The following is a 55,842-nucleotide window of genomic DNA, read 5'->3' on the forward strand; positions in this document are numbered from 1 at the left end:
TCCGGGTCTCAGTCCTTGTCGTCGCCGAACAGTTCCTTCCGGCGGACGCGCCAGCGTTCCATCATCTGGTTGATCTCGTCCTGCAGGAACTCGAAGAAGGCGAGCGTCTCGGCGAGCCGGCGGCCGGCCGGGGTGTCGGCGCCGAGCTGCTGGACGCCCTCGCGCAGGGCGTCCTCCCAGCCACGCAGAACGGCGTCGCGGTTGGTCACCGCCTCGTACCACTGGCCGCTGTGCACCCGGTAGCGGTCGCGGCGCGAGCCGGGTTCGCGTTCGCGTGAGACCAGGTGCTGCTGGGAGAGGTAGCGGACCGCGCCGGAGACGGCGGCGGGACTGATCCGGAGCTGCTCGCCCAGCTCGGCGGAGGTCATGACGCCGGTGTCCGAGGAGAGCAGTGCCACGAACACGCGTGCGGGCATCCGCTGCATCCCCGCATCGGCGAGCTGGGAGGCGAACCGCTCGACGAAGCGCGACACGGCTTCGGGATCCCGGCCGGGCACCGCACCTGCGTCCGTACGGTGCACCCGGTCCGTGCTCGGCTCGCTCACAAGAATCCCGTTCGTCGTCCGGTCGCTTCCCCGCCGATCCTATCGTCGATTCATACGCTTCCTTAACTTCACAAATTTGTGAAAGTACCGTACGTTCAGGAACATGACCCTGGCACAGCGCGCCATCGACAACGCAGTCGAGGTATCCGGACTGCACAAGTCGTTCGGACGGACCCACGCACTGGACGGTCTCAACCTGCACGTCGGGACCGGCGAGGTGCACGGCTTCCTCGGGCCGAACGGTGCCGGGAAGTCCACCACCATCCGCGTCCTGCTCGGTCTCCTCCGCGCCGACGCCGGCACCGTACGGCTGCTGGGCGGCGACCCCTGGACGGACGCGGTCGCTCTGCACCGGCGGATCGCCTACGTTCCCGGCGACGTCGCCCTGTGGCGCAACCTCTCCGGCGGCGAGGTCATCGACCTGTACGGACGGCTGCGCGGGGGCCTGGACCGGGCGCGCCGCACCGAGCTGACCGAGCGCTTCGAACTGGACCCCACGAAGAAGGGTCACACCTACTCCAAGGGCAACCGGCAGAAGGTCGCCCTCGTCGCCGCCTTCGCCTCCGACGCCGACCTGCTCATCCTGGACGAGCCGACCGCCGGTCTCGATCCGCTGATGGAGGAGGTCTTCCAGCGCTGCGTGGCCGAGGAACGTGACCGCGGCCGCACCGTGCTGCTGTCCTCGCACATCCTCAGTCAGGTGGAGGAGCTGTGCGACCGGGTCAGCATCATCCGCAAGGGCCGCACGGTCGAGAGCGGCTCGCTCGCCGACCTGCGCCATCTGACCCGTACGAGCGTCACCGCCGTGCTGGCCGGTCCACCGGGCGGGCTGTCCGGGCTGCCCGGTGTCCACGGCTTCGAGGCACGGGGCGGGAGCGTACGGTTCCAGGTCGACACGGACAAACTGGACGCGGTGCTGCGTTCGCTCACCGAGTCCGGCGTACGGTCGCTGACCTGCACGCCGCCGACCCTGGAGGAACTGTTCCTGCGGCACTACCAGGACGAACTGGGCGGGGCCCCGGCGGAGGTGGGGGCCCGATGACCGCGGTGGCGGCAGCGGCGCTCGCGCCGGGCGCGGGGCGTGCGCGCCTGTTCGCCGGTACGGGCACCCTGCTGCGGCTCGCGCTGCGCCGGGACCGGGTGCTGCTGCCGGTGTGGGTGGCCGTCATCGGACTGACGGTGCTGTCGCTGCCGAGCGCGCTGGAGAGCGTGTACGGGACGGCGGCCGAGCGCGCCGGGGTGGCACGGCAGATGCTGGCGAACAGTTCGCTGCGCGCCACGTACGGCCCGGTGTTCAGCGATTCGCTCGGCGGGCTGGTGGCCTGGCGCATCGGTGCGTACGCGGGGGTGTTCGCCGCGTGTCTGAGCCTGATCGTCGTCGTACGGCACACCCGCGACGAGGAGGAGAGCGGGCGGCAGGAGATGCTCTCGGCGGCGATGGTGGGGCGCCGGGCACCGCTCACGGCGGCCCTCCTGGCGGCACTGGTCGGGAACGCGGCGCTCGCGGTGCTGATCGTCGGCGGCCTCGCCGCACAGGGCACGGCCGGTGCGCTCGCGCTGGGGCTCGGAACGGCCGGGGTCGGCATGGTCTTCGCCACGGCGGCGGCGATCGCGGCACAGCTCACGGAGAGCGCGCGGCTGGCGAAGGGGCTGACCGGGGGGCTCCTCGGCGCGGCGTACGTGCTGCGGGCCGCGGGCGACGCCGCCGAGAACGACGGTTCGTCCGCCCTGACCTGGGCGTCGCCGATCGGCTGGCTGGAGAACGTGCGTTCGTTCGCGGACGAGCGGTGGTGGGTGCTGCTGCTGTTCGTCGTGGCGGTCGCGGTCCAGACGTGCGTGGCGTACGGGCTGGCGGGCCGCCGCGACATCGGCATGAGTTTCCTGCCCACCCGGCCCGGTCCGGCGACGGGCCGCCTCGGTACGGCCGGCGCGCTGGCGTGGCGGCTCCAGCGGGGCGGCGTGCTCGGCTGGGGTGCCGCCTTCCTCGCCGCCGGGCTGGCCTTCGGCGCCATCACGGGCGGCGCCACGGATCTGGTCGGCGACAACGAGCGGACCCGCGAGATCGTCGAACGGATGGGCGGACAGGCCGGGCTGACCGACGCGTTCCTCGCCTCCATGGCCGGGATGCTGGGCATGGTCGCCGCGCTGTACATCGTCCAGGCCGTGCTGCGGCAACACGCCGAGGAGACGGCGCTGCGGGCCGAGCCGGTGCTGGCGGGTGCGGTCGGGCGGCTGCGCTGGGCGGGCGGGCACCTGGCCGTCGCCTTCGGCGGCGCCGCGCTGATCATGCTGCTCGGCGGGCTGGGTCTCGGTATCGGGTACGGCGGCCACCTCGGCCCCGTGCTCGGCGCCTGCCTGGTCCAGCTCCCGGCGGTGTGGGTGATCGGCGGCTGTGCCGTCCTGCTGTACGGGGTGTGGCCGCAGGCGGCACCGGCGGCATGGGGCGTGGCGGGCGCGGCCCTGCTGATCGGCTGGCTCGGTCCGGTGCTGGACCTTCCCGGCGCCGTGCTGGAGCTCTCCCCCTTCACCCACCTCCCGAAGCTGCCGGGGGAGGAGATGGTGTGGGGGGCCGTCGAGGGGCTGACGGCGATGACGGTGGCACTCACGGCGATCGGCCTCGCGGGGCTGCGGTCGCGGGACCTGACGACGTGACGGGGCGCTTCTGCGGTGGGGTCGGCGCGGGGGCTCCGCCCGGCCCCGGCGCTCACCCCACCTCGACGTCCAGTCGCTCCAGGCCGCGCATCACGAAGTTCGGCCTGCGCCCGGGCTCCGCCGCCAGGGTCAGCGCCGGGGCCTTCGTGAGCAGGGATCTCATCGAGGCCGCCAGCTCGATACGGGCCAGGGGCGCGCCGATGCAGTAGTGGATGCCCGCGCTGAAGGAGATGTGCGGGTTGTCCGCGCGGGCCAGGTCCAGGCGGGCGGGGTCGGTGAAGACCGCCGGGTCGTGGTTGGCCGAGCCGAAGAGCAGCGCCACCTCGGAACCCCGCGGGATCGTCGTGCCGTCGATCTCCACGTCGTCCAGCACCCAGCGCTCGAAGAACTGGAGCGGGGTGTCGTACCGCAGCAGCTCCTCGACCGCGGACGGGACCAGGGAGTGGTCGGCGCGCAGGGCCGCCAGCTGGTCCGGGTTGCGGAACAGCGCCCACCAGCCGTTCACCGTGGCGTTGACCGTCGCCTCGTGGCCCGCGTTGAGCAGCAGCACACAGGTGGAGATCATCTCCTGCTCGGTGAGCCGGTCGCCCTCGTCGTGCGCCGCGATCAGCCCCGAGATCAGGTCGTCACCCGGCTCCTCGCGCCGCGCGGCGATCAGCCCGCGCAGGTACTCCGTGAACTCCACCGACGCCCGTACCGCCTTCGCCGCCACCTCCTCCGGCGGGTTGAGCTCGTACATTCCGCAGATGTCCGCCGACCACGGACGCAGCGGGGCCCGGTCGGACTCCGGGATGCCCAGCATCTCCGCGATCACCGCCACCGGGAGCGGCTCGGCGACCTCCGTCAGCAGGTCACCGCCGCCCGCCTCGACCAGTCCGCCGACCAGGTCGTCCGCCAGCCGCTGGACGTACGGTTGCAGCCGTTCCACCGTGCGGGGCGTGAACGCCTTCGACACCAGGCGCCGGATCCGCGTGTGGTCCGGCGGTTCCAGGTCGAGCATGCCGTGGTCGTTCAGCGTGTGGAACGGCTCGTGCTCCGGTGGCGGCGCCGTCCGCCCGAACTCCTCGTGCGAGAAACGGTGCCGGTACGTCCGGCCGAGCCGCCGGTCCCGCAGCAGCGCCGACACATCCGCGTGGTGCGGCACCAGCCACTGGTCGCTGGGCTCGTAGTAGTGCACCCGGCCCAGCTCCCGCAGCTCGGCGAAGGCGGGATACGGGTCGGCGACGAACGCGGGGTCCCACGGGTCGAAGGCTGCCATGCGGGGACGCTACCCGGCGGTCGAGCCGCTGACCAGGGGGTCCTGTGATCGCTCGCCCCGTCACCCCGTGATCCCGTCCCCCCGTCACCCCGTGATCCCGTCACCCCGTCACCCCGGCGTCACCAGTTTCGCCTCGTATGCGAACACCGCCGCCTGGGTCCGGTCCCGCAGGCCCAGCTTGACCAGGATGCGGCTGACATGGGTCTTGATCGTCGACTCGGCGACCACGAGGCGCTCCGCGATCTCCGCATTGGACAGGCCCTGCGCGATGAGGACCAGGACCTCCGTCTCCCGCTCGGTGAGGTCGCCGTACGCCGCCTGCGCGCCCGGCATCAGGCGCGGGGCCTCGGAGAGTTTCGAGAATTCCGTGATCAGCCGCCTGGTCACCGACGGGGCGAGCAGGGCCTCGCCGGACGCCACCACCCGTACGCCGTCCGCGAGCTGCCGGGCGGAGGCGTCCTTGAGGAGGAAGCCGGAGGCACCCGCCCGCAGCGCCTGGTACACGTACTCGTCCAGGTCGAACGTCGTCAGCACCAGCACCTTCGCCGCGCCGTCCGCGGCCACGATCTCCCGTGTCGCCTCGATGCCGTTCAGCTCGGGCATGCGGATGTCCATCAGGACGACGTCCGGGGAGAGCTCGCGGACGCGGTCCACCGCCTCCCGGCCGTTCACCGCCTCGCCGACGACCTCGATGTCCGGCATCGCGCCCAGCAGCACCGAGAAGCCCTCGCGGACCATCATCTGGTCGTCGGCGATCAGTACACGGATGGTGCCGCTCGTCATGCCTCGTCCTCGATCACCGTCGGCACCGGCAGGAAAACCGTCACCTCGTAACCCCCGTCCTCCGTCCCGCCCGTCGTCATCCCGCCGTCCAGCATCGTGACGCGCTCACGCATGCCGGTGAGGCCGTGGCCGGCGCCGGGCGAGGGCTTGACCAGACCGGTCGCCGGGCCGTTCAGGATGCGCAGGCCCAGGCCGCCCAGAACGTAACCGATCTCGACCCGGGCCGTGGCTCCGGGTGCGTGCCGGAGGGTGTTGCTGAGCGCCTCCTGGACTATTCGGTACGCGGACAGCTCGATGCCCTGCGGGAGTTCGCGGACGGCTCCCGTGACCACCTTCTCGACGGTCAGGCCCGCGTCGCGCACGTTGGCGAGCAGGGCGTCGAGATCGGCGAGGGTGGGCTGCGGGGCCTCCGGCGCCTCGTAGTCCTCCGCGCGGACGACACCCAGGACGCGGCGGAGCTCGGTGAGCGCCGCGACCGCGTTCTCCCTGATCGTGACGAACGCCTGCTCCAGCTCCGGCGGCGGGCTCTCCACCCGGTACGGCGCGGCCTCCGCCTGGATCGCGACCACCGACATGTGGTGGGCGACCACGTCGTGCAGCTCGCGGGCGATCGTGGTGCGCTCCTCCAGGAGGGTGCGCTTGGAGCGTTCGTGCGCGGTCACCGTCTGCTGGGCGGTCACCTCGCGCTGGGCGGTGCGGCGCGTGTGGACGACGGTGACGGCCAGGAGGGCCAGGGCGGAGAAGACCAGGAGCGGGGCCGTGTTGTCGGAGTACTGGTTCGCGTCCAGGAACACTCCGAAGACGAAGCCGTACACCGCGGTGATCAGCCACATCCACACGGCGGCGCGGGGCCGCGTGCGCAGGGCCACGACCGTCATCACCACGGGGTGGCAGACGGCGGCGCCGGTCGGCCAGGGCCAGTCGCTCCAGTTGTCGCCGAACGCGGTGGCCACCGGAGTCGCAGCCATGGACACCCAGAACGCCCCGACGGGTCTGATCAGCGTCAGCAGGACGGGACAGAGGGCGAGCAGACCGCACAGCACCGACAGATGGCCCCTGGCGTAAGCGGCGCCGGCTGCGAACGCGACCAGACCGGCCACCGCCACGACGGCATGCGGCGTCCACACCATGTACTTCCGCAGGCTCGCGGGCAGGCGCCGGGTGATCGGGCCGTCCACGCTCATCCGGGGCAGCAGGCGGTACGCGAACGCGTCGGTGATCAGGTCCTGCCGCAGTCCGCGCAGGGCGTCCACGGCCACCCGGTACTCGGGGCTGCGCGACTTGGCCCCGTCCTGCGGTGGCGGTGTCCGCATCTGCGTCTGCGTCTGCGTGTGCGTCGTCTCGGTCACGCTTCTCACGGTAGGCGTCGGCCGGCACCGGGGGCGTCACCAGTGAGAGGGGTTCTCCGGGGTCCCTCTCAGGTACTACGGGTAGCGCCGCGACCTCGCACCGAGCCGTCCTCAGTAGCCGGACGGCCGCACGAGCCCCGACTCGTACGCGAAGATCGCGGCCTGGGTGCGGTCCCGCAGCCCCAGCTTGACCAGGATGCGGCCCACGTGGGTCTTCACGGTCTGCTCGGCGACGACGAGGCGTGCGGCGATCTCGGAGTTGGACAGTCCCTGGGCGATCAGCGCGAGAACCTCCGTCTCCCGCTCGGTGAGGTCGGCCACGCGGTCCTTCAGCGGGGCGCGGGGAGCCGCTCCGTGCAGCCGGGAGAACTCGGCGATGAGCCGGCGCGTGACGCCGGGGGCGAGCAGGCCGTCCCCCGCCGCCACCACCCGTACCGCCTCGGCGAGCTGGTCGGCCGAGGCGTCCTTGAGCAGGAAGCCGGACGCACCGGCGTGCAGCGCCTCGTACACGTACTCGTCGAGGTCGAAGGTGGTCAGTACCAGCACCCTGATGTCCGGGGTCGCGCCGGTGATGCGGCGGGTGGCCTCGATGCCGCCCAGCTCCGGCATGCGGATGTCCATCAGGACGACGTCCGGGGCGAGTTCGGCGACCTTCGCCACGGCGTCGAGGCCGTCCACCGCCTGGCCGATCACCTCGATGTCGGGCTGTGTGTTGAGCAGCACGGTGAAGCCCTGCCGGACCATCTGCTGGTCGTCGGCGATCAGTACCCGGATCATGCGGTGTCGTCCTCGGGTTCAGTGAGTTCGGTGGGTTCAGTGGGTTCAGTGAGTTCGGTGGGGTCGGGGAAGTCGTCGGGGCCGGTGGGGTGGTGACGGGTGTGATCGATGCGGTCGGGGTTGTCGACGGGAAGGAACGCGAACACCGTGTAGCCGCCGTCCGGCAGGGAGTGCGCCGACAGGGTGCCGCCCAGCATCGTGGTCCGCTCCCGCATGCCGAGCAGACCGTGCCCCGCCCCCGGTGACGGCGGTGCGGGCCGCAGCGGGGGCGTGTTGATGACGTCGACCCGCAGTCCGTGCGCGAGGTGCGTGAGGTGGACCTCGGCGCTCGCGCCGGGCGCGTGGCGCAGGACGTTGCTCAACGCCTCCTGCACGATGCGGTACGCCGACAGTTCCACACCGGGCGGCAGCGGCCGCCGCTCGCCCGCGATGTCGATGGTCACCGTCAGACCCGCGGCCCGGGTGTTCTCCACCAGCGCGGGAAGCCGGTCGAGGGTGGGCTGCGGGGTGTGCCGGGCGGTGTCGGTCCGGTCCGGCTCGCCGGGAACGGGAACGTCGGGGTGTTCGGAGCGCAGCACGCCCAGCACCCGGCGGAGTTCGGTCAGTGCCTCCAGCGCGTTCTGCCGGATGCCTGCGAGGTTCTCCTTCAGTTCCTCGGACGGGTCCTCGACGAGGTGCGGGGCGACCTGGGCCTGGATGGAGATCACCGACATGTGGTGGGCGACCACGTCGTGCAGCTCGCGGGCGATGCGGCTGCGCTCCTCCAGGAGGGTGCGGCGAGCGCGTTCCTCGGCGGTGAGTGTGGCCTGCTGCTTGAGTTCCGCGCGTGCCTCGCGGCGGCCGCGGAACGCCATGCCGAGCACCACGGCGACCGCGCACAGGACGACCGCGAGCACCCCCGTGGACTGGTAGTCCGGTGCCCCCACCAGGCCTTGGAGGAGGTAGGTGAGCAGCACGGTGATGCCCAGGGCCTCCGCGGACACCCGGGTCGGCACCCGCAGCGCGAGCAGCAACAGCACGAAGACCTGCGCGAAGATCCCGGCCGCGGTCCAGGGCCAGGTGAAGTCGTGCGCCGCGCCATCCATCAGACGCATCCGCACCGCGACGGCCGCCACCACGGTGGCTCCCGTCGACAGCCACCAGGCCGGGACCGGCCGCCACAGCGCGAGCGCCACCGCGCCGCCGTGCGCCAGCGCAAACAGCAAGGCGTACGCGAAGGCGAGACCGGCATGGTCCTGGAGCTGCATCACCTCGCCGACCGCGATGCCGACCGCGGCGAGACAGACCACGGTATGCGGCAGCCGGCGCAACCATGCCGATAGCGGCAGCGGATCGACCCGTGCGGTCCACAGGTCGTCGCGCAGCACCCGCAGCCCGCGCCGGGCGTGCTCCACGGCCGCGTCTTGGATCCCCCGTCCCGTCACGCGGTTCACCCTAGACATGATGTGTCCGCGCCGGGACACCTCGGTCCGGGGTCCGGTGGCCCCGCACCACCCGCAAGCGTCCCCGGCCGCCACCCCGCTCGTGACGGCGGAACGCGGACCGGCAGACGGCGAGCGCCACGGCGAAGACCGGCAGCCAGAGCAGCCGGGCGGCGACCCAGGACAGGTCGTCGGGTACGGTGTGCAGCCCCGGCAGGCGGCCGGCCGGCAGACTAGCGGCCGTGGTCGCCATCAGGGCCGTCTGATGCCACAGGAACACCGTCATCGCGGACAGGTTGACCAGCGCCACCGCTGCCCACGCCACGGGCCGGCGCATCGCACGACGCAACGGTCCGCGCAGCAGCAGGGCGAGCCCGCACTGGGCCAGACCGAAGGTGACGGCCGCCAGCGTGGGCGGATCGAGGTTGGACACCGCCGCGCCGGGGACGCCGACCATCGACGCCGGGTAGCCCGCCCCGGCGACCAGGGCCGCGGTCGCCGCCGCACCTCCGGTGAGCAGGGCCCAGCCCGCGCGGCGGCGCTCCAGCTCCCCCCGCGTCCAGGCCGCGCCCAGGGTGTAGGGCACCAGCCAGCCCGCGGCCACGTTCACCCAGCCGAGCCAGGACGGGCCGTCCAGTCCGAAGCGTATGAGGTCCACGTGGAGGACGACGGCCAGCGGCCACAGCGGGCTGAGCCGGGCCAGCAGCGGGGTCGCCGCCGTCAGCACGGCGAAGACCAGCAGGAACCACAGCGGCGACAGCGCCAGCTTCAGCAGCGTACGCACCGTGTCCGGGTCGGTGCCCGTCACGAGCAGGCCGGCCACCACGACCGTCCACAGGGCCAGCAGAGCCGGCACCGGACCGGACAAGCGGATCAGACGGGCGTGCAGCCACTGCCCGTAGCTCGATCCCCGCGCGCGTGCCGACGCGTACCCCTTGGTCGCCACATGCCCGCCCACCAGGAAGAACACGGCCAGTGTCTGGAAGAACCAGGAGACCGGCGCGAGCCAGGGCATGTGCCGCAGCGGGCTGGCGGTGTGCAGGCCGCCGCTGTCCGCGACCAGGGCGGTGACCAGCCAGTGGCCCAGGACGACGCCGAGGATCGCGAGGCCCCGCAGGGCGTCGACGGCCCGGTCCCTCCCCAGGGCCGACGCGGCCGCGTCCAGACGGTGAACGGTGGAGCGGAGCTGTGCGGCCGGCTTACGCACGGGTCACCTCCGAGGTGTCGCCGAGAACGATCCGGGCCAGGTTGTCCAGGGAGACGGAGCCCGGGCGGAAGTAGTCGCTGTGGCCGCCGTCGCCCGCCGCGAAGACACGGGCACCGAAGGCCGGTGAGACGGGGTCGGTGCCGAAGCCGACCGTGGTGCCGAAGAGGTGTGCGCTGACGTGCGGTGCGGCCTCGATCCAGTCGTCGGCGCCCCGCGCCGCCCACACGCGGGCCGATGTGTTCAGCTCCGCGGCGCTGTCCGCACCGGTGCCGGGGCTGCCGACGAGGACGATGTCCGTCACTCCCGGCCCTCCGGCGTCCGCGGGCCCGAGCCCGTCCGCCGCCCGGGCGCAGACGGCCGTGCCGTACGAATGGCAGAGCAGGGAGATGCGCGCGTCCCCGCCGGTCAGTCCGCGCAGGTCGTCGACGAACGCCCGCAGCCGGGGCGCCGCCGCCTCCGCGCGGCCCGTGGTCAGAACAGCCGTGCCGATGGTGCGCGGGCTCTCGTAACCGAGCCAGGCGACGACAGCGGTACGGGCACGGAGGCGCGGATGGGCGTCGAGCCGGTGACGCAGGGAGGTCGCACCCGCGCGGAACCGGTCGTACGTGTCCAGACTCGTGTCCGAACCGGGCACCAGGACGGCGATGCGGTCCGCCCGCGCCAGGTCGCCGAAGACCTCGACCGCTCGCCCGGAGCCGCGTCCGTCGAAGAGCAGCAGCTGCCGGGAGGGCGCGGCCATGGCCCGGTCGGCCGCGGCGCGTCCGCGGTCACCGTGGTCCGCGGCCATGCGGGCCGCTGCGGCGGCGTTCGCACGGTTCGCCGCGTAGGTGTCCTCCAGGGTCGCCGGGGTCGGCGCGGCGAGTGCCGCCGGTACCGGTGCCGGGACGTACGGCCGGCCGAAGGCCGATACGGGCACGATGACCGACACCGCGACGAGCAGGGCGAGCAGAGTGCGCCGGACTCTCCCCGCCGGTTCCGCCCGCCTCCCGCCCCGGCCCGCCCCAGACCCCGCCCGCATAACTCCCCGCCTCCCCGTCCGCCCGTCCATCGGGCTCGCACGAGAAGGAAGTTACGAACGGGCGTGCGTGGTCGGCGTCACGCCAGGGAGCTCAACCGCCCACTGGCTCTCAGGTATTACGGGTAGCACCCCGGAGACGGATCGCAACCAGGACGCACCAGTAGGTCTCGGCGGCATGCCCCACCGTCCTACCAGGCCAGCTGGGCGATCTCCTCCGCCACCACCGCGCAGGCGTCCGCCGACGGGTCGATCAGGGGGAAGTGGCCGACGTCCTCGAGCAGGGTGAGCCCCACCATCTCCCCCGCCCTCGCCGCCGCGTCCACGTACGACTCGGCCACGGCCCGGGGCACCACCGTGTCGTCACGGCCCTGGACCACCGTCGTGGCGATGCCCGTCGGCAGCAGGAGCGCCGGGTCGGCGTACGGCCGCCGGGCGCCGAACGCCTCGGCTCCGCCCAGGAGTTGCCGGGCCGCTCCGCCGCACACGTCGAGCTTCTCCGCGACGTCGAAGTCGGCGATCGGGGCGAGGGCGACGACACCGCGCAACGGTGCCGGCTGCCCCGTACGCCACGGCGCGTCGGGCGGGAGGACATGACGGGCGGCCGCCCACAGCGCCAGGTGCCCGCCCGCCGAGTGCCCGGTGATCACCGTGCGGCGCGGATCCGCCTGCGGCAGCGCGTCCCGTACGAGACCGGGCAGCGCGTCGAACGCCGCGGCCACGTCGTCGAACGTCTCCGGCCAGCGCCCCGCCGGTGCCGCGAACGAAGCCGCACTCTCTTCCCCAACAGCACCCTTGCGGTACTCCACGTTGGCCACGGCGAAGCCCCGGCGGGCCAGGAAGGCGGCGAACGGCGTCATGTGGCGGCGGTCGTACCGGGCGCGCCAGGCACCGCCGTGCAGGACGACGACGAGCGGGGCGGAAGCGTTGCCGGAGCCGGGCCGGCCGTCCCCCGCGGTACCGGCGGTGCCGTCGGCACCGCGCGGGGCATAGAACTCGATCACCTGGTCGGGGTGGTCGCCATACGCGGCGCCGGCGTCCGGGGCGACCGGCGGGTGCGAGAAGGCCGACGCCTTCTCGGCGGCGGCACGGGAGACGGCGTCGTCCGGTGCTGCGGCGTCGTCCGGCATGTTCCAACCTTCCAGCGGTGAAACGGCGTTGGTCTTCGGCACACGAGGCGGACCCGGTGGGGATCCGGCCGTTGGCGGGGACGGTATCAGGCCGGTGACGAGGGCGGACACGCGGATGTCACGCTCGGTGAAGGCGAACTGTTCTCGCTGGTGGAGCGAGTGCGCCGTACGGCCGAGGGAGCCTCCGGCGGTGGGCCACGCGCGCGGACCGCGCCTTCCGGACGCGCCGACGACGGGAACGCGCGGCCGAAAACAGCAGTCGGCCGCACGCCTCCCGTTCGCTCCGGGCCCGCATGACCAGCCCCGGTCCGCGCGCCGAGCCCCGGCCCGCACGACCAGCCCGGCCCGCACGACCAGCCCCCGTCTCAGGTCACCAACACCTCCGCCAGCACCCGGGCCGCCCGCTCCGTGTCCCCGAAGCCCACGTACAACGGCGCGAAGCCGAAACGCAGCACGTCGGGCCGGCGGAAGTCGCCCACCACACCACTCGCGACCAGGCGCCTCATCACGTCCCCGGCATCCGCGGACGTGCAGCGCAGCGCCACCTGGCTGCCCCGTTCCGCGTGTGCGGCCGGGGTGAGGGACTCCACGCGGCCGTCGGGGACGTACGCCGTCACGCACTCCAGGAAGAAGTCCGTCAGGGCGAGCGACTTGGTACGGACCGCCTCGACCGGCACCCCGTCCCAGACGTCCAGGGCCGCCTCCAGCGCGAGCATCGACAGGATGTCCGGCGTGCCCACACGCGCGCGCGGGGCACCGGCCGCGGGCGTGTAGTCGGGGCTCATGCCGAAGGGCTCGGCGTGGGAGTTCCAGCCCGGCAGCGGCGAGTCGAAGCGGGGCTGGAGGTCTTGGCGTACGTACAGGTACGCGGGCGAACCCGGCCCTCCGTTGAGGTACTTGTACGTGCAGCCGACCGCCAGGTCCACCCCGTGCTCGTCCAGCCCGACCGGCAGGGCGCCCGCGCTGTGGCACAGGTCCCAGACGGCGTAGGCGCCCGCTCCGTGCACCGCGGCCGTCAGTCCCGGCAGGTCGTGGAGCCGGCCGGTGCGGTAGTCGACGTGGTTGAGCAGGACGACGGCCGTACGGTCGGTCAGGGCTCCCGGCACCTCGGCCGGCGTCACCGGCCGCAGCGTGCAGCCCGTCATCCGGGCCGCCGACCGCGCGATGTACCCGTCCGTGGGGAAGGTCGTCGCGTCGACCACGATCTCGTCCCGCGCGGTGCCGCCGGCCGCACGCGCGCGGGCCATCCGTACCGCCGCCACCAGCGCCTTGAAGACGTTGACGCTGGTGGAGTCGCCCACGACGATCCGACCGGGTGCCGCACCCACCAGCGGGGCGATCCGGTCGCCGATCCGCTCGGGCGCCGTCCACCAGCCGCTCTCCTCCCAGGAGCGGATGCGCAGTTCGCCCCACTGGCGGCGGACGACGTCCGCGATCCGGTCGGGCACGACCGCCGGCAGCGCGCCCAGCGAGTTGCCGTCCAGGTAGACCGTGTCGTCCAGCACGAACCGGTGGCGGAGCTCCGCCAGCGGGTCGGCCGCGTCCAGTTCCTCCGCTTTCGACAGGAGCTCAGACATACGACCGCGCCGTCCACAGCTCGGGGAAGACGTTCCTGCGGGTCCGTTTCTCCAGCCACGCCACACCGGCGGAGCCGCCCGTACCCGCTTTCGCGCCCATGGCCCGCCGGGCGGCGACGAGGTGGTCGTTGCGCCAGCGCCACACCAGTTCGGCCACGTCCGTCAGCACCTCGCCGAGCCGGGCCAGTTCGTCGGACTCGTCGCCCGCGTAGAGGGCGGCCCACACGGCCTCCACCGCCGTGTCGGGCTCGTACCGCCGCGAGACGTCGCGCCGCAGGACCGAGTCCGGCACCGGATGTCCGCGCCGGGCCAGCAACCGCAGCACCTCGTCGTAGAGGCTCGGCTCGTGCAGCGCCTTCTCCAGTTCCGCGTGCGCGCGGGGTGCGCCGCGGTGCGGGACGAGCATGGACGCGGACTTCTCACCGAGCAGGAACTCCATGCGCCGGTACATCGCCGACTGGAAACCGGAGCCCTCTCCGAGGGAGCCGCGGTAGGAGTTGAACTGGGCGGGCGTCAGCTGCGACAGCGGGCGCCACGACGCGTCGAGGGCCTCCAGCTCCCGCACGGAACGTTTCAGCGCGGCCATGGCGCCGGGTACGTCGTCGTCGCGGAGCGCCGCGGCGGCCGTCTCCCACTCGTGGACTATCACGGTGAACCACAGCTCCATGACCTGGGTGGTCACCAGGAAGACCATCTCCCCGGGATCGTCGGAGAGGGGCTGTTGCAGGTGGGTGAGGACGTCCGCCCTGACGTAGTCCTCGTAGGGGGTCGTGCCCCGGAAGTCGAGATGCGGGGTATCGGGCTGGTCGACCTCGATCCCCTCGTCACGCGCGTGCTGGGACATCGCAGTCTCCTGCTGTTGATCCGGGTAGCGGTCCGCCCCTGCCGATGCCGGCACGGGGGCCCCGGTCCCCAGGGGCATCCTCCGCAATTCCCGCCCCCTGCGGCAAGGCCCGCACGACCGGTCCTCCATGGTCGTGCGGGCGTCGCGCCTGCCGTCCCCGGTCAGCTGAGCGTCTGCGCCGCCGTCTCCGAGGAGTCCTTCAGGAACTGCGAGCAGCGCTCGTACTCCTCCTGCTCGCCGATCGCCTGCGCGGCACGGGCGAGGGCGTGCAGGGCGCGCAGGAAGCCGCGGTTCGGCTCGTGCTCCCAGGGGACCGGGCCGTGGCCCTTCCAGCCGTTGCGGCGCAGGGCGTCGAGACCGCGGTGGTACCCGGTGCGGGCGTACGCGTACGACTCCACCACGCTGTCCCGCTGGAACGCGTCGTCCGCGAGCTGGGCCCAGGCGAGGGAGGAGGTGGGGTACCGGGCGGCGACGTCGGCGGGCGCGGTGCCGTTCGCCAGCAGCTCCCGGGGCTCCGGGTCGTCCGGGAGGTGCGTCGGGGGCGGACCCCCGAGAAGGTTCTGGTGAATGCTCATGGCTCCCAGTCTGAACCATGCGCAGGGCCCGGCTCCCCCTCCGTACGGTGGCGGGGAACCGGGCCCTGGACGGCTCCGGGAGCGGACGGCCTTACTTGATCTTCGTCCCCGCCGACCGCAGGTTGCCGCAGGCCTGGACGACGCGCTCGGCCATCGACGCCTCGGCGAGCTTGCCCCACGTACGCGGGTCGTAGGCCTTCTTGTTGCCGACCTCGCCGTCGATCTTCAGGACGCCGTCGTAGTTGGCGAGCATGTGACCGGCGACCGGGCGCGTGAAGGCGTACTGCGTGTCCGTGTCGAGGTTCATCTTGACCACGCCGTTCTCCAGCGCGGTGCGGATCTCGTCCTCCGTGGAGCCGGAGCCGCCGTGGAAGACGAAGTCGAACGGCTTGCCGCCGGCCTCCAGGCCGAACCGCTCGGCGACGCCGTCGTTCAGCTCCTTCAGCAGGTCGGGACGGAGCACGACGTTGCCCGGCTTGTACACGCCGTGCACGTTGCCGAAGGAGGCGGCCAGCAGGTAGCGGCCCTTGTCGCCCAGGCCCAGCGCCTCGGCGGTACGGATCGCGTCCTCGACCGTCGTGTAGAGGGAGTCGTTGATCTCGTGCGAGACGCCGTCCTCCTCGCCGCCGGTCGGGGTGATCTCGACCTCAAGGACGATCTTCGCGGCGGCGGCGCGGGCCAACAGCTCCTCGGCGATGGAGAGGTTGTCGGCCAGGGTCTCCGCCGAGCCGTCCCACATGTGGGACTGGAACAGCGGGTTCTCACCGCGGCCGACCCGCTCCTCGGAGAGCGCGATCAGCGGACGCACGTAACCGTCGAGCTTGTCCTTCGGGCAGTGGTCCGTGTGCAGCGCGATGTTCACCGGGTACTTCTCGGCGACGACGTGCGCGAACTCGGCCAGCGCCACCGCGCCGGTGACCATGTCCTTGCTGTACTGGCCGCCGAGGAACTCCGCGCCGCCGGTGGAGATCTGGACGATGCCGTCGCTCTCGGCCTCCGCGAAGCCGCGCAGCGCGGCGTGCAGGGTCTGGGACGAGGTGACGTTGATGGCCGGGTAGGCGAACCTGCCCGCCTTCGCCCGGTCGAGCATCTCGTTGTAGACCTCGGGAGTTGCGATGGGCATCTGTCCGCTCCTTGTGTGTGCGGGGTCGCGTACGGCTGTACGACGGTACGGCTCTTCTACTGCTGTCTACTGCTGTTTACGGCCCTGACCTAGGACGACGTCATCGTCGTCCCCATCTTCCCAGACGGGCCGGAATGCTCCGGTCCTCCCGCCCCTCTGGGCAGGCTCAGTCCAGGCCCAGCTCGTCCTTGGAGAACGCGAAGAGGTACGGCACCCCGGCGCCCTCCTGGATCTTCTCGGCAGCTCCCGTGGCCCGGTCGACGATGGTCGCGACGGCCACGACCTCGGCGCCCGCCTCCCGCACGGCCTCGACGGCGGTGAGCGGGGAGCCGCCGGTGGTGGAGGTGTCCTCGACCACGAGCACGCGACGGCCCTTGATCTCGGGGCCCTCCACCCGGCGCTGCAGGCCGTGCGCCTTGGCGGCCTTGCGGACGACGAACGCGTCGAGCCGCCTCCCGCGCGCGGCGGCCGCGTGCAGCATGGCTCCGGCGACCGGGTCGGCGCCCATGGTGAGCCCGCCGACCGCGTCGAAGTCGAGGTCGGCGGTCAGGTCCAGGAGCACCCGACCGACGAGCGGCGCGGCCTCGCCGTCCAGCGTGATGCGGCGCAGGTCGACGTAGTAGTCGGCCTCCAGCCCCGAGGAGAGGGTCACCTTGCCGTGCACCACGGCCTTGTCCTTGATCTGCTGCAGCAGCGCGCCGCGTTCGTCACTCATGCCCGTCAGCTTAGACAGCCGGTGCCGCGGCGTTGAGAGGCGGCGCTCAGAGACGGCGCCAGGTCCAGGTGGTCGTCGCCTCCAGGGGCTCGATGGGCGTGACCTGGCGCGGGTGGGTGTTCAGCCCGTTCGGCGGCCCGGTCTGCGGCTCCACGCAGACCGCCTCGGCCTGCTCGTCGTACACGACGACCCACTGCTCGCGGGAGGCCACGTTCACCTCCAGCTGTCCGGGCCAGGTCAGTGTGACGTCGACGCCGTCCGGCATGCCGAAGCAGTCGTCCCAGGGGCCGGGCTTCGGCTCGGTCCGGTCGCCCGTGGGCAGGTGGTCGGGGCCGCGCTGCAGCTGCCAGGCGGGCCGGAAGTCGATGCGCACGTCCTCGCCGCCCAGGTTCCGGTTGAACCAGGGGTGCCAGCCGATCTGCGCCGGGAAGGACGTCCCGTACGTCTCCACGGCCATGGACAGCGTGAGGGCGTCCTCGGTGAGCGCGATCACCTGGGTGACGCGGCCGGGGTGGGGCCAGGGGTCGACCAGGTCGTACGTGAGGACGGCCTCGTCCGGGGCGGTGCGGGCGACGGTCCAGGCACCGTTGCGGGCGGTGCCGTGGATGGCGTGGGGCGGGGCGTTCAGCGGCATCTGGCGGACGGTCGTGCCGTCCAGGAAGCGGCCGTCACGGATCCGGCCGCACCACGGGACCATGGGGAAGCAGCCGAACCGCTCGCCCTGGCGCAGCAGTTCGACACCGCCGACCCGCAGACCACTCACCCGCCCGCCGTTCGCCGGCGCCACGACAACCTCCGCGTCACCCGCGGTCAACGTGATCTCTTGGTTACGCACGGCACGACCCTACGGGGTGGTTCCGGCGGGCGGGCGGAGAGGGGCACGGCGCGGTGCCGCCGACGGCACGGCGCGCGCCCGGGCGCGGGCACGCAACGCTGACGGCGGCCGGGGGCGCGAGGCGATGAGGGAGCCTCCGGCGGGTGGGTCCCAGGGGCGGGGACGAGGGGCCTGCGGTCGTCGGATCGCGCCGGGGCGCGCACTACAGGCCTCCACCGGGGGACGCGTGACGAGCGGCGGGGGCTCGCCGTTCGGGGCATGCGTTACCGGGGCACGGCGTGGGTGGCCCGTGGACGGCCCGTGAGCGTCCGGCGGCGACAGTCGGCGTTGGCGCGGCCGAGCGCCGGGTCGGTGCGGTCAGCGGCGCTTGCGGAGGGCTCTGGTGACGACGATGGCCGAGGCGAGGGCCAGGGCCGCGGCCGGAGCGGCCCAGCGGAGCGCGGGGCCGGGCGCGTGGGACTCCGGAGCCGGTACGGGGGCGTAGCGGCCGCGCGGCGGGGCGTGGTCCACCTCCTCCGCGCTGCGCCCGATCATCGTGCGGCGCGCGTGCGCGGCCTCGGCCGGGGGTTCCTCCGGGCCGCTCGGAGCGACGGACGCGAGATCGTCCGCGACGGGGTCCAGGGGGACCGGCGGCACCTCCGTGTCGAACACGGCCGCCGGCTCGGGACCGGGACCGGGGCCCGCACCGGGATCGGGGTCGGGGCCGGAATCGGGACCGGGACCGGGGTCGGAAGACGGCGCCGGCTCCGGGATGTCGGCCGCTCCCGCTGTCGTGGCCCCGGTGCCGGTGCCGTCAACCGACGACCCGCCCTCCGGCGGCAGGCCCTGCGCGGTGCCCTCGTCGGAGGCCGTCGCCAGGTTGTCCGCGAACCGGTTCAGCAGGCGTGTCACCGCCGTGGACACCGCGTCGGCGGGCAGGTCCGCGACCCGGCCGTCCGCCGTCGCCGTACCGGTGAACGCGACGGTCGTGCCGCCCTCCGCCGGGAGGAGCCGCACCGTGAGGCGCAGTTCGACGGAGCCGCTGCCGCGGGCCTCCGTCCCGTCGCCCTCGACCGTGTGGGTGCCGTCGTCCCGGGCGGTGACGCGGAGCGCGCCGCGGTAGGTGATGGTGTGCCCGGCGACGCGTACCCTCAGGCGTCCGGCCACCGGGGCCGCGCCCGCCTCCTGCTGGAGCCCGGGAACCGCTCGGGCCACGCGTTCGGGATCGGACAGGGCCGCCCTGAGCCGATCGGCCGGAACCGGAACGAACACCTCATGCTCCATGTCAGCCGAGCCTACCCACGGCGCCCTCGTTCGCACCCGTACATACACGGATTCCGCGGGCCGAGCCTCCCCGTGGCCCCGTGGCACGGCGGCGCGTCCGCCTCAGCCCGCGTACCGCGGGTGTACCAGCGTCGACGGCGGCAGGTCCCACGCGCGCGTCTCCCCGGCCTGCCGGATGCCCGCCGTCAGCGCTCCGCGCGTGAGCGCGCGCAGGCCGCCGGGCAGTGTCTCCGGGACGTCCGGCATCGGCCGTCCCTCCGCGGACGCCAGGAGGAACCCCCAGTCGCGGGGCGCCCGGGACGCCCCCGAGGTACGGTCCGGGCCCGACACGAACGCGGACGCGCGGCCGCCCACGCGGTACGGCGCCGTCCACAGACCGGCCGCCCGCAGCGTCGCGTCGACCGTCCAGAAGACGCGCGGCCGGGACTTGGCCGGACCCGCGTGCACCACCAGCCGTCCGCCGGGCGCGAGGACCTTCCGGACCATGCCGTAGAACTCCTGCGAGTACAGCTTCGCGTCCGCCGTGATGCCCGGGTCGGACAGGCTCGCGACGACGACGTCGTACGCCGCCGGGGGCGCCCCGCGCAGCCAGGCGAAGGCGTCCGCGGTGCGCACGTGCACGCGCGCGTCGTCGTACGCGTCACCGTTGAGGGCGGCGAGCGCCGGGTCGGAGCGGGCCAGCCGGACCACGCCCGGGTCGGCCCCGGCCACGTCGACCCGGCGCACGTCCGGATACCGCAGCACTTCGCGGGTCGCGAGACCCTCGCCGCCGTCGAGGACGAGCACGCGCGCGTGGGTGCCGTTCATCGCGGGGTGGACGAGGGCCTCGTGGTAGCGGCGTTCGTCGCGGCCGCTGAACCGCAGCCGGCCGTCGAGGAAGAGGGCGAGCGGCCGGCCGCGCGTCCCGCCGGTGAGGACGACCTCCCGGTCGCCGGTGCGCAGCACGACCCTGACGTCGGCGCCGTAGACCGCCCGCCGGGCCTGCCGTTCGAAGTCGTCGGCGAGCACCGCGGCCGTGGCGAGCAGGGCGAGGACGAGGACGTTGACGAGGAGGAGGCACCAGCGGCAGCGGTGCCGCAGGTCCTTGCGGAACAGCCCCAGGGCGAGGGCGGCGCCGGCCACCACGTTCACCGCGCCGGTGAGCAGGGCGCCGGTCACCTGGCCGAGCCAGGGCAGCAGCAGGAAGGGAAAGGCGAGGCCGCCGACGAGCGCGCCCACGTAGTCCGCGGCGAACAGGTCCGCCACCGCGCCGCCCGCGTCCTGGCGGCGGACGCGCTGGATCAGCTCCATCAGCAGCGGCACCTCCGCGCCGATGAGGCCGCCGATGGCGAGGGAGAAGGCGACGAGGACGCAGCTCGGTCCGTCCTTCCACATCCCGCCCCAGTCGCCGGTCCAGGCGAACACCGCGTACATCGCCATCGCGCTGCAGCCGCCGATCAGGGCGAGCGCCGCCTCGATGGCACCGAAACCGGCCGCGGCGTGCCAGCGGAGCCGCTTCGCGGCGAGCGAGCCGACGCCCATCGCGAAGACCATCACGGAGAGGACGACGGACGCCTGGGTGACCGAGTCGCCGACCAGGTACGAGGCCAGGGCGACGAGTTCGAGTTCGTACACCAGTCCGCAGGCCGCGCAGACGAACACACAGGTGAGGACGAGGAACCGGCCGGTGCCCTGACGGACGGGCAGCCGCGCCTGGCCGCCGCCCGCACCCGTTCCCGGCGGGGGGACGCCGGGGGGTGCGGGAGCGCGCGACTCGATCACGCTGGGAACGCTACGTCACACTTCCGTGGCACTACGTCACCCACACGTGTGGAAGTACGACCGCGCGAAGCACCGGTGTTTGCGGGGGCTTCACCTCCGACGCTCCATCAAGTGGCGCGCTCCGATGCGCGGTTGCCTCACACCGGCGCCGGCACCCGCACCCCCACCCTCGTCCTGGTGGCCACCAACTGGCCGTCCTGCGGGTACGCGTGCCAGGTCCGCCAGTGCACCTGGCCCTGGTGGCGCTGGGCGAGCATCGCGGTGAAGGCGTGGGGACTGCCGGGAAAGACGCCCGCGAGGCCGTGGGGATGGTCGGACACCAGCGCCAGCAACTCCTGCGCGCGCCCCGCGAAACAACCCGGCGAGAGGACCTCCACACGCGCGGAGAACTCGTACTCCCAGTCACCGACCCGCTTGGCCACGCCCAGCGGGAGCGGCGTGCTGGAACCCGGCATGCACGCGACCGTCTCCGAGCACGTTCCCCTCTCCTCCTCGAGGAGCACCTGGTGGGAGGCTCCGAGCAGTCTCAACTGAAGCATCACGTCAGCGAGTTCGAGGTTGAGGACGGCGAGCGCGGGCAGCGGTTCGCGGCCCAGGGCCCAGGCGAGGTCGGCCGCGCTCGTATCGGTGTAGGAGGTGTTCAGGGTCGTGAGCATGGGTCGGCTCCGCAAGCACGCAAAGAGTGGGGTGGTACCGGCACGCCCCGATCGGCCCCGGTGGATGACCCGGTCGGCCAGTGGGATGGGGACGTCCGTTCAGGTCTGATCAGCCCGGTCAGGCCTTTGGGGGGAGGACGTCCGGGGGCTGCGTTGGCGATTTATAGGGAATCATGAAGTGTGGCGCCGCCACAGCGTTTTTACCCATCTTCGTAGGGGTTCCATCCCCCGAGGGCTCCCCAGCTCAACTGTTCAACCGGGCGTGCGCCCACCGCGTCGAAGTGCTCCCAGCGCGCCCGGTCACCTGCTGATGCGCGTGGGCACACACCCGTCCCGCGCGACGACCATCGGCACACGCACCCCGCGCACGCCTCCACGCACGACGGGCGCCCGCCGGGAGGTCACCCCTCCCGACGGGCGCCCGCACATCAGCCCGTGCGACCCGTCCTGGGTCCGTACGTCGTCAGTTGCCGCCGCCGCATCCGCCGCCACCCCCGCAGGAGTGCCCGCCTCCGCCCGACGAGGAGCCGCACGAGGAGCCCCCGCCGCCCGAGTCCGACCCCGAGCCGGAGTCGGAACCCGAGCCCCAGCCGATGTCGCCCGCCCACCAGCTGCCGCCACCGGTCGAGTCCACCGAGTGGGGCCGCCGTGTCGTCCCCACCCTGGTCCGCGCGCCACGTCGGCTCACGACCACCGTGAACACCACTACCGCGCAGACGATCGCAAGGATGATGCCGATCACCGCGAGTGCCATGGCGTCACCCGCCTTTCTTCCCCCGAAGCGGTCGTGCCCCTGGCCCCCCGTGGGCTCGGAACCGGTCCCCCGCTTCTCGCGTGCCACGGGAATGCCCTGCGCTCCATCGGGCGAAAGCAGAGTTGAGGAACTCCAGAGCTTCGGCGCAGGATGGCGGCCATGACCTCCAGCCCGCGTCCCGCGTCCGACTCCACGCCCGGCACCGCGTCCGGCTCCGCGCGCCCCCCGCTGAACCGCCGGCTCGCCGAGTTCGGGACGACGATCTTCGCCGAGATGTCGGCCCTGGCCGTCAGCACCGGCTCCATCAACCTGGGCCAGGGCTTCCCCGACACGGACGGCCCGGAGGAGATCCGCGAGGCCGCCGTGCGGGCGCTGCGCGACGGACGGGGCAACCAGTACCCGCCGGGCCCCGGCATCCCCGAGCTGCGCGCGGCCGTCGCGGCGCACCAGGAGCGGCGGTACGGGCTGCTGTACGACGCCGACACGGAGGTGCTCGTCACGGCGGGCGCGACCGAGGCCATCGCCGCGTCGCTGCTCGCGCTGCTGGAGCCCGGCGACGAGGTGATCGCCCTGGAGCCGTACTACGACTCGTACGCGGCGTGCATCGCGATGGCGGGCGCGCGCCGGGTGCCGGTCACGCTCCGGCCGCACCGCGGCGAGGACGGGGCGCCGTCGTTCCGGCTCGACCTCGACGAGCTGCGGGACGCCGTGACCGACCGCACCCGGCTGCTGCTGATCAACACCCCGCACAACCCGACCGGCACCGTCCTCACCCGCGCCGAGCTCGCCGCGATCGCCGGGCTGGCCGTCGAGCGCGACCTGCTGGTCGTGACCGACGAGGTCTACGAGCACCTGGTCTTCGACGGCGCCGAGCACGTGCCGCTCGCGACCTTCCCCGGCATGCGGGAGCGGACGGTCGCCATCGGCAGCGCGGGGAAGAGTTTCTCGTTCACCGGCTGGAAGGTCGGCTGGGTGACGGCCGCGCCCGCCCTGCTGTCCGCGGTCCGGTCGGCGAAGCAGTTCCTGACGTACGTCTCCTCCGGGCCCTTCCAGTACGCGGTCGCCGAGGCGCTCGCGCTGCCGGAGACGTACTTCGCCGCCTTCCGCGCGGACATGCAGGCCAAGCGGGACGTGCTGGCGGCCGGGCTCGCGGAGGCGGGGTTCGAGGTGTTCCGGCCGGCGGGCACGTACTTCGTCACCACCGACATCCGGCCGCTCGGCGAGCGGGACGGCTTCGCCTTCTGCCGCGCCCTGCCGGAGCGGGCGGGCGTGGTCGCCGTCCCGAACGCCGTCTTCTACGACCACCGCGAGGTCGGCGCGCCCTTCGTGCGGTTCGCCTTCTGTAAGCAGGTCGAGGTACTGCAGGAGGCGGTCAAGCGGCTCAAGACGGCCTTCTAGCGAAGCATTTCGCGCCATTATTGGCGTGTAAAGCTGGCAAATCCGATTTACCGGACGCATGGTTCCGGGTGTGACACACGTCAGCACCGTGCCGGCGCAGGGGCGCAAAGGTGCCCGGCGACCACCCGCCCGTGTCCGGTCCGTACCCGAGCGGCCGCCCGCCGTCGTGCTGGCCGTCGGCCTCTTCCTGGCCGCCCGGCTCGTCGGCGTCGTCGTCCTCGCCGTGGTGGCCCACGGCACAGGCCGGGGACTGTTCCACGTGCTCACCCACACGTGGGACACGCCCTGGTACCTGGGCATCGCCGAGAACGGCTACGGGGTGGTGCGGAGCACCTGGTTCGGGACCGCCAACGACCTGGCGTTCTTCCCGCTCTACCCGGGGCTCGTGCGCGCGGTCACCGAGATCGTGCCGATCGGCGGCGGCACCGCGGGGCTGCTGGTGTCGTGGACGGCCGCGGCGGTCGCCGCCTGCGGGCTGTACGCGATCGGGGCTCGGCTGTACGGCCGGGGCGCCGGTGTCGTGCTGGTCCTGCTGTGGGCGGTGCTCCCGCACTCCGTCGTGCTGTCACTGGCCTATACCGAGTCCCTGCTCACCGCTTTCGCGGCCTGGTCCCTGTACGCGGTGCTCACCGGGCGCTGGGTGTGGGCGGGCACGCTGGCGGCGCTCGCGGGCCTGGCCCGGCCGAACGGGATCGCCGTGACGGCGGCGGTGCTCGTGGCGGCGGCGTGCGAGGTGTGGCGGCGGCGCGGCCGGGACGTCCCGCTCCGGCTGTGGGCGGGCGTCGCGCTGGCGCCGCTCGGCTGGAGCGGCTACGTGCTGTGGGTGGGGGCGCGCACGGGTGATCTGCTCGGCGGGTACTTCGCGGTGCAGCGGGGGTGGGGGTCGAGGTTCGACTTCGGGGTGAGCGCGGTGCGGTTCGCCGGGGAGAAGCTGCTGCACGGCGGCCGGTACACGTACGCCATGGCGATGGTGATCGTGCTGGTCTCGGTCGTGCTGTTCGTGCTGCTCGCCCTCGACCGGCCACCGAGTGCCCTGCTGGTGTACACGGGCGTGCTGCTGCTGATCGCGCTCGGCGGCTCCAACTTCTTCGCCTGCAAGCCGCGTTTCCTGCTGCCCGCCTTCCCGCTGCTGCTGCCGCCCGCGCTGGCACTGGTCCGGACGGCGCGAACCCGGCCCTGGCACGCGACCGTGGTGGTCGCCGCCCTGGCCGGGTTCTCGTTCTGCTACGGGGCGTTCCTGGTCGTGCACGGCGGCACGTCCCTGTGACGGCCCGCCGGCGCGCCGAGGATCACTCGTCCCCGGGCTTCTCCGCCTCGTCGACGTCCTCCGCGAGACCGAGCTGCTCGACGAGCCAGCGGTCGAACTCGATGGCGGCCCGCACCCAGCTCACCGTCGACGACACGAAGTGCTCCAGGCTGACACCCGTGCCGATCAGCATCTGCGCCTCGCCGATGAGGCGGACGGTGCCGTCCTCGTGGGTGTGGCTGTAGACCTTCGGCCACAGGGTGCGGCGGTTCCACTCGTCGATCTGCTCGAGCAGCGCGGCCTTCTGCTCGATGTCGTGCGGCCGGTCGTAGAACGTCCGCACCGAGAACACCTGCTGCTCGGCCTCGCCGCGGAACATGAAGTACGTACGGAACTGCTCCCACGGCGCCGCGAGGTCACCCTCGTCGTCGACGACGTACTTCAACTCCATCTGGTCGAGGAGCTGCTTCACGAGGTCCTGATCCGGGACCACGGGGCCCGCCGGTCCTTGCGGCTGCGGCTGTGGCTGCTGGCCCCCGAAGTTCGGAATCGAGGACGGGTCGATGCTCACCGTGTTTTTCCCTTCGTACGGATTCCGCCATCCTCCCTCATCCGGGGAGGGGGGTGGCAAGCCCCGACGGGCCTGTCACCCATCGGCTGGCTCGATCCGGTCAGCCGAAACCACCGGGCTCCGATTCTCGTCCTCCGCCGTGGCCGCCGGGGCCGGTTCCGGCGTACGCGCCGTGCCGCGCCACGGCCCGCCGCCCTCCCGGGGTGACGGGCCGTACGCACCACCGCGCCGCTACAGCGTCTTGCCGCTTCCCGGCCCCACGATCAGGTCGTCGCCGAAGCGGTCCACGCGGACGGTGTCGCCGTCCTTGATCTCGCCGGAGAGGATCTCCCGGGCGAGGCGGTCGCCGATCGCGGTCTGCACCAGGCGGCGCAGCGGGCGGGCGCCGTAGGCCGGGTCCATGCCCTCGTCGGCGAGCCAGGCCAGGGCCTCGTCGCCGACCTCCAGGGTGAGCCGGCGCTCGGCGAGCCGCCGGGCCAGGGAGTCGATCTGGAGCCGGGCGATCCGGCTCAGCTCGTCCTTGGTCAGGGCGGAGAAGACCACCAGGTCGTCCAGCCGGTTGAGGAACTCCGGCTTGAACGAGGCGCGGACGACCTCCAGCACCTGCTCCTTCTTCTCCACCTCACTGCTCAGCGGGTCGACCAGGAACTGGCTGCCCAGGTTGGAGGTCAGGATCAGGATCGTGTTGCGGAAGTCGACCGTACGGCCCTGGCCATCCGTGAGGCGCCCGTCGTCCAGTACCTGCAGCAGGATGTCGAAGACCTCGGGATGGGCCTTCTCCACCTCGTCCAGCAGGACCACGCTGTACGGCCTGCGGCGTACCGCCTCCGTCAGCTGGCCGCCCTCCTCGTAGCCGACGTACCCGGGGGGCGCGCCGACCAGCCGGGCCACGCTGTGCTTCTCGCTGTACTCCGACATGTCGATGCGGACCATGGCCCGCTCGTCGTCGAAGAGGAAGTCCGCGAGCGCCTTGGCCAGCTCGGTCTTGCCGACACCGGTCGGACCGAGGAAGAGGAAGGACCCGGTGGGCCGGTCGGGGTCGGAGATCCCGGCGCGGGTACGGCGCACGGCGTCCGACACGGCGCGCACGGCCTCCGTCTGGCCGATGAGCCGCTTGCCGAGCTCGTCCTCCATCCGCAGCAGTTTCTGGCTCTCGCCCTCCAGCAGCCGGCCGGCCGGGATGCCGGTCCAGGAGCCGACGACGTCCGCGATGTCGTCCGGGCCGACCTCCTCCTTCACCATGGTGTCCCTGGCGGCCTCCTCCTCGGCGGCGGAGGCCTCCTCCAGGTCCCGCTCCAGGGCCGGGATCTCGCCGTACAGCAGCTTGGACGCGGTGTCGAAGTCGCCGTCGCGCTGGGCGCGCTCGGCCTGGCCGCGCAGGTCGTCCAGCTTCTCCTTCAGCTCACCGACCCGGTTGAGGGACTGCTTCTCCTTCTCCCAGCGGGCGGTCAGCCCGCGCAGCTCCTCCTCCTTGTCGGCGAGGTCGCGGCGCAGCCGCTCCAGCCGCTCGCGCGCAGCCTGGTCGGTCTCCTTGCTGAGCGCCAGCTCCTCCATGCGCAGCCGGTCGACGGCGCGCTGCAGCTCGTCGATCTCGACGGGCGAGGAGTCGATCTCCATCCGCAGCCGGGAGGCGGCCTCGTCCACGAGGTCGATGGCCTTGTCGGGCAGGAAGCGGGAGGTGATGTAGCGGTCGGAGAGGGTGGCGGCGGCGACCAGCGCCCCGTCCGCGATCTGCACCTTGTGGTGCGCCTCGTAGCGGCCCTTGAGCCCGCGCAGGATCGCGACGGTGTCCTCGACGGTGGGCTCGGCGACCAGCACCTGCTGGAAGCGGCGCTCCAGGGCCGGGTCCTTCTCGATCCGCTCCCGGTACTCGTCCAGCGTCGTCGCGCCGACCATGCGCAGCTCACCGCGGGCGAGCATGGGCTTGAGCATGTTGCCGGCGTCCATGGCGGAGTCGCCGCCGGCGCCCGCGCCCACGACGGTGTGCAGCTCGTCGATGAAGGTGATGATCTGCCCGTCGGAGTCCTTGATCTCCGCGAGGACGGTCTTCAGCCGCTCCTCGAACTCACCGCGGTACTTGGCCCCGGCGACCATCGCCCCGAGGTCGAGCGCGACCAGCCGCTTGTCCTTCAGCGACTCGGGCACGTCGCCCTTCACGATGCGCTGGGCGAGCCCCTCGACCACGGCGGTCTTGCCGACGCCCGGCTCACCGATCAGCACCGGGTTGTTCTTGGTACGGCGGGACAGCACCTGCACCACGCGGCGGATCTCGGTGTCCCGGCCGATGACCGGGTCGAGCTTGCCCTCGCGGGCCGCCGCCGTGAAGTCGGTGCCGAACTTCTCCAGGGCCTTGTACTGGCCCTCGGGGTCGGGTGTGGTCACCCGGCGCCCTCCCCTCGCCTTGGTGAAGGCCTCCTGCAGCCGCTTGGCCGTGGCCCCTTGACCGGACAGTACGTCACCGGCCTGGCCGCCCTTCGCGGCGATGCCGATCAGCAGGTGCTCCGTGGAGAGGTACTCGTCGCCCAGCTCCTTGGCCTTGGCCTGCGCCTCGGCGATGACGGCGAGCAGCTCGCGGTTGGGCTGGGGCGGCGCGACGGTGGAGCCGGTCACGCTGGGCAGGCCGGCGAGGACGCGTTCGGCGCCCGCGCGCACGGAGGCCTGGTCGGCGTCGACGGCCGCCAGCAGGTCGATGATGTTCTCGTTCTCCTGACGGCCTCGCCCCTGGAGCAGAGCCAGGAGCAGGTGGGCCGGGGTGAGGTCCGCGTGCCCCTCGGCCACGGCCCGATTGCCGGCCGTCCTGATCGCGTCCCGGCTCCTGTTGGTCAGCTCGGCATCCACGTTCGCCTTCTCCTCCTTGCGTCAGCCTCGCTCAGCTGTTGCCTGCACCACTCTGACTTCGGCAACGTGCACAAAGTTGAGTCTATTCCACTCAAGGGCGATTCGGGGAGGCGGAGCGGCACGGAGTCGCCCTGCCGGACGCGTACCCCGCGGATCGGCGCGCTCCCGGCCGGCGGGCCGGAGGTGACGAGGGCCCGACGGCAAGCAGAAAGGCGCCTCCGGTGGAGACGCCTTGGAAGCGCGGCCGGCGCACGGCATGCGGGCACGGCCGTGGCCGGATCCGACCCGGGTCACCGGGGAACCGATCCGCCCACATCAGGGAAAAGGCCGTAAACCTGCAGCGGCGTCACCGTGTTCAGGTCACGGTGACGCCGCTGCTGGGGGGAAGCGCCTGCGCGATCTACAACGACGGGGGAATCGCGTCAGGCACTGCGGGGGGTGGCTGAAACGGCCGCGGGGGCCGCCGGGGCCTCCGGCCGGGGGAGCCGGTGGTCGCGCTGGTCGAGGTTCACGAAGATCATCCCGTACCGGACGGCACACCGTACTGGCTGCGGCGCGCCGCGCGGTCGCCGCAGACACCGGTACGCCCGAATGTCCTCGTCCTCGTCCCGGGTGACCACCACCGGCTCGCCGAACACGGTCACCATCAACGAGTCACCGCTGTGGGGGATGGCGGTGGCCAGGTCGATGAAATGCCAGCCGGAACGGTACGCGGTGGCCATCTCCCGACGGAAGGAGCGGTCATCCGGAGGTGTGGTCACGTCAACTCCCGGAACCCTCGTCCACGATCACGGCGTTGCCGCTGCTTGCCGGCCAGTGACTGTCCGCCCGAACGTCGCTCTTCGCATCGGAGAGGCCACTCAGTGCTCCGAAGGCCACAACGGCTGAGAAGGCGATGCCAAGCATCGAGCGAAGCATTCTCTTACGCATAGTCGGCTTCGTCCTCACTTGAAGGTCTCCTCTTCCCCCGTCGGATACGACGATGGCTCATTCAGGCACGTCATCGCCACACAATCGATGCATCATGTTCCTGCACGTTCAGGACCCTGGGGGGTGGAGATTTGGTAGCGAATCGGGACAGAGGGATACATCCCCACACGGTCACCGAGCTGTGTGAAGAAGGAGGACGTCTCTACGCGCACGCGTTGCGCGCAGGACGCATCGCGCGTGCGGAGGTGGAGTCCGCCCCATGCCTGGAGGAGCTCGCGCTCCTCCACCCCGATCCCAGTGACCCGGACTGGCTGCGACCCGTTCCACCGCTGGTGGCCCTGGCACAACGGCTCAATCCCATAGAGCGCGAGATCTCCGAGCGTAGGCGTCTGTCGATCGCCTTGGCGGACACTTTCGAGCCGTTCATGACCCTCAGCGCCGGGGAGGCGGCGCCGACTCACTCGATCACCGTGCTGGAGGGGGGCGAGCGGATCAACGGGGCACTCAACCTGGCCACGGCGCAGTGCCAGAACGAGATGCTCACCATCCAGCCAAGCGACCGCGGCCCCGAGCCCGAGCGCAGCCTCCTCCTGGGACTGGAACGCGACAGGCCACTGCTCGAACGTGGTGTGCGCATCCGGACCCTCTACCAGCACACGGCCCGCCACAGTCCGGAGAGGCTGGCCTACGTGTCGCAGCTCTCCTACGGCAAGGCCGAGTACCGCACGATCGACGAGCTGGTCGAGCGTCTCATCATCTGCGACGAGACCGTCGCCTTCATCCCCGCCCGGGACGACCAGCAGGTCGCCCTGGAGCTCCGCCACCCGGGCCTCATCCGTTACCTGGTCAAGGTCTTCGAGTTCATGTGGGGCCGCGCCGTGCCGCTGAGCGCCGGGGCACCCTACGAGACCGCCCCGGGCGGCATCACGGAGATACAGCACTCCATCGCCAAGCTGCTCGTGGAGGGCCACGTCGACGAGGCCATAGCCCGCCGTCTCGGCATGAACGTGCGCACCTGCCGGGCCCACATAGCGAAGCTGGCCACGGCGCTGGGCAGCGGCAGCCGGGCCCAACTCGGCTACCTCATCGCCCAGTCGGGCATCCTGGAGCAGGACTCCCGACAGTCGAGGGAAGCGAGTCACATGTGATTTCAGAGGTGCACGGGCACAGACCGGACGAGCTGTGCGAGGAGGGTCTGAGCCTGTACGAGCGGGCGCTCCGCGAAGGCGGTGTCCGGCGGAGCGACGCGGATCCGGCCCCCTGCCTGACCGGACTCGGCCTGCTGCAGCCGGACATCACCGACAGCGGATGGCTGCGCCCCCTCCCGCCCGCCGTGGCCCTCCCGCGGCTTCTCGGGGACATCGCGGAGGACATCGCCCGGCAGCGCCGGCGCGAGTCGCGGCTGGCGGACACGCTGCGGCCCCTCATGGAGCTCGGCACCCCGCACTCGGCCCCGGGCGACGCCGCCTCCTTCACGGTCGTGAGCGGGATGGAGAACATCAACGCCCGTATCGGCCGGCTGATGGCCGGGGCGGCCGAAGAACTGCTCACCGTGCAGCCGGGCGGGAAGCGGCCCCCGGCGCTCCTCGACGCCGACCTGGCCCGGGAACAGGACCTGCTCTCCCGCGGCGGCCGCATGCGCACGCTCTACCAGCACACCACGCGCCACGATCTCGGGGTCCTCGCCCACTACGAGCGGCTGGACGGCGACGCGGAGGTCCGCACCCTCGACGAGCTGCCCAACCGCATGATCATCCTGGACCGGTCCGTAGCCTTCATCCCCGCGAACCGGGACCGCACCATGGCCGTGGAGGTCCACCACCCGGCCGTCCTCACCTACCTCGCCACCACCTTCGACATCCTCTGGCGCATGGCGACACCCATGCATCCCCGAGCGGTCCAGCCCCCCTCGGTCAACGGCATCACCCCCCGTCAGCACGCCATCGCCGCCCTCCTCGTCGAGGGTCACACCGACACGGCCATCGCCGAGCGCCTCGGGATGAACGTGCGCACCGCCCGCGTCCACATCGCCAAGCTCGCCGCCACCCTCGGCAGTGAGAGCCGCGCCCAGCTCGGCTACCTCATCGGCCGGTCGGGGATTCTGGAGCGGAAGCAGGAGCAGGGGCAGGGGCAGGGGTAGGCACGACGGCGGTGGACAGTGCCGTGGGCGGAGACGGTTCCCCGGAGTGGCCGGTCCGCGGCGGGCAGTCCAGCCCCGCCTGCGCGATGCGCACCCCCAGCTGCGTACGGCTCGCCGCCCCCAGCGTCTCCGACAGCCGCGCGATGTGGGCCCGGCACGTACGGACGCTGATGCCGAGGCGCTCCGCGACCACCGCGTCCTGGTGGCCCTCGGCCAGCAGGGCGGCGATCGAGCGTTCCCGGTGGGTGATGCCCTCGATGCCGGTGGAGGGCAGGGCGGCCGTGAAGGGGACGCCCAGGCGCCAGAGCCGTTCGAAGACCGTGACCAGGTACTCCACCAGGGCCGGGTGGCGGATCTCCAGCGCCATCGTGCGGTCCGCGTTGGCGGGGATGAAGGCGACCGTGCGGTCGAAGAGGATCAGCCGCTCCACGACCTCGTCCAGGGTGCGCGCCTCCGCCGCGTCGCCCATCAGCTCCATGTAGGTGTGCAGGCCCTGCCCGTGCCGGGCCACGTGCGTGTAGAGGTCGCGCATGCGGACGCCCCGGCGGCGCATCTCCATGGCGCGGTGCAGACCCTCGTTCAGTTCGTCCTCGCGCCGGATGCCGCCCGGCTGGACGGTGAGCACCTCCGTCGTGCACGCCTCGGTCGCCTGGTCCATGGCGGCCCGGATGCGCGGCAGCCCGTCCAGGACGCGGATCGCCGCGCCCTCGGCCGCCGGCTGCACCCGGTCGCCGCCGAGCCCCGCGTACCACTCCACGGCCGTCACCGCCGTGCCGACCCGGGCCTGGCTCGCGCTGACCTCCTCGTGGACGCCGCGCAGCAGCCGGGTCATGACCTCCAGCGGGGAGGTGGGCACCAGCCAGCACATGTCGTCGGGGTCGGGGTGCAGCAGGGCGAGCTCGACCAGGCAGGGCACTGCCTCCGCCTCCTCGCGCGACACCCGGCCCCGCCGTATCGCCCGGGCGTACAGGCGGTCCCCGGCCTCGCACAGCCGTTCGGCGCCATGGGGGTGCACGTCCCGGCCCTCTCCGTCCCGGCCGCAGGTCGGCAGGCCGCCGAGGCGGTCACCACCCTGTCGGTCACCGCCGTGCGGATAGGCGTCCGTCCCGTGCCCGGCCATCTCCCACCCCTGGCTCCAGCGTCTTCCGCAGCGCAACTATGCGCGGCCCGTCCGGTCTCCGCAACACTCACCGAAGGCGCGGGCGATCCGGATTGACCTAAAGAATCCGCACTTCTCCGCGCCGCGCCTCCGGCCCGTCGTAACCTGTTGACGGTACGGGAGGCCGTGCCGTTCCCGGCGCGGCGCGCCCGGCCGCCCGGGGCTTCCGCAGCGCCCTGAGCGGCGGCGGCGGACCCGCCGGCGCCCGGCCCGAGGCGCCCCCCGGACCACCGGTCCCGCCCCTCACCGTTCCGCATACCTCGCGCGAGGCACTCCGGATCAGGCAGTGATCAATGTGTTACGTGCCGGACCGCCGCCAGACCGGGTGAGAGCGGATTTGACGCATACGCGCACCGCCGCCCCCGGTCACGACGGACCGGGGGCGGCGGTGGGGGACGTACGGCCGTCGGACGCCGGAGCGGCGGCGGGTCACCGCAGGCCGGCCTCCGCGCAGGCCTCCCGGTACCGGCCCGCGCAGATCTCCTCGACCGTGTAGATCTCGTCCGCGACGACCGTGTCGCCGATGTTCTCCTTGGTCAGCGCGACCACGGGCACGAGCTGGGCCGGGATGTCCTCGTGCGTCGGGGAGTCGACCTTGTCACGGCTGAGGGCGTCGAACTCGATGGAACGGTTCTGCACCCGGGCGACGGCCATCTCGGCGGCGGCGCTCGCCTCCTGCGGGTACGACTTGTACACGCTCATGAACTGGTCGCCCGTGAGGATCCGCTGCACCGCGGCCAGTTCGGCGTCCTGCCCGGTGACGGGCGGCACCTTCGAGACCCCGGCGGCCTTGAGGGCGTCGATCACGGCGCCGGCGATGCCGTCGTTGGCCGCGTAGACCCCGGCGATGCCGTCCAGGCCGACGGCCTCGATCGCGTCCTCCATGTTGGCCTTGGCGTTCGCCGGGCTCCAGTCCTTGGTGTCGTACGTCTTGGCGATCGTCACCCTGTCCTGGAGCTCGGCCGTGGCACCGGCTCTGAACAGCGCGGTGTTCGGGTCGGTGGTCGCGCCGTTCATCATGACGATCTTGCCGCCGTCGTTGCCGAGCGCGTCCGCGAGCGCCCTGCCCTGCACCTCACCGACGAGTTCGTTGTCGAAGGAGACGTACGCGTCGATCGGGCCCTGCGCCAGCCGGTCGTACGCGATGACGGGGATGCCCGCGTCCTTCGCCTTTTGCACGCCGCTCTCGATCGCCTCGGCGTCGACGGCGTCCAGGAGCAGCACGTCGACCTTGTCCGCGATCATCTGGTCGAGCTGCTCGTTCTGCCGGTCGGCGTCGCCCTCGGCGTTGGCGTACGCGACCTGCCCCTTGCCACTGGTCAGCTCGGCGACCTTGTCCTCGATGATGGGGTGGTCGAACTTCTCGTAACGGGCGTTCTCCTTCTCCGGCAGGAGAAGGCCCACCGTGATGTCGTCCCCCTTCGCGGAACTCGCCGCGCTGCCGGTGCCGCCCTCGCCACCGCAGGAGACGAGGGACAGCGCCACGGCGGACATCGCCAGGGCGGTGGCGGTCCGGCGGGCGACGGGACGACGTATACGGATACGGGTGTTACGGATGTTCACTCCAGATGCCTTCCGGGCGTGGACGCAACAGTGCGACCCAGTGGCTGAAAGCCAACGCTTGAAGAAGTGACAACAGCGATATGTGTTATCAGTGTGAAGAGAGTAGAGCGTTGAGAGCCCGGGAAGAACTCATCGTTTTCACTTTGTGAGCCGGCATGCGTCATTGCGGGCGACGCCGAGAATTTTTTTGCCGGTTATCTCCAGGCGGACGGCTTTTGTCCGGCCCTGGTACTGCTTCGAGCCACCGGCAGCCACCGGACAACATGAGGGGCCCGGAGAACCTCACGGCCTCCGGGCCCCTCACGTCACTGCGGCTCCGGCGTCAGTCCGAGGACTGCCGGCCCTTCGGCCGCCACACCACCAGGGCGCTCGTCTGCTGGACCTCCTGGTACGGCACGAGGTCGCGGCGGTACGAGGCGTGCACCGCGGCCTCGCGCTGCTGCATGGCCACCGCCGCGCCCTCCACCGCCGCCTGCAGCTCCGCCACCCGGTTCTGCAGCGCGGCGACCTGGTTCTCCAGTTCGATGATGCGCTTGATCCCGGCGAGGTTGATGCCCTCGTCCTGCGACAGCTGCTGCACCTGGCGGAGCAGCTCGATGTCGCGGGCCGAGTAGCGCCGGCCCCGGCCCGCGGTACGGTCCGGGGAGACCAGACCCAGGCGGTCGTACTGACGCAGCGTCTGCGGGTGCAGACCGGAGAGCTGGGCCGCCACCGAGATGACGTAGACCGGGGTCTCCTCGGTCAGCTCGTACGGGTTACGTCGACGGCCGTCCATCTGGTCATGCTCCCTTCGCGGCCTGGAACAGCTCCGCCCGCGGGTCCTCTCCCGCGGTCGCCTCGCGGTACGCCTCGAGGGCGTCCCGCGCCTTGCCCGACACGTCCTTCGGCACCGCCACCTCGACGGTGACCAGCAGGTCCCCGCGCGTGCCGTCCTTGCGGACCGCGCCCTTGCCGCGGGCCCGCATCGTACGGCCGTTCGGGGTGCCCGGCGGCAGCTTGAGCGTGACCGGCGGCCCGCCCAGCGTGGGGACGCGGATCTCGCCGCCCAGCGCCGCCTCGGGGTACGTCACCGGCACCGTCACCGTCAGGTTGTCGCCCTTGCGCCCGAAGACCGGGTGCGCGTCGACGTGCACGACCACGTACAGGTCGCCCGCCGGGCCGCCCCGCTCACCGGGCGCCCCCTTGCCGCGCAGCCGGATCCGCTGCCCGTCCGAGACCCCCGCGGGGATACGTACCTGCATGGTCCGCGAGGACTTGGCGCGCCCCGATCCCTTGCAGACCTCGCACGGGTCCTCGGAGATGAGGCCGCGGCCCTTGCAGTCCGGGCAGGGGTCGGTGAGCGAGAAGCCGCCGCCGGAGCCGCGCGCCACCTGCCCGGTGCCGACGCAGGTCGGGCACACGCGCGGCGTGCCGTTCTTGTCGCCGGTGCCGGAGCATGCCTTGCACGGCTGCTGGCTGGACATCCTGAGCGGTACGGTCGCGCCGTCCACGGCCTCCGTGAAGCTCAGCGTGACCTCGGACTCGATGTCCTGGCCGCGCCGGGGCTGGGTGCGCGCGCCGGAGCCCGCGCCGCCACGGTTGAACAGGCCGCCGAAGACGTCACCGAGCCCGCCGCCGAAACCGCCGGCTCCGCCCGCTCCGCCGCCCTGGGCACCGCCTCCGAAGAGGTCGCCCAGGTCGAAGTTGAACGATCCTCCTGCGGCGCCGGGGCCCGGACGGAAGCCGCCGTTGCCGAAGAGGGCGCGCGCCTCGTCGTACTCCTTGCGCTTCTTGGGGTCGCCGAGTATGTCGTTCGCCTCGGAGATCTCCTTGAAGCGCTCCTCGGCCCTGGCGTTGCCCTTGTTGGCGTCCGGGTGGAACTCGCGGGCGAGCTTCCGGTACGCCTTCTTGATCTCGGCCTCGGTGGCGTCCTTGGGGACGCCGAGGACCTTGTAGTAGTCCTTCTCGATGAAGTCCTTGGTACTCACCCTCGACGTCCCTCCTCCCTCGTCGTCCGTGCTACGTCAGCCCTCGTCCGGGCCACCGTTCTCCTTGTCGTCGCCCGCCGCGTCCTTCGCGCCCGCCCCGTCGTCGGAGCCTTCTTCCTTGACCGTCTGCGCTCCGGGCTGCGGCTCGGCGACGGCCACCCGCGCGGGGCGGATGGTGCGCTCGCCGATGCGATACCCCGGCTGCAGAATCGCCACGCACGTCGTCTCGGTGACGTCCGGGGCGTAGGAGTGCATCAGGGCCTCGTGGATCGTCGGGTCGAAGGGCTCGCCCTCCTTGCCGAACTGCATGAGGCCCATCTTGGCCGCGACGGTCTCCAGCGACTCGGCGACGGACTTGAAGCCGCCGACGAGTTCGCCGTGCTCCCGCGCGCGGCCGATGTCATCGAGCACGGGCAGGAGCTCGGTCAGGAGGTTCGCGATGGCGATCTCCTTGACCGCGACCCGGTCGCGCTCGACCCGGCGGCGGTAGTTCTGGTACTCGGCCTGGAGCCGCTGGAGGTCCGCGGTGCGCTCGCCGAGCGCGGTACGGGCCTGGTCCAGCTGGGCCACCAGGGCCACATCGCCTGCGTCCCCGGCCGGGGCCGCCCCCTCCTGGGGGGCGGCCTTCGGCTCGGCGTCGTCGGGGGTCGCGCCGGAGGGGACGTCGGGCTGCTTCGGCTGCTGCTCGTCGAAGCCCGGGGTCTCCTCGGTCACGCGGCACCGTCCTTGCGGTCGCGGTCCTCGTCGACGATCTCGGCGTCGACCACGTCGTCGTCGGCCTTGCCCGCACCGGCGCCGGCGGCACCGGCGTCGGCGCCACCCGCGGCCTGCGCGCCCTGGGCGTCGGCGTACAGCGCCTGGCCCAGCTTCTGCGAGACGGCGGCGACCTTCTCGGTGGCGGTGCGGATCTCGGCGGAGTCCTCGCCCTTGAGCTTCTCCTTCAGCTCGGCGACGGCGGACTCGACCTCGGTCTTGACGTCACCCGGGACCTTGTCCTCGTTGTCCTTGAGGAACTTCTCCGTCTGGTAGACGAGCTGCTCGCCCTGGTTGCGGGTCTCGGCGGCCTCGCGGCGGCGGTGGTCCTCCTCCGCGTACTGCTCGGCCTCCTGGCGCATCCGGTCGACCTCGTCCTTCGGCAGCGAGGAGCCGCCGGTGACGGTCATCTTCTGCTCCTTGCCCGTGCCCAGGTCCTTCGCGGTCACGTGCATGATGCCGTTGGCGTCGATGTCGAAGGAGACCTCGATCTGCGGGACGCCGCGGGGGGCCGGCGGCAGACCGGTCAGCTCGAACATGCCGAGCTTCTTGTTGTACGCCGCGATCTCGCGCTCGCCCTGGTAGACCTGGATCTGCACGGACGGCTGGTTGTCCTCGGCCGTCGTGAAGATCTCGGACCGCTTGGTCGGGATCGTGGTGTTGCGCTCGATGAGCTTGGTCATGATGCCGCCCTTGGTCTCGATGCCGAGGGACAGCGGGGTCACGTCGAGGAGCAGGACGTCCTTGACCTCACCCTTGAGGACACCGGCCTGGAGCGAGGCGCCGATGGCGACGACCTCGTCCGGGTTCACACCCTTGTTGGCCTCCTTGCCGCCGGTCAGCTCCTTGACGAGCTCGGCGACGGCGGGCATACGGGTCGAACCGCCGACCAGGACGACGTGGTCGATCTCGTTGATCGAGATGCCGGCGTCCTTGATGACGTTGTGGAACGGCGTCTTGCAGCGCTCCAGCAGGTCGGCCGTGAGCTGCTGGAACTGGGCGCGCGTGAGCTTCTCGTCCAGGTGCAGCGGGCCCTCGGCGGAGGCCGTGATGTAGGGCAGGTTGATCGAGGTCTCGGTGGACGAGGACAGTTCGATCTTCGCCTTCTCGGCAGCCTCGCGCAGACGCTGCAGAGCCATCTTGTCCTTGCTCAGGTCCACGCCGTGACCGGACTGGAACTGCTTGACCAGGTAGTCGACGACGCGCTGGTCCCAGTCGTCACCACCGAGGTGGTTGTCACCGTTGGTGGCCTTCACCTCGACGACGCCGTCGCCGATCTCCAGCAGCGAGACGTCGAAGGTGCCGCCACCGAGGTCGAAGACGAGGATGGTCTGGTCGTCCTTGTCGAGGCCGTAGGCCAGGGCGGCGGCCGTCGGCTCGTTGACGATGCGCAGGACGTTCAGACCGGCGATCTCGCCGGCCTCCTTCGTCGCCTGGCGCTCGGAGTCGTTGAAGTACGCCGGGACGGTGATGACGGCGTCGGTGACCTTCTCACCGAGGTAGGACTCGGCGTCCCGCTTCAGCTTCTGCAGGATGAAGGCGCTCATCTGCTGCGGGTTGAAGTCCTTGCCGTCCAGGTTGATCTTCCAGTCAGTGCCCATGTGGCGCTTGACCGAGCGGACCGTCCTGTCGACGTTCGTGACCGCCTGGCGCTTGGCGACCTCGCCGACCAGCACCTCACCGTTCTTCGCGAAGGCGACGACGGACGGCGTGGTCCTGGCGCCCTCGGCGTTGGTGATGACGGTGGGCTCGCCGCCCTCCAGAACGCTGACGACGGAGTTAGTCGTGCCCAGGTCGATGCCGACCGCACGTGCCATTTCGATTCCTCCAGCTGACTTGAGTGGAACAGGCTCAAGTGTGCATCACAGCCGCCGCTGGGTCAACAGACCTGAGCGTGGTGGACTCAAGTCTTATTGTGGGCTTACGCGCAAGGCGGCGGCCAGGCATGGTGGCCGCGCCCGTTTCGGCAGGTCACGGGGTTCGCGCTACGGGTCGCGCGCCGTGGTTCACGCGCCGGTCGGCTCAGGAAGGTGTGCACGACACACAGGAACCGGGGCCCTCCGCCGTACGGCCCACGAGTCGTGCGCGCCAAGGAACCGGTCAGGCCCTGGACCGGGACCGGCCGCGCCCCGGCTCCGACACGCCGCCGAGGGACGGCAGCGGCTGGAGCCGGCGGGGAGGCCCGGGGTGCCGGGGGCGCCGGCTCTCCGGCAGCACCGGCTTCCGGACGCGGCCCGTCCCGGTGCGAGCGGCCTTCGCGCGGCGGCCGCCGGAACCGGTTCCGGCCCTGCCCCTCCGAGTACCCCCGATCCCGTAGACAGGCACACGCAGCAGCCCGAGGACCGTCAGCGCGGCCGCTCCGGCCACCCACAGCGCGGCGGACGAACTCATCCACAGCATGTGGACGGCGAGGCCGACGAGGGCCGAGGCAAGCGCCGCGACCCCCAGGACGAGGACGGCGCCCTGCGCGGTGAGGCCGAGCCGGCGCAGCCGGTGCGCGAGGTGGTCCGGCGCGCCGCGCCACAGCGGCCGCCCGGCCCTGCGCCGCGCCAGCAGCACGAGCACCGCGTCGGCGCTCACCAGGGCCGTCAGCGCGAACGGCATCCCGAAACCGGCTCCCCCGTGCGCGCCCTGCACCAGCACCACCCCGCCCGCGACCACGAACCCCGCGAACAGCGCCCCGCACTCGCCCAGCGCCACGCGCGCGGGCGGCCAGTTGTGCATCAGCACCCCGGTCAGCGCGGCGGCCAGCACGCTCAGCAGCGCGGCCAGCCCGTCCAGCACCTCGGCGGCGGCGCACGCACCGGCCGTGAAGGCGCTGACGACCCCGACGGCCCCGAGGACGCCGTCGCAGCGCCCCAGTCCCTTGAAGGCGTGCACGACGAAGACGATCCAGAGGATGCTCGGCACCGCGAGGAGGAAGCCGATGTCGCCGTACGGCACGACGACCGCGGCGGCGACGGCGACCCCGGCCGCCCGCACCCGGAAGGGCAGCCCCCGGGGCCCGCGCAGATCGGCGACGAACCCGAGCACCGCGAGCCCGAGCGCGGCGAGGAGCAGCCGGCCGCCGTCGTCCGCCCCGAGCGGCGCGCCCCCGGCCCACGCGCCGGCCACGGTGACCACGCCGGTCGCGGCGACGAGGGCGACGCCCCCGGTCAGCGGCACGCCACGGGCCCGCCGCCGCTCGACCAGGCCGAGACGCAGCGCGGGCACACGCACGGCCGCCGCGAGGGCGGAGGCGAGGAGCAGGGCGGAGGCGGCGGTGAGGATTCCGTACAGCACGCTCCGAGGCTATGCCCGTTTGCACCATTATTCGGTGAATAACACGATCTGTTCCTCACCGTTCCCCGGAGGGCCGTACCGGGCCGTGCCGGGAAGAGCCGGAGGAGGACGGACAATGGTGCGGTGACCTGCGCGCCCACGCCGCACCCGAGGCGGTGGCGCCGGACGCGCCCCGGTCACTCAGGCGGTCCTCAGCGATCCAGATCACTGCACGCGCGACTACAGTGCGGCGCCGGATGTGGGTAGTCTCGGAGGACTACATAAGTTACCGCTTAGTAATCGACAGTCGGGGTAAGCGAAGAGCCCCGCAGAAACCCTCGCAGGCCCGAGGAGCCCTTCCATGCAACTCGCCGCGATCATCGTGTCGCTGGTCCTGACCGCGGTCGGCGTCGCGCTGCTCGCGCGCGCCGTCGGACAGTTCGTCCGGTACTTCAAGCTGGGTCAGCCCGTTCCGGCCGGCCTCCGGACCGACAACCCCTACCAGCGCAGTGTGACGCTGGTGAAGGAGTTCCTCGGGCACACCCGGATGAACCGGTGGGGCATCGTGGGCATCGCCCACTGGTTCGTGGCCATCGGCTTCCTGACGCTGCCGCCGACGATCATCACCGCCTACGGCCAGCTCTTCCAGGCGGACTGGACGCTGCCGGTGCTCGGCGGCTTCCTGCCGTACGAGATGTACATCGAGTTCATCGGCACCGCGACGACGCTCGGCATCATCGTGCTGATGGTGATCCGGCTGCTGAACCTGCCCTCGCGGCCGGGCCGCAAGTCGCGCTTCACGGGTTCGAAGATGGGCCAGGCGTACTTCGTCGAGTACGTCATCTTCACCATCGGTGCGGCGATCATGGTGCTGCGCGGCCTGGAGGGCGCCCTGCACCACGTGGACGGCTACGACCCGGCGTACTTCGCCTCGTACCCGCTGGTCCTGGCCTTCGACGGACTGAGCACGGGCACGCTGCAGAACCTCGTCTACCTCTTCGCCATGATCAAGCTGGGCACCACCATGATCTGGATGATCACGGTCAGCCTGAACATCAACATGGGCGTGGCCTGGCACCGGTTCCTCGCCTTCCCGAACATCTGGTTCAAGCGCAACGCCACCGGTGAGACCGCGCTCGGCGCCCTCCAGCCGATGACCTCCGGCGGCAAGCCGATCGACTTCACCGACCCGGGCGAGGACGACGTCTTCGGTGTCTCGCAGGTCGAGCAGTTCAGCTGGAAGGGTCTCCTCGACTTCTCCACCTGCACCGAGTGCGGCCGCTGCCAGTCGCAGTGCCCGGCCTGGAACACGGGCAAGCCGCTCTCCCCCAAGCTGCTGATCATGTCGCTGCGCGACCACGCGCACGCCAAGGCCCCGTACCTGCTGGCGGGCGGCGGCAAGACGACGGAGGGCGAGGAGAAGGCGTCCGAGGAGCAGCTCAAGGACGTCCCCGCCGCCGCACTCGCCGAGGCCGAGCGCCCGCTGATCGGCACCCTGGAGGAGAACGGCGTCATCGACCCGGACGTCCTGTGGTCCTGCACCACCTGCGGTGCCTGCGTCGAGCAGTGCCCGGTGGACATCGAGCACGTCGACCACATCGTCGACATGCGCCGCTACCAGGTGATGATCGAGAGCGCCTTCCCCTCCGAGGCGGGCACGATGCTCAAGAACCTGGAGAAGAAGGGCAACCCCTGGGGCCTGGCCAAGAAGCAGCGCCTGGAGTGGACGAAGGAAGTCGACTTCGAGGTGCCGGTGGTCGGCAAGGACATCGAGGACCTCACCGAGGTCGAGTACCTGTACTGGGTCGGCTGCGCCGGCGCCCTGGAGGACCGCGCCAAGAAGACCACCAAGGCCTTCGCCGAGCTGCTCCACATGGCGGGCGTGAAGTTCGCGATCATGGGCGGCGACGAGAAGTGCACCGGTGACTCCGCCCGCCGCCTCGGCAACGAGCCCCTGTTCCAGGAGCTCGGCATGGAGAACGTGGCGTCCCTCAACATGGCGTTCGGCGAGGACGACGAGGACGAGTCGACGAAGAAGCCGAAGTCGGCCAAGAAGATCGTCGCCACCTGCCCGCACTGCCTCAACACGCTCGGCAACGAGTACCCGCAGCTCGGCGGCGACTACGAGGTCATCCACCACACCCAGCTGCTCCAGCACCTCGTCGACGAGGGCAAGCTGATCCCGGTGACCCCGGTCGAGGGCCTCATCACCTACCACGACCCCTGCTACCTGGGCCGCCACAACAACATCTACACGCCCCCGCGCGAGATCATCGGCAAGGTCCCGGGCCTGCGCAACGAGGAGATGCACCGCCACAAGGAGCGCGGCTTCTGCTGCGGCGCGGGCGGCGCGCGGATGTGGATGGAGGAGCGGATCGGCAAGCGCATCAACAACGAGCGCGTCGACGAGGCCCTCTCCCTCAACCCGGACATCATCTCCACGGCCTGCCCGTTCTGCCTGGTCATGCTGACCGACTCGGTCAACGGCAAGAAGAACGATGGCCAGGCCGAGGAGTCCGTCCAGGTCGTGGACGTCGCCCAGCTCCTGCTGGACTCGGTCAAGACCCCGATCTCGGACGACGAGCCCCCGGCGGGCGCGGCCGAGACGGAGGACGCGCCGGAGCCGCAGCCGGTGAAGTAGCCGGTAATCGGCAGGACGCCGCCTTCCCGTGCGTGACGGGGAGGCGGCGTTTTTCGTACGCCAGTACCCACCCGCCCCTTACCGTGCGCGCTCGACATGTGCATGATGTGCCAGTCGTTGCCGATGCGGACGAGGTGGACAGTGCGCGGACGAAGTGCGGGCAGGGCGGGCGTACGCGGGACGGCGGCCCTGGCCATAGGCGTTCTCGGCCTCGGACTCGCCGCCTGCGGCCCCGCCGAGCGGACCTCCACGACGGCGAAGAAGCCGGAGCCCGTGGCCAGGGCGACGCAGGGCCACGCACAGGTGCCCGTCCCCCGCGGCGAGGGCGACGGCGACGTACCCGACGACTTCAACGGCGACGGCCGCCGCGACCTCGTCCTCAACGACCTGGTGAAGTCGGAGAGCCACGCGGACGACGCCGGCATCGGCATCGTGTACGGCACGGAGGACGGCCTCGACCCGGGCGCACGGCAGCTCCTCAGCCCCGCGGAGCAGGCGGCGCCCACGGACGGCGTGCTGCCCGCCGTGTTCGAGGCGGAGGAGAGCTGTGACCTGGACGGCGACGGCTTCACGGACCTCGTCGTCTCCACGGACCCGCCGTACGACGGCCAGGGGCAGCCGCCGGTCCCGCTCCAGCTCCTCTTCGGCTCCCCCGCGGGCCTGACCGGCAGGGCGGTCACGCTGGACGTGCCCGCCCGCGCCCGCGCCGGCAACGACTGGCCGGACCAGCCCGTGTGCGGCGACTTCGACGGCGACGGCGCGGACGACCTGGTGCTGCACGCGTCGGCCAGCCGGCTGACGTATCTGCGCGGCCCGTTCACCCGCGACGGCGCCCCGCGTGCCGCGGACGCGCCCCTGGCCGCACCCGGCAGCGTCCCCACCGGCCCGGCCGTCGACGTGAACGGCGACGGCTACGACGACCTGCTGGTCCGCGAAGACGGCGACGCGTCCCCGTCGAGCGTCGTGTACGGCGGCCCGTCCGGCCCCGCCCGCACGGGCTTCGCACTGCCCGCGGGGGTGGACGTGGCGTTCGGCTCCTTCGGCGGCGAGAGGGACGTACTGGACGCGGCCGTCGGCTCACAGGACGGCACGGCCCTGCGCTACGACCTCACCGGCCCCACGGTCACCACGCAGGCCGCACTCGACGTGCCCGGCACGGTCCTGGACGCGGGCGACCTCGACGGCGACGGGTACGCGGAGCTGGTGACCGGCGGTACGGAGCTGCGCGTCTTCCAGGGCCGTACGAAGGGGCTCACCGCGTCCGGCGTCGTCACGGTGGACCCGCCGGCCGAGGGCACGACCCGCGTCCTGGCGGTCGGCGACTTCACCGGCGACGGCCTGGCCGACCTGGCGGTGCGGACGTACCGGGGGGAGACGGAGGACACGGTCGCGGTGTACGCGGGCCGTCGGGAAGGGGTCGTGGACCCGGCGCCGGTGGTCACCTTCTCGACGGCGGAGTTCCTGGTGTCCTGACGTCGGCGCCGGCGCGTCGGAGGGACCTCGGTGGCACTGCTCGTCGCGGGAACCGTCAGGCGGGCGGCCAGTTCCGCAGCGCCACGTCGGCCACCCGCTGGAGTTCGTCCCGGGTGGCGCCGCCGACGGCCTGCACGGAGATGCCGTTCGCCACGGTCATGAGGTAGCGCGCCAGCACGCCCGGATCGGCCTCCGCCGGCAGATCGCCCTCCTCGGCGGCCCGCCGGAACCGTTCGGCCAGGCGGGAGACGCCGTCGTTGCGCCAGTCGGCGAGGGTGTCACGGACGCTGCCCGCGGTGTCGCCGGCGGCGAGTGAACCCTGGACACCGAGGCACCCGGCGGGGCAGCCGGAGCGGGTGCTGGCCCGGACGGCACCGTGGAGGAACGCGGTGGCCACCTGCCGGGCGGTCGGCTCCCGCAGGGCGCGGGCCACATACGCGGCGGGGCCCTCCTCGTAGCGCTCCAGGGCCTTGCGGAACAGGTCCTCCTTGTTGCCGAAGGCCGCGTACATGCTGGTGCGCGTGATGCCCATGGCGCCGGTCAGATCGGTGAGGCTGGCGCCCTCGTACCCCTTCTCCCAGAAGACCCGCATGGCCCGCTCCAGGGCCTCGTCGGCGTCGAAGCCCCTCGGCCGGCCGATCGGTGCCTTCTGCTGCGTACCCATGCGCTCCATCGTACTTCTCCGGCCCCAGTTCTGTACCGATCGGTGCGGAAGCGTGTTACGGTTCCCTTCAGTACTGATCGGTACTGAAGTCGGACGTCGTTCAGACGTCGTCCTGATGCCTGTGGAGGCCGTTCACATGGGACAGCTCGAGAACAAGACCGCCGTCATCACCGGCGGCGGCACCGGAATCGGCCTGGCCACCGCCGTACGGCTGGCCGACGAGGGCGCGCACGTGTTCATCACCGGCCGGCGCAAGACCGAGCTGGACGCCGCCGTCGAGACCATCGGCGCGGCGCGGGCGACCGCGGTGCCGGGCGACGTCTCCGACCCGGCGGACCTGGACCGGCTGTACGACGCGGTCCGCGCCCGGGGCCGCGGCCTGGACGTGGTCTTCGCGAACGCGGCGACCGCCTCCCTGATACCGCTGGAGCAGATCACCCAGGAGGACTTCGACCACATCTTCGACATCAACGTGCGGGGCACGCTGCTCACCGTCCAGAAGGCGCTGCCGCTGCTCAACGAGGGCGCCTCGGTGATCCTGAACGCCTCCACCGCCGCCGACAACGGCGCGGAGGCGTTCGGCCTGTACGCGGCGTCGAAGGCGGCGATACGGACCTTCGCGCGGGTCTGGGCCAACGAGCTCAAGGGCCGCGGCGTCCGGGTCAACGCGGTCTCACCGGGCCCGATCGACACCCCCGGCATCACCAACCTCTTCGGCGACGCGGCCGACGTCCGCACGAAGCTCGCCACGGACACCGCACTGGGCCGCATGGGACGTCCGGAGGAGGCCGCCGCGGTGGTGGCGTTCCTGGCCTCCGACCAGAGCAGCTTCATGCTCGGGGCCAACGTCTACGTCGACGGGGGTGAGAACCAGATCTGAGCCGCGGACGCCTGGTGGCCCGGTGGGCCGACGGCCCGGCTACGGGGTACGGCGCAGGTGACGTATGAGGGCGGCGAGTCCGGTCGGGGCGGTGGTCAGCACCGTCCCGGGCTCGTCGCTTCCACGGAGCAGGAACGCGTCCTGGCGGACGGCGGGTTCGATGCAGTTGGGCGCGTCCTCGTCGCCTGAGAACGAGGACTTGTGCCAGCGGGTACCCCGGGCCATGTCCGGCAGCGTCATCGCGGCTCACCGACCGTCGCGCAGGTGACGTATCAGCGCGGCAAGCTCCGGCACCGTGGCGGTGAGCACCGTGCCGGGGTCGTCGCTCTCGCGTAGGCGGACGGAGCCTTGAACTGCTGCGAGTTCGACGCACTCGTCGCTGTCTCCCCCGCCGGAGAAGGAGGACTTCTGCCATGCGTTCTGTGACATGCCAAGCCTTTCAGCTCTGTCGTACGAGATCCTCGATGAAGTCTCTCGACTCCGCCGCGCTCAGGGCCACCTTCTCGATCGTGGCCAGGACCGTCCGGTAGCGGTTCAGCTGGGCTTCGGCGTCCAGATAGGCCCCACCGTGCTGGGTGTCCACCAGGACGGTGTCCAGCTGAGGCACGGAACCATTGGCGTACGTCACCGGGTTACTGATGCCGGCGAAGCCGTCCACGTCGAACGGCACAACGCGCACGCTGACATGGGACCGCTCCGACTGCTCCAGAATATGCAGCAGCTGTTCCCTGGCGACCTCGCGGTCAGCGGCTCGCAAGCGCAGCGCCGCTTCGTGGACAACGGCCGCATAGGTGACCGAGCCAAGTACTTCCTGGCGCCGCAACCGGAAACGCACGCGAGCCTCCCGCTGCTCCTCCGACAACGAGGGCACCGACGAGGCGAAGATGCCCCGCATCTGCTTTTCCGTCTGCAAGAGGCCCGGCACGTGCACCGTCTGGAACGTGCGCAACTCGACGGCATGGTGCTCCAACTCGGCCACTCTCATGTACCCGGCGGGGACCGCCTCCCGGTGCTCCTCCCACCAGCCGCGCCCGCGTTCTGCCGCCATGGCTGCCAGCGCATCGACCAAACCGGCGTCGCCCACCCCGTAATGGCTCGCCAGGAACCGCACGCGCTCCGAACTCACCCCGACGCGCCCCGCCTCCACGTTGGACAGTTTGCCTTCGTTGATCCCCGTCGCTCGGGCAGCCTCCCGGAGTCCCAGTCCTGCCAGCTCACGAAGTTTCCGTAGCTCCCTGCCCAGGCGCTTCTGCCGCACCGTGATGACGCTTCTGGCGACCATTAGCCCTGCCTTTCCCCACAGTTGGACTCACGATATCCAGGGTCGAGCTTGACCCGGGTCAAGCTCGACCCTTACCGTCAGTGACGCACCGAGCACGTTGAGGTCATCAGGGGTCCGGAAGGCACCGTCTCGCCACGCCATGGCGGCCGCGGCAGAGCCACCGCCCGTGTCACCACAGCACTCAGCCACTCCTATCGCTACGGCCGGGAGACACGCATGGCACAAACCGGATCATCCTGGGAGTACACCCTCTACATCCCCCACGACCCACGAGCCGCCGGAATCTGCCGCCGCACCCTCCGCGACATCCTCACCACCCACCACCTCCCCACCCTCATCGAACCGGCGGAGCTACTCGCCTCGGAACTCATCGCGAACGCCCTCCTGCACACCACCGGCCCCGCCGCCCTGAAGCTGAGGCAGTCCGGCGCGTCCTTCCGGCTCGGCGCCTGGGACACGGACCCCACGCCCCCGACAACGTCCGAAGCCCGCCCTCACGCCGAATCCGGCCGGGGCCTCCACCTCATCGACGCCTGCTCCGACGACTGGGGCTGGTTCCAGATCAATCCGCACGGCACCGGTACCGGCGGCAAATACGTATGGTGCGAGATCGGCACGCGGAAACCCTGAGCGACCACTGAGGCGCCCCGGACCACCCCCTTACTGATCATTTCAGGATGAGGTTCGGAGTCGTCGCAAGCAGATGATGCTGCAAGCGAGTTGGAGCAGTCCGAGGAACAATCAGTGAAGGGTGTCCGCGCCTTTGTCGAATGCCTCCCTGTGTCGTTCGACTTCGGGGAGGTGGTCGGCGGTCCAGGAGCGCAGGATCGAGAAGGGCTCCTCAAGCGTGCGGCCCAGCGGTGTGATCCGGTACTCCACAGCAACGGGGCGTTGCATCAGTACCCGGCGCTCGACGAGGCCGTTGCGTTCCAACCGTCGCAGTGCCTGCGTCAGCGATTTTTGAGTGACCCCATCGAGCTCTCTCTTGAGCTCGTTGAAGCGTCGCGGCTGCCGGCACAACGCGGCCAGCAGCAGATGACCCCACTTGTCCAGCAGCTGATCCAGGAGCTCGCGCTGCGGGCCAACGATGGTCTCGTGATCGGCCCGATCTTCGCGGATACCAGGTTTCTTTGAAGTACCTGCCATGCACCAGGTATACCAGAGATACCGGCAGCCCAAAGGAATCTCATGACCGAACAGTCCCTGCCCAGCCTCAATCTCAAGCGCCAGGACGGAGTGCTATGGGTTTCGATTGATGTTCCGCCCGTCAACCTGATGACGGCGCAGCTCATGCTCGACCTGGACGCCGTCGCTGCATCGGCCGAGGATGATCCCGATCTGCACGTCATCGTGGTCCAAAGCGCTAATCCGGAGTTCTTCCTGGCGCACGGCGACCTGTCATTCGTGGAGGACCCCGCGACCTACGCCGCCCTCCCGGTCGCGGAGGAGACGCTTGTCGGGACGGGCCCGATGATGCGGCTTCATGAACGCTGGCGGCGTCTGCCTCAGACCACCATCGCCAAGGTCGCGGGACTCGCCCGAGGCGGTGGAGCCGAGCTGGTCTCCAGCCTGGATCTGCGATTCGCGGCCCTCGAGACTGCGGCGTTCGGCCAGTTCGAGGCACTGATCGGCATCGTCCCTGGAGCCGGTGCAACTGCCCACCTGCCCCGCCTCGTGGGTCGCGCTCGCGCTCTCGAGATCGTGCTGACAGGCGGGCTCGTCGACGCGGCGACTGCCGAGCGGTGGGGTTGGGTGAACCGAGCTCTGCCCGCCGCAGAACTGGATGAATATGTTGAGTGGGTAGCACTGACCATCGCGTCTCTGCCCGACGGTGTCCGCGCCGCGGCTATCGAAGCAATCGACGCGGCCGACGGCACGCTTGAGGACGCACTGCGCGCGGAGAACCGCCTGCTCGGCGAAACGTTCACTCCCGCGTCTGGAGAGCTTGCCCGGGCAGCGCTCGCGGCCGGGGTTCACACGCGCGAGGTGGAGCTGAACCTCGAAAAGGTGCTGCGCGCGAACCTCGTCCGGCATTCGTAACGAATCGTCCTGCGCGGGTGGAGTGCAGAAGTTGTCCATACGGTCCGTTTGGCAATTCGGGTCGAACGACCGTACGGGCCGCCTCCAACTCTGTGAAGCTGATTGTTTCGGAACGAGTTCGGTGTGAGGGCTTGGCGATCGGATCCGGTGGCGGCAGAGTGGTCCAGGTGCCGGACGATCTTGTGCCTGATGATCTGTGGGAACGTACCGCTCCGCTGCTGCCGCCCCGGCCGCCGCGTCGTCATCGGTGTCCCGGACGCCCGCCGGCGGACGACCGCGCGGCCCTGCGAGGCATCGTTTTAGGTACTGCGTAAGAACGTGAGCTGGAGAGATGTACCCGCCGAGCAGACCGGGTGCAGCGGCGTGACAGCGTGGCGGCGGTTGCGGGACTGGACCGAGGCCGGGGTGTGGTCCCGCCTGCACAAAGTGCTCCTGGCCGAGCTGCGCAAGGCAGGACTGCTGGACATGGACGACGCTGCGATCGACGGCTCACACGTTCGAGCCCTCAAAGGGGGGCTCACACCGGGCCTTCGCCGGTCGACCGCGCACGGCCGGGCAGCGAACACCACCTGATCGTCGACCGACACGGCACCCCTCTCGCCGTCACCCTGACCGGCGGAAACAGGCACGACGTCACCCAGTTGACACCCCTACTGGACGCGATCCCCCGCATCCGAGGACTTCGCGGACGACCGCGGCACCGGCCAGGCCGGCTCTTCGCCGACCGCGGCTACGACTACGACAAGTACCGCCGCATCCTCCGAGCCCGCGGCATCACACCCAAGATCGCCCGCCGAGGCGTCCCGCACGGATCGGGACTGGGCAAGACCCGCTGGGTCGTGGAACGGACCTTCGCCCGGCTCCACCAGTTCACACGCCTGCGCATCCGCTACGAGATACGCGCCGACCTCCACCTTGGCCTGCTCCCACTCGCCTGCAGCATCATCTGCTTGCGACGCCTACGAACCTCATATCGAAACGATCAGTTAAGGGATGTCACAGCTCGGCCGCAAAGCCCTCTCCGCACCCCCGGGCCCGGCCCACCACCCGCCGGGAGCAGGTACGTTCGATGACGTGGCTGGATTCAGGATCGGACGCGGCCGGAACAACGGCGCTCCTCAAGCGCGACCGCAGAACCCTCCGTACGGACAGCAGCACGCCCGGAACCCGCAGGGCGGCCCGTCGTACGGCTACCCCCAGGCGCCTCAGCCGCCGCAGTACGGCGGTCAGCCCTACGGGGGTGGTCAGCCGTACGGCGGACACGGTGGGCACGGCAGCCGGGGCGGCCAGGGTGCCACCCCGTCCGGCTGGCCGCAGGCGCGCGGCGGGGACCACGGCGAGCCGGAGTACTTCGGCGACGGCGGAAGCCACGGGTATCCCCAGGGCGGAGCCCCTGGCCCCGACCCGTACGCGGCCAACAACCCGGGCCACACCCAGGCGTTCTCGGTCGACGACCCGTACCACCAGAGCGACACCTACCGCGCCGGCCACGCCCCGCCCGCTCCGGCGGGCCCGCGCCTGCGCTGGAAGGAGCTGCTCAAGGGCATCGTCACGAGCCCCAACCACACCTTCCTGGTGATGCGGGACTACGCGGTGTGGCCCCCGGCCCTCATCGTCACCCTCCTCTACGGCCTGCTCGCCGTCCTCGGCTTCGACCAGGCGCGCGAGGACGCGATCAACGCCACGCTGAACAACGCCGTCCCGATCTTCCTGACGACGGCCGTCGCCATGGTGATCAGCTTCTTCATCCTGGGCGTGGTCACCCACACCCTGGCCCGCCAGCTCGGCGGCGACGGAGTCTGGCAGCCCACGGCCGGCCTCTCCATGCTGATCATGTGCATCACGGACGCCCCGCGCCTGGTCGTCGCCATGTTCCTGGGCGGTGACGCGCCCTTCGTCCAGATACTCGGCTGGGTGACCTGGGTGGCGGGCGGCGCGCTGCTGACCCTGATGGTCTCGAAGTCCCACGACCTCCCGTGGCCGAAGGCCCTGGGCGCCTCGGCGATCCAGCTGATCGCGATCCTGTCGCTGATCAAGCTCGGGACGTTCTAGACGCCACCGGCACCGAGCAACACGGAGCAGACCCCCGGCGTGAGACAACGCCGGGGGTTTTCGCGACAGGGCACGCCAACGGCGCAGTTGAATGCACCGATATCTCGGTGACGCGTGCCGACGCGCGAGTCACCGAAATGCTTCGATCACTCATGATGCATCGCGAACAAGAGTCACATTTCCGGAGCCGGTAACCAATTCGGCGACCCGGGAACAAGGGACGTTCCCACCCGAGATCCTCGAGCAGGGCGGCAGTGCACTGGTCCGTACCGACGGGCCACACGGACCGTCGGGAAACGGCGCCGTAGCGGCGCCTCCCAGCACAGGGAAGTGATGCACCATGTCAGAGCCCAAGCCGTCGGTGCGACACGGCAGGAGCCTGGCCCGCACGATGTGCGCGACCGTACTGCTCTTCGTCATCACCATCGCCGGACCCACGATCGCACAGGCCACCGAAGCGCATTCCGCCCACCATCCACCGGCACGTTACGCAGCGGTGGCCGGCGATGCGTCGTCGAATGAAGTAATCGACGAGATAAAGAAATACATCGCTGATTTGGTTCGCGAATTCGCTGCCATTGTCAAACCGAACGTCTCGGTGCAGTTCGGCGTGACAGTAGCGGTCACCCTCGTCGGCGGGTACACCCTGTTCAAGGTGGTGTTCAACGCACGTGGTCGCCGTCACAACGACTGCGCGCACCATGGTGACCACCACGTCTGCCGCGCTTGCCACGTATGCCATGCCTGCCATGGCACTCATCACGGCCACTGGTGAGCCGGACCGACCGCTTCACGGCCTGCCGACACCGTCGGCAGGCCGTGGGCGCATACGCGCCTCAGGCGTCGCGGACCTGCCCCGCCCTCTTCACCACGGGCTCCTGGACGGACCACGGGAAGTTGATCCAGTCGTCCGTCCGCTTCCACACGTACTCGCACTTCACGAGCGAGTGGGACTTCTCGTAGACCACGGCGGACCGCACCTCGGAGACGGTGTCCAGGCAGAAGTCGTGGACGAGCTTCAGCGTCTTCCCGGTGTCGGCCACGTCATCGGTGATGAGGACCTTCTTGTCGGAGAAGTCGATCACGTTGGGCACGGGCGCCAGCATGACGGGCATCTCCAGCGTGGTGCCGACCCCGGTGTAGAACTCCACGTTCACGAGGTGGATGTTCTTGCAGTCCAGGGCGTAGGCGAGCCCGCCGGCAACGAAGACCCCGCCGCGGGCGATGGACAGGATGATGTCCGGCTCGTACCCGTCGTCGGCGATGGTCTGGGCGAGCTCGCGGACGGCGACGCCGAACTGCTCGTAGGACAGGTTCTCTCGTACGTTGCTCACGCCGCTGCTCACACCTGGGTTCTGTGGAAGTTGAGGAAGGACCGGGAGGCGGTGGGCCCGCGCTGGCCCTGGTAGCGGGACCCGTACCGCTCGCTGCCGTACGGGAAGTCGGCCGGGGAGGACAGCCGGAACATGCACAGCTGCCCGATCTTCATGCCCGGCCAGAGCTTGATCGGGAGCGTCGCGAGGTTCGACAGCTCCAGGGTGACGTGTCCGGAGAACCCTGGGTCGATGAACCCCGCGGTGGAGTGGGTGACCAGCCCGAGCCGCCCGAGCGAGCTCTTCCCCTCCAGCCGGCTGGCGAGGTCGTCCGGCAGCGAGATGACCTCGTACGTACTGGCCAGCACGAACTCACCGGGGTGCAGGATGAACGGCTCGTCGCCCTCCGGCTCGACGAGCCGGGTCAGATCCGCCTGCTCGACGGACGGGTCGATGTGGGGGTAGCGGTGGTTCTCGAACACACGGAAGTACCGGTCGAGACGCACGTCGATGCTCGACGGCTGCACCATGGTTTCGTCGTACGGATCGATCCGCACCCGACCGGCGTCGATCTCGGCCCGGATGTCCTTGTCTGAGAGAAGCACGCCCCGAGGATACGCAAGGCGCGCGGACCGCCCACAATCGGACGGCCCGCGCGCCTGCCGACCCCTCGCACGGTCGGCCACTGCTCTGAGCAGCTACTGAACAGCCACTGCTCCGGTCGGTCACTGCCCCGGTCTGCTGTTCCGATCCGCAGCCGCAGCCCTGCCGGCCCGCTAGGCCCGCTGACGCCCGCCGAGCACCACGGGCACCGGCACGACGCTGCGCATCCTGGCACAGCGCGGGCAGCGGACCAGCCGCCCGGGACCGAGCCGCTCGGCCCGCTGCATCGGGAACGAAGCGGTGCTGAACACGTGCCCATCGGCACAGCGGACGACGGTGTGCTCCATCAAGTCCTAGAGTCCCTTCCCCAAGAGCCGCGTCTGACTGTCAACCTGTCGACCTGACGACGAAAGCCCACATTAAGGGATGAAAGGGGCGGCTCTCCAGGCGGCACCCCGACCCTCCGGAACCCTGTTCCCCACGACGGCCGAACCACACCCGGCACCCTCTTCCCGCCCCCACCGTACGCCTCAACTCCCGTAAGGCGTAGGCCGGATCCGACTCCTGAGACGCCGGCGGGCCCCACGGCTTCAGCACCGGGGGCCCGACATGAGGTAGAGTTACGGCGCGTCCTGACACCGGTGCAACCGGTGTCGCGCGCGGGTGTAGTTTAATGGTAGAACATCAGCTTCCCAAGCTGAGAGCGCGAGTTCGATTCTCGTCACCCGCTCTTCTTGAAGCCCCAGGTCAGCGGCCTGGGGCTTGTGCATTGGCGGGGATTTTTGCGCAGGATCCGCCCCGAGGCGCACGAAGATGGGGCACGTGGAGGGCACGAGTTCTCGGCGGCCGTGGTCGGCTCCCCGGCCCTGGCATCGCACGGTACCTGTGACCTGCGGTTTCGCTGTATCAACCACATCGGTCACACGTGTGAGCCCTCAGCCTGCCCGTCCCCTCGGAGAGACGGATGGCGTTTGCGGACGCCGCAGCACTATTCGTTGCCAACTCTGCCGAGGAAACAGGACTTCAACGAGTGCGCCGCAGTGGACACGAACGGACCCGGCGGCAACGAGGTGATGCTCCGCCATCTCCGGTATGACGACGCGGGCCTCCACCCTCGCCTGACGCAGGCTCGGCGGAAATCTCTCAGGCGATGTCGTGGACGTTGTGCTCGGTCAAATCGGATGCGTGCCGAGCGACGGCAGGGTAGTCGGCATCGTCATGGAGGACAGTCAGGCCATGGTGAGCCGCGGTGGCAGCGATGACGAGGTCGACCGCTGAGGCGCTGCGATGCTCCCCGGCCCGGGCCATGCGGTGCTGCACCGCGCCGATCCAGCGCCCCGCGTTCTTCGGCACCGACACATCTGGGTAGAGGTCGGTGAACATCTCCATGATCTCGTCGTACTCGCGACCGTTCCGGGCGCTGTGAAGAAACTCGGCGCGTTGCACGTAGCAGGATGCGATGGCCCCGGCCTCGATCGCGTCGTACCAGGCCGCTTGCAGTTTGGGATCACGGAGCAGCCGCACCAGGCCGGACGTGTCGAGCAAGTAGATCACCGGCTGCGCTTCTCCGCCTCGTGCAGGCGCTCGGCGTCCTCGACGGCACCCCACTCACGCGCACGCTTGAAGTGACGGCTGATGCGCGCCGCACGCTCCTGCTGCTCGGCGTAGAAGCGCAGAGCGAGATTGACCGCCTCTTTCTTGGTCCTGACCTTTGACAGGGCCATGGCGCGCTCCAGGGCGTCGTCGTCGATGTCGATCTGGGTCACTGACATCCGGCACCTCCCGCTCGCATGTTGGTGATGTACATAGAAGAATACGCTACCAACATTCGTGGGCCCACGTCCGTATGCCGAATCGATGTATGTGCAGTGGCACCGGACGCTCCAGATCAGCCTGCGAGACGCTGCGGTTCGGTCGGCGCAAGCGTCACCCGCCCGTATCGCCCGACTGCTCGTGGCGCCGTGCCCACAGTGTGCCCGTAAGAGCGGACAACCACGGTCAACAGCGGCGCCACCAAGCACTCACGCCGACGGTGAAGCAACGAATCCAAGCAGGTCAGCGGCCAAGTGAGCACCCAAGCGCCGGCGCTTCCCAAGCTGAGAGCGCGAGTTCGATCCTCGTCACCCGCTCTTCTGCACAGCCCCAGGTCATCGATCTGGGGGGTGTTCGTCTGTCCGGCGCCATGTCTTCGAGCGAGTTCCGGTGTGGCGGAGCCGGCGGTCACCGACCGGCCCGGAGAGTGTTCGCGCGCACCGCTGATGAGGACAGAACCAGACCTCCACCGTCTCTAGCGTGATCCTGCGACGACGGAACAGGACCACCGGAAGGCGGAGACCATGAGCAGCGACGAGTCGACCACCCGTGAACCGAGCGAGCACCGGGGGGTCACCGGGGAGCGTGCCGATCTGCTGGAGGCGCTGGCCAAGCAGCGGCACTTCCTGCGCTTCACCACCCGCGACCTCACCGATGAGCAGGCCCGCCTGCGGACCACCGCCGGGGAGTTGTGTCTGGGCGGCCTGATCAAACACGTCACGGAGGTCGAACGGGGCTGGGGTGACTTCATCCTCGACGGCCCCTCGGCCATGCCCGACTTCACGGAGATGACCGAGGACGACTGGGCGCGGCGCGAGGACGGGTTCCGGCTGCTGCCCGGGGAGACGCTGGCCGGTGTGCTGGCCGACTACGCGGACGTGGCCCGCCGGACCGACGAACTGGTGGCCACCCTCCCCGGCCTGGACGCCTCGTGGCCGCTGCCCAAGGCTCCGTGGTTCGAGTCCGACACTCAGTGGTCGGTACGCCGGGTCCTGCTGCACATCGTTGCCGAGACC

The 55,842-nt window shown here is 71.1% G+C and carries 53 protein-coding genes, 1 tRNA gene and 1 pseudogene (1 of these 55 only partly in view); 16 read left to right on the forward strand and 39 right to left on the reverse strand.

The genetic code is table 11. The annotated features are described in order from the left end of the window. Positions 1-8: 8 nt before the first annotated feature. On the reverse strand, positions 9-545 hold the full coding sequence (locus tag IEZ04_RS26460) for a GbsR/MarR family transcriptional regulator (protein ID WP_229821288.1): 537 nt from the start codon (positions 543-545) through the stop codon (positions 9-11). 103 nt (positions 546-648) lie between these two features. On the opposite strand from IEZ04_RS26460, the gene IEZ04_RS26465 reads away from it, so the two are divergent. After that, positions 649-1,587: an ABC transporter ATP-binding protein gene (locus tag IEZ04_RS26465; RefSeq protein WP_189219472.1), complete on the forward strand. Its 939-nt coding sequence runs from the start codon at positions 649-651 to the stop codon at positions 1,585-1,587. After that, a complete protein-coding gene (locus IEZ04_RS26470) occupies positions 1,584-3,197 on the forward strand; it encodes an ABC transporter permease (protein WP_189219473.1) in 1,614 nt (537 codons plus the stop codon). The genes IEZ04_RS26465 and IEZ04_RS26470 overlap by 4 nt, the downstream gene beginning before the upstream one ends. A gap of 52 nt (positions 3,198-3,249) precedes the next feature. On the opposite strand, the gene IEZ04_RS26475 is transcribed toward IEZ04_RS26470, so the two are convergent. The 18 genes from IEZ04_RS26475 to IEZ04_RS26560 all read right to left on the reverse strand — a co-directional run bounded on the left by IEZ04_RS26475 (position 3,250) and on the right by IEZ04_RS26560 (position 22,240). Next, a complete protein-coding gene (locus tag IEZ04_RS26475; protein WP_189219474.1) occupies positions 3,250-4,455 on the reverse strand; it encodes a cytochrome P450 in 1,206 nt (401 codons plus the stop codon). A gap of 108 nt (positions 4,456-4,563) precedes the next feature. After that, on the reverse strand, positions 4,564-5,238 hold the full coding sequence (locus IEZ04_RS26480) for a response regulator (protein WP_189219475.1): 675 nt from the start codon (positions 5,236-5,238) through the stop codon (positions 4,564-4,566). Then, on the reverse strand, positions 5,235-6,587 hold the full coding sequence (locus tag IEZ04_RS26485) for a sensor histidine kinase (protein WP_229821289.1): 1,353 nt from the start codon (positions 6,585-6,587) through the stop codon (positions 5,235-5,237). Before IEZ04_RS26485 ends, IEZ04_RS26480 begins: the two co-directional genes overlap by 4 nt. 111 nt (positions 6,588-6,698) lie before the next feature. Further along, complete coding sequence (locus tag IEZ04_RS26490) at positions 6,699-7,364, reverse strand: response regulator (RefSeq protein ID WP_189219476.1); 666 nt, start codon at positions 7,362-7,364, stop codon at positions 6,699-6,701. After that, positions 7,361-8,806, reverse strand: coding sequence for a sensor histidine kinase (locus IEZ04_RS26495; RefSeq protein ID WP_189219477.1), 1,446 nt, complete (start codon positions 8,804-8,806; stop codon positions 7,361-7,363). Before IEZ04_RS26495 ends, IEZ04_RS26490 begins: the two co-directional genes overlap by 4 nt. Continuing rightward, positions 8,799-9,992 carry an acyltransferase family protein gene (locus IEZ04_RS26500; protein ID WP_189219478.1) on the reverse strand — a complete coding sequence of 398 codons (1,194 nt, stop codon included), beginning with the start codon at positions 9,990-9,992 and terminating at the stop codon, positions 8,799-8,801. The genes IEZ04_RS26495 and IEZ04_RS26500 overlap by 8 nt, the downstream gene beginning before the upstream one ends. Then, positions 9,985-11,010 carry an alpha/beta hydrolase gene (locus IEZ04_RS26505; RefSeq protein ID WP_189219479.1) on the reverse strand — a complete coding sequence of 342 codons (1,026 nt, stop codon included), beginning with the start codon at positions 11,008-11,010 and terminating at the stop codon, positions 9,985-9,987. The genes IEZ04_RS26500 and IEZ04_RS26505 overlap by 8 nt, the downstream gene beginning before the upstream one ends. Positions 11,011-11,198: 188 nt before the next feature. Then, positions 11,199-12,137 (reverse strand): alpha/beta hydrolase, encoded by a 939-nt coding sequence (locus tag IEZ04_RS26510; RefSeq protein ID WP_189219480.1) that lies wholly within the window; start codon positions 12,135-12,137, stop codon positions 11,199-11,201. Positions 12,138-12,502: 365 nt separating this feature from the next. Next, a complete protein-coding gene (gene kynU, locus IEZ04_RS26515; protein ID WP_189219481.1) occupies positions 12,503-13,714 on the reverse strand; it encodes a kynureninase in 1,212 nt (403 codons plus the stop codon). After that, positions 13,707-14,558, reverse strand: a complete 852-nt coding sequence (locus IEZ04_RS26520; protein ID WP_189219482.1) for a tryptophan 2,3-dioxygenase family protein — start codon at positions 14,556-14,558, stop codon at positions 13,707-13,709. Before IEZ04_RS26520 ends, kynU begins: the two co-directional genes overlap by 8 nt. Before the next feature lie 161 nt (positions 14,559-14,719). Next, entirely contained in the window at positions 14,720-15,133 is a 414-nt protein-coding gene (locus IEZ04_RS26525; protein WP_189219483.1) for a DUF3151 domain-containing protein, read from the reverse strand. Positions 15,134-15,224: 91 nt separating this feature from the next. After that, on the reverse strand, positions 15,225-16,256 hold the full coding sequence (fbaA, locus tag IEZ04_RS26530; protein ID WP_189219484.1) for a class II fructose-bisphosphate aldolase: 1,032 nt from the start codon (positions 16,254-16,256) through the stop codon (positions 15,225-15,227). A 166-nt stretch (positions 16,257-16,422) separates the two neighbouring features. Beyond that, positions 16,423-16,971 (reverse strand): orotate phosphoribosyltransferase, encoded by a 549-nt coding sequence (pyrE, locus tag IEZ04_RS26535; RefSeq protein ID WP_189219485.1) that lies wholly within the window; start codon positions 16,969-16,971, stop codon positions 16,423-16,425. Positions 16,972-17,017: 46 nt separating this feature from the next. Further along, positions 17,018-17,806 carry an aldose epimerase family protein gene (locus IEZ04_RS26540; protein ID WP_189219486.1) on the reverse strand — a complete coding sequence of 263 codons (789 nt, stop codon included), beginning with the start codon at positions 17,804-17,806 and terminating at the stop codon, positions 17,018-17,020. Positions 17,807-18,163: 357 nt separating this feature from the next. Further along, positions 18,164-19,069: an SRPBCC family protein gene (locus IEZ04_RS26545; protein ID WP_189219487.1), complete on the reverse strand. Its 906-nt coding sequence runs from the start codon at positions 19,067-19,069 to the stop codon at positions 18,164-18,166. 102 nt (positions 19,070-19,171) lie between these two features. Further along, positions 19,172-20,830 carry a polyamine aminopropyltransferase gene (locus IEZ04_RS26550; protein ID WP_189219488.1) on the reverse strand — a complete coding sequence of 553 codons (1,659 nt, stop codon included), beginning with the start codon at positions 20,828-20,830 and terminating at the stop codon, positions 19,172-19,174. Positions 20,831-20,967: 137 nt separating this feature from the next. Beyond that, on the reverse strand, positions 20,968-21,486 hold the full coding sequence (locus tag IEZ04_RS26555; RefSeq protein ID WP_189219489.1) for a DUF2617 family protein: 519 nt from the start codon (positions 21,484-21,486) through the stop codon (positions 20,968-20,970). A 463-nt stretch (positions 21,487-21,949) separates the two neighbouring features. Next, on the reverse strand, positions 21,950-22,240 hold the full coding sequence (locus IEZ04_RS26560; RefSeq protein WP_189219490.1) for a hypothetical protein: 291 nt from the start codon (positions 22,238-22,240) through the stop codon (positions 21,950-21,952). A 159-nt stretch (positions 22,241-22,399) separates the two neighbouring features. Here IEZ04_RS26560 and IEZ04_RS26565 point away from each other — a divergent pair, with 159 nt between their 5' ends. Together IEZ04_RS26565 and IEZ04_RS26570 are read left to right on the forward strand one after the other, a co-directional pair. After that, positions 22,400-23,638, forward strand: a complete 1,239-nt coding sequence (locus tag IEZ04_RS26565) for a pyridoxal phosphate-dependent aminotransferase (protein ID WP_189219491.1) — start codon at positions 22,400-22,402, stop codon at positions 23,636-23,638. A gap of 70 nt (positions 23,639-23,708) precedes the next feature. Beyond that, on the forward strand, positions 23,709-24,905 hold the full coding sequence (locus IEZ04_RS26570; RefSeq protein ID WP_373296362.1) for a glycosyltransferase family 39 protein: 1,197 nt from the start codon (positions 23,709-23,711) through the stop codon (positions 24,903-24,905). Positions 24,906-24,927: 22 nt separating this feature from the next. Here the strand turns inward: IEZ04_RS26570 and IEZ04_RS26575 are convergent, their stop codons facing one another. From IEZ04_RS26575 to IEZ04_RS26585, 3 genes are all read right to left on the reverse strand, one after another. After that, positions 24,928-25,455 (reverse strand): YbjN domain-containing protein, encoded by a 528-nt coding sequence (locus IEZ04_RS26575; RefSeq protein WP_189219493.1) that lies wholly within the window; start codon positions 25,453-25,455, stop codon positions 24,928-24,930. Positions 25,456-25,686: 231 nt separating this feature from the next. Beyond that, a complete protein-coding gene (gene clpB / locus IEZ04_RS26580) occupies positions 25,687-28,293 on the reverse strand; it encodes an ATP-dependent chaperone ClpB (RefSeq protein WP_189219494.1) in 2,607 nt (868 codons plus the stop codon). 422 nt (positions 28,294-28,715) lie between these two features. Beyond that, positions 28,716-29,054, reverse strand: coding sequence for a Rieske (2Fe-2S) protein (locus tag IEZ04_RS26585; protein ID WP_189219495.1), 339 nt, complete (start codon positions 29,052-29,054; stop codon positions 28,716-28,718). A 285-nt stretch (positions 29,055-29,339) separates the two neighbouring features. Here IEZ04_RS26585 and IEZ04_RS26590 point away from each other — a divergent pair, with 285 nt between their 5' ends. Then, positions 29,340-30,371, forward strand: a complete 1,032-nt coding sequence (locus IEZ04_RS26590) for a helix-turn-helix transcriptional regulator (RefSeq protein WP_373296365.1) — start codon at positions 29,340-29,342, stop codon at positions 30,369-30,371. Then, the gene (locus IEZ04_RS26595) at positions 30,371-31,363 is read left to right on the forward strand and encodes a LuxR C-terminal-related transcriptional regulator (RefSeq protein ID WP_189219544.1); all 993 of its coding nucleotides are present in this window, start codon (positions 30,371-30,373) and stop codon (positions 31,361-31,363) included. Before IEZ04_RS26590 ends, IEZ04_RS26595 begins: the two co-directional genes overlap by 1 nt. On the opposite strand, the gene IEZ04_RS26600 is transcribed toward IEZ04_RS26595, so the two are convergent. The 7 genes from IEZ04_RS26600 to IEZ04_RS26630 all read right to left on the reverse strand — a co-directional run bounded on the left by IEZ04_RS26600 (position 31,305) and on the right by IEZ04_RS26630 (position 40,087). Beyond that, positions 31,305-32,483 carry a helix-turn-helix transcriptional regulator gene (locus IEZ04_RS26600; RefSeq protein WP_189219497.1) on the reverse strand — a complete coding sequence of 393 codons (1,179 nt, stop codon included), beginning with the start codon at positions 32,481-32,483 and terminating at the stop codon, positions 31,305-31,307. The two genes, IEZ04_RS26595 and IEZ04_RS26600, sit on opposite strands and share 59 nt — an antisense overlap. Positions 32,484-32,951: 468 nt before the next feature. Beyond that, the gene (locus tag IEZ04_RS26605) at positions 32,952-34,085 is read right to left on the reverse strand and encodes a sugar ABC transporter substrate-binding protein (RefSeq protein WP_373296363.1); all 1,134 of its coding nucleotides are present in this window, start codon (positions 34,083-34,085) and stop codon (positions 32,952-32,954) included. 322 nt (positions 34,086-34,407) lie between these two features. Beyond that, positions 34,408-34,860 carry a heat shock protein transcriptional repressor HspR gene (locus IEZ04_RS26610; RefSeq protein WP_189219498.1) on the reverse strand — a complete coding sequence of 151 codons (453 nt, stop codon included), beginning with the start codon at positions 34,858-34,860 and terminating at the stop codon, positions 34,408-34,410. Positions 34,861-34,864: 4 nt separating this feature from the next. Then, positions 34,865-36,052 (reverse strand): molecular chaperone DnaJ, encoded by a 1,188-nt coding sequence (gene dnaJ / locus IEZ04_RS26615; RefSeq protein WP_189219499.1) that lies wholly within the window; start codon positions 36,050-36,052, stop codon positions 34,865-34,867. 36 nt (positions 36,053-36,088) lie between these two features. Next, a complete protein-coding gene (gene grpE / locus IEZ04_RS26620) occupies positions 36,089-36,766 on the reverse strand; it encodes a nucleotide exchange factor GrpE (protein ID WP_189219500.1) in 678 nt (225 codons plus the stop codon). Next, positions 36,763-38,622 carry a molecular chaperone DnaK gene (gene dnaK / locus IEZ04_RS26625; protein WP_189219501.1) on the reverse strand — a complete coding sequence of 620 codons (1,860 nt, stop codon included), beginning with the start codon at positions 38,620-38,622 and terminating at the stop codon, positions 36,763-36,765. Before dnaK ends, grpE begins: the two co-directional genes overlap by 4 nt. Before the next feature lie 283 nt (positions 38,623-38,905). Beyond that, positions 38,906-40,087, reverse strand: a complete 1,182-nt coding sequence (locus tag IEZ04_RS26630; RefSeq protein WP_189219502.1) for an MraY family glycosyltransferase — start codon at positions 40,085-40,087, stop codon at positions 38,906-38,908. A gap of 340 nt (positions 40,088-40,427) precedes the next feature. On the opposite strand from IEZ04_RS26630, the gene IEZ04_RS26635 reads away from it, so the two are divergent. Next, positions 40,428-42,707: a heterodisulfide reductase-related iron-sulfur binding cluster gene (locus tag IEZ04_RS26635; RefSeq protein WP_189219503.1), complete on the forward strand. Its 2,280-nt coding sequence runs from the start codon at positions 40,428-40,430 to the stop codon at positions 42,705-42,707. A gap of 141 nt (positions 42,708-42,848) precedes the next feature. After that, positions 42,849-44,180, forward strand: coding sequence for an FG-GAP repeat domain-containing protein (locus tag IEZ04_RS26640; RefSeq protein WP_229821290.1), 1,332 nt, complete (start codon positions 42,849-42,851; stop codon positions 44,178-44,180). A 55-nt stretch (positions 44,181-44,235) separates the two neighbouring features. On the opposite strand, the gene IEZ04_RS26645 is transcribed toward IEZ04_RS26640, so the two are convergent. Beyond that, complete coding sequence (locus IEZ04_RS26645; protein ID WP_189219505.1) at positions 44,236-44,844, reverse strand: TetR/AcrR family transcriptional regulator; 609 nt, start codon at positions 44,842-44,844, stop codon at positions 44,236-44,238. 136 nt (positions 44,845-44,980) lie between these two features. On the opposite strand from IEZ04_RS26645, the gene IEZ04_RS26650 reads away from it, so the two are divergent. Continuing rightward, positions 44,981-45,724, forward strand: a complete 744-nt coding sequence (locus IEZ04_RS26650; RefSeq protein WP_189219506.1) for an SDR family NAD(P)-dependent oxidoreductase — start codon at positions 44,981-44,983, stop codon at positions 45,722-45,724. 39 nt (positions 45,725-45,763) lie between these two features. On the opposite strand, the gene IEZ04_RS26655 is transcribed toward IEZ04_RS26650, so the two are convergent. From IEZ04_RS26655 to IEZ04_RS26665, 3 genes are read right to left on the reverse strand one after another with little or no spacing between them, the layout of a single operon-like run. Beyond that, on the reverse strand, positions 45,764-45,949 hold the full coding sequence (locus IEZ04_RS26655; RefSeq protein WP_189219507.1) for a DUF397 domain-containing protein: 186 nt from the start codon (positions 45,947-45,949) through the stop codon (positions 45,764-45,766). A 21-nt stretch (positions 45,950-45,970) separates the two neighbouring features. Beyond that, entirely contained in the window at positions 45,971-46,153 is a 183-nt protein-coding gene (locus IEZ04_RS26660) for a DUF397 domain-containing protein (RefSeq protein ID WP_189219508.1), read from the reverse strand. A gap of 10 nt (positions 46,154-46,163) precedes the next feature. Further along, the gene (locus IEZ04_RS26665) at positions 46,164-47,006 is read right to left on the reverse strand and encodes a helix-turn-helix domain-containing protein (protein WP_189219509.1); all 843 of its coding nucleotides are present in this window, start codon (positions 47,004-47,006) and stop codon (positions 46,164-46,166) included. A gap of 216 nt (positions 47,007-47,222) precedes the next feature. On the opposite strand from IEZ04_RS26665, the gene IEZ04_RS26670 reads away from it, so the two are divergent. Then, a complete protein-coding gene (locus IEZ04_RS26670; protein ID WP_189219510.1) occupies positions 47,223-47,636 on the forward strand; it encodes an ATP-binding protein in 414 nt (137 codons plus the stop codon). 111 nt (positions 47,637-47,747) lie between these two features. On the opposite strand, the gene IEZ04_RS26675 is transcribed toward IEZ04_RS26670, so the two are convergent. After that, positions 47,748-48,152 (reverse strand): winged helix-turn-helix transcriptional regulator, encoded by a 405-nt coding sequence (locus IEZ04_RS26675; protein WP_189219511.1) that lies wholly within the window; start codon positions 48,150-48,152, stop codon positions 47,748-47,750. Between the two features lie 42 nt (positions 48,153-48,194). Here IEZ04_RS26675 and IEZ04_RS26680 point away from each other — a divergent pair, with 42 nt between their 5' ends. From IEZ04_RS26680 to IEZ04_RS26695, 4 genes and pseudogenes are all read left to right on the forward strand, one after another. Further along, on the forward strand, positions 48,195-49,046 hold the full coding sequence (locus tag IEZ04_RS26680) for an enoyl-CoA hydratase/isomerase family protein (protein WP_189219512.1): 852 nt from the start codon (positions 48,195-48,197) through the stop codon (positions 49,044-49,046). Between the two features lie 167 nt (positions 49,047-49,213). After that, positions 49,214-50,011, forward strand: a pseudogene (locus tag IEZ04_RS26685) (IS5 family transposase); the annotation flags it as partial. A gap of 28 nt (positions 50,012-50,039) precedes the next feature. Further along, the gene (locus IEZ04_RS26690; RefSeq protein WP_189219513.1) at positions 50,040-51,098 is read left to right on the forward strand and encodes a Yip1 family protein; all 1,059 of its coding nucleotides are present in this window, start codon (positions 50,040-50,042) and stop codon (positions 51,096-51,098) included. A 340-nt stretch (positions 51,099-51,438) separates the two neighbouring features. After that, positions 51,439-51,873 (forward strand): hypothetical protein, encoded by a 435-nt coding sequence (locus IEZ04_RS26695; protein WP_189219514.1) that lies wholly within the window; start codon positions 51,439-51,441, stop codon positions 51,871-51,873. 61 nt (positions 51,874-51,934) lie between these two features. On the opposite strand, the gene IEZ04_RS26700 is transcribed toward IEZ04_RS26695, so the two are convergent. The 3 genes from IEZ04_RS26700 to IEZ04_RS26710 form a co-directional block, all read right to left on the reverse strand. Further along, complete coding sequence (locus IEZ04_RS26700) at positions 51,935-52,432, reverse strand: phosphoribosyltransferase (protein ID WP_189219515.1); 498 nt, start codon at positions 52,430-52,432, stop codon at positions 51,935-51,937. Between the two features lie 8 nt (positions 52,433-52,440). Beyond that, positions 52,441-53,016: a dCTP deaminase gene (dcd, locus tag IEZ04_RS26705; RefSeq protein WP_189219516.1), complete on the reverse strand. Its 576-nt coding sequence runs from the start codon at positions 53,014-53,016 to the stop codon at positions 52,441-52,443. A gap of 171 nt (positions 53,017-53,187) precedes the next feature. Then, positions 53,188-53,325 (reverse strand): hypothetical protein, encoded by a 138-nt coding sequence (locus IEZ04_RS26710; RefSeq protein ID WP_189219550.1) that lies wholly within the window; start codon positions 53,323-53,325, stop codon positions 53,188-53,190. A 348-nt stretch (positions 53,326-53,673) separates the two neighbouring features. Between IEZ04_RS26710 and IEZ04_RS26715 the strand changes: the two genes are divergently transcribed. Next, positions 53,674-53,744 (forward strand) — tRNA-Gly (locus IEZ04_RS26715). A 413-nt stretch (positions 53,745-54,157) separates the two neighbouring features. Here the strand turns inward: IEZ04_RS26715 and IEZ04_RS26720 are convergent. Together IEZ04_RS26720 and IEZ04_RS26725 are read right to left on the reverse strand one after the other, a co-directional pair. After that, positions 54,158-54,568 carry a PIN domain-containing protein gene (locus tag IEZ04_RS26720; RefSeq protein ID WP_189219517.1) on the reverse strand — a complete coding sequence of 137 codons (411 nt, stop codon included), beginning with the start codon at positions 54,566-54,568 and terminating at the stop codon, positions 54,158-54,160. Beyond that, positions 54,565-54,786: a type II toxin-antitoxin system VapB family antitoxin gene (locus tag IEZ04_RS26725; RefSeq protein WP_189219518.1), complete on the reverse strand. Its 222-nt coding sequence runs from the start codon at positions 54,784-54,786 to the stop codon at positions 54,565-54,567. Before IEZ04_RS26725 ends, IEZ04_RS26720 begins: the two co-directional genes overlap by 4 nt. Positions 54,787-55,350: 564 nt before the next feature. On the opposite strand from IEZ04_RS26725, the gene IEZ04_RS26730 reads away from it, so the two are divergent. After that, positions 55,351-55,842: the 5' portion of a DinB family protein gene (locus IEZ04_RS26730; RefSeq protein WP_189219519.1), read on the forward strand. Its footprint extends 66 nt past the window's final position; 492 of the gene's 558 nt are visible here — the first part of the coding sequence; its start codon is at positions 55,351-55,353; its stop codon lies beyond the right edge, outside the window.

This window comes from Streptomyces ruber, assembly GCF_014648075.1.
Lineage (GTDB): Bacteria > Actinomycetota > Actinomycetes > Streptomycetales > Streptomycetaceae > Streptomyces > Streptomyces ruber.

What these genes read in the sequence shown, in the direction of transcription:
- pyrE (WP_189219485.1), bottom strand. Translation starts at nt 16,971, where the DNA reads ATGAGTGACGAACGCGGCGCGCTGCTGCAGCAGATCAAGGACAAGGCC.
- IEZ04_RS26495 (WP_189219477.1), bottom strand. Translation starts at nt 8,806, where the DNA reads ATGTCTAGGGTGAACCGCGTGACGGGACGGGGGATCCAAGACGCGGCC.
- IEZ04_RS26475 (WP_189219474.1), bottom strand. Translation starts at nt 4,455, where the DNA reads ATGGCAGCCTTCGACCCGTGGGACCCCGCGTTCGTCGCCGACCCGTAT.
- IEZ04_RS26610 (WP_189219498.1), bottom strand. Translation starts at nt 34,860, where the DNA reads ATGGACGGCCGTCGACGTAACCCGTACGAGCTGACCGAGGAGACCCCG.
- IEZ04_RS26680 (WP_189219512.1), top strand. Translation starts at nt 48,195, where the DNA reads ATGACCGAACAGTCCCTGCCCAGCCTCAATCTCAAGCGCCAGGACGGA.
- IEZ04_RS26555 (WP_189219489.1), bottom strand. Translation starts at nt 21,486, where the DNA reads ATGCTCACGACCCTGAACACCTCCTACACCGATACGAGCGCGGCCGAC.
- IEZ04_RS26525 (WP_189219483.1), bottom strand. Translation starts at nt 15,133, where the DNA reads ATGAGCATTCACCAGAACCTTCTCGGGGGTCCGCCCCCGACGCACCTC.
- IEZ04_RS26650 (WP_189219506.1), top strand. Translation starts at nt 44,981, where the DNA reads ATGGGACAGCTCGAGAACAAGACCGCCGTCATCACCGGCGGCGGCACC.
- IEZ04_RS26675 (WP_189219511.1), bottom strand. Translation starts at nt 48,152, where the DNA reads ATGGCAGGTACTTCAAAGAAACCTGGTATCCGCGAAGATCGGGCCGAT.
- IEZ04_RS26655 (WP_189219507.1), bottom strand. Translation starts at nt 45,949, where the DNA reads ATGGCCCGGGGTACCCGCTGGCACAAGTCCTCGTTCTCAGGCGACGAG.
- IEZ04_RS26725 (WP_189219518.1), bottom strand. Translation starts at nt 54,786, where the DNA reads ATGTCAGTGACCCAGATCGACATCGACGACGACGCCCTGGAGCGCGCC.
- IEZ04_RS26670 (WP_189219510.1), top strand. Translation starts at nt 47,223, where the DNA reads ATGGCACAAACCGGATCATCCTGGGAGTACACCCTCTACATCCCCCAC.
- IEZ04_RS26660 (WP_189219508.1), bottom strand. Translation starts at nt 46,153, where the DNA reads ATGTCACAGAACGCATGGCAGAAGTCCTCCTTCTCCGGCGGGGGAGAC.
- IEZ04_RS26645 (WP_189219505.1), bottom strand. Translation starts at nt 44,844, where the DNA reads ATGGGTACGCAGCAGAAGGCACCGATCGGCCGGCCGAGGGGCTTCGAC.
- IEZ04_RS26695 (WP_189219514.1), top strand. Translation starts at nt 51,439, where the DNA reads ATGTCAGAGCCCAAGCCGTCGGTGCGACACGGCAGGAGCCTGGCCCGC.
- IEZ04_RS26690 (WP_189219513.1), top strand. Translation starts at nt 50,040, where the DNA reads ATGTCACAGCTCGGCCGCAAAGCCCTCTCCGCACCCCCGGGCCCGGCC.
- IEZ04_RS26470 (WP_189219473.1), top strand. Translation starts at nt 1,584, where the DNA reads ATGACCGCGGTGGCGGCAGCGGCGCTCGCGCCGGGCGCGGGGCGTGCG.
- IEZ04_RS26545 (WP_189219487.1), bottom strand. Translation starts at nt 19,069, where the DNA reads ATGGAGCATGAGGTGTTCGTTCCGGTTCCGGCCGATCGGCTCAGGGCG.
- IEZ04_RS26490 (WP_189219476.1), bottom strand. Translation starts at nt 7,364, where the DNA reads ATGATCCGGGTACTGATCGCCGACGACCAGCAGATGGTCCGGCAGGGC.
- IEZ04_RS26520 (WP_189219482.1), bottom strand. Translation starts at nt 14,558, where the DNA reads ATGTCCCAGCACGCGCGTGACGAGGGGATCGAGGTCGACCAGCCCGAT.
- IEZ04_RS26510 (WP_189219480.1), bottom strand. Translation starts at nt 12,137, where the DNA reads ATGCCGGACGACGCCGCAGCACCGGACGACGCCGTCTCCCGTGCCGCC.
- IEZ04_RS26565 (WP_189219491.1), top strand. Translation starts at nt 22,400, where the DNA reads ATGACCTCCAGCCCGCGTCCCGCGTCCGACTCCACGCCCGGCACCGCG.
- IEZ04_RS26600 (WP_189219497.1), bottom strand. Translation starts at nt 32,483, where the DNA reads ATGGCCGGGCACGGGACGGACGCCTATCCGCACGGCGGTGACCGACAG.
- IEZ04_RS26560 (WP_189219490.1), bottom strand. Translation starts at nt 22,240, where the DNA reads ATGGCACTCGCGGTGATCGGCATCATCCTTGCGATCGTCTGCGCGGTA.
- dnaK (WP_189219501.1), bottom strand. Translation starts at nt 38,622, where the DNA reads ATGGCACGTGCGGTCGGCATCGACCTGGGCACGACTAACTCCGTCGTC.
- fbaA (WP_189219484.1), bottom strand. Translation starts at nt 16,256, where the DNA reads ATGCCCATCGCAACTCCCGAGGTCTACAACGAGATGCTCGACCGGGCG.
- kynU (WP_189219481.1), bottom strand. Translation starts at nt 13,714, where the DNA reads ATGTCTGAGCTCCTGTCGAAAGCGGAGGAACTGGACGCGGCCGACCCG.
- IEZ04_RS26505 (WP_189219479.1), bottom strand. Translation starts at nt 11,010, where the DNA reads ATGCGGGCGGGGTCTGGGGCGGGCCGGGGCGGGAGGCGGGCGGAACCG.
- IEZ04_RS26665 (WP_189219509.1), bottom strand. Translation starts at nt 47,006, where the DNA reads ATGGTCGCCAGAAGCGTCATCACGGTGCGGCAGAAGCGCCTGGGCAGG.
- IEZ04_RS26465 (WP_189219472.1), top strand. Translation starts at nt 649, where the DNA reads ATGACCCTGGCACAGCGCGCCATCGACAACGCAGTCGAGGTATCCGGA.
- IEZ04_RS26635 (WP_189219503.1), top strand. Translation starts at nt 40,428, where the DNA reads ATGCAACTCGCCGCGATCATCGTGTCGCTGGTCCTGACCGCGGTCGGC.
- IEZ04_RS26480 (WP_189219475.1), bottom strand. Translation starts at nt 5,238, where the DNA reads ATGACGAGCGGCACCATCCGTGTACTGATCGCCGACGACCAGATGATG.